This is a genomic window from Shewanella sp. MF05956, assembly GCF_059758055.1.
In genome coordinates this window covers 115,344-173,014 of sequence record NZ_JCAYNV010000009.1, presented here as the reverse complement: position 1 = coordinate 173,014, position 57,671 = coordinate 115,344, and the positions used below count along the sequence as shown (strand labels likewise).

The following is a 57,671-nucleotide window of genomic DNA, read 5'->3' as shown; positions in this document are numbered from 1 at the left end:
CACTTGCTCACTATCATGTTTAACGTTTTTCAATGAGTTAAGCTCGGTATGATAAATGGTCGTCGCGTTAGCCATTGGCGATGGATAAAAGTTCTGTACTTGGTCAAGTTTAAACTTCTGTCCTTTTAACCATAGCGCAAGGTTAACCATATCTTCATCTGTGGTGCCTGGATGGGCCGAAATAAAATACGGAATTAAGAATTGCTCTTTACCGGCTTCCTTAGAAAACTTATCAAACAGTTCTTTAAACTTGTCATAGGTTCCCATGCCCGGCTTCATCATTTTACTGAGTGGGCCTTCTTCGGTATGTTCCGGGGCAATTTTTAAATAACCACCCACATGATGTTTAGCTAACTCTCTAATATATTCTGGGTTTTCGATAGCCAAATCGTAACGAACACCCGAAGCGATTAACACTTTTTTAATGCCTGGTACTTCACGTGCCGCTTTGTATAAGTCGATGGTGTGTTTATGGTCTGTGCCTAAATGGCCACAAATCGATGGAAACACGCACGACAAACGACGACAGGTTTTTTCCGCTTTTTCGCTAGTACAACCTAAACGATACATGTTAGCCGTTGGGCCACCTAGGTCAGAAATAACGCCGGTAAAACCAGGTACTTTTTCTTGAATGTCTTTAATTTCTTTAATAATCGACTCTTGCGAGCGACTTTGAATAATACGCCCTTCATGTTCGGTAATCGAACAGAATGAACAGCCACCAAAACACCCACGCATGATATTGATTGAAGTCTTAATCATATCGTAAGCAGGAATTTTTTCTTTGCCATACATCGGATGCGGAATACGCTGATAAGGCAAGTCGAATACCGCGTCCATCTCGTCAGTGTTTAATGGCCAAGCAGGCGGGTTTACCCATACACCACGGTTTGCATCATGCGGTTGAAACAGCGCGCGAGCACAACCTGGATTTTGCTCTTGGTGCAAAATACGCGAGGCATGCGCATACAAATATTTATCTTCGCTGACTTTGTCGTAAGCAGGCAATAGCACATAGGTTTTTTCCCATGGCTTAGGACGAGGTGGTTGAATACTTATGGGCTTTGGCGCATCGTTATCAAAAATTTTGTTGTCTGTTGGCCCAGATAAATTACTACAACCCACATCGTCAGCGCCATAAGGACTCGGCAAGGGTTCAATTTTATGCAGTTGGTCTATTTTACGCGAATCCATACCACGCCAACCCGGCATAGGGTCTTTACGCATCACAGCCGTACCACGAACATCGTCAATGTCGCTAATCGCTTCACCTGCAGCAATACGACGAGCCACTTCCATTAATGGACGCTCGGCGTTGCCGTAAATTAAAATATCGGCTTTGGCGTCAAAAATCACACTGCGACGCACTTTATCTGACCAATAATCATAATGAGCAATACGGCGCAAACTGGCTTCAATACCACCAATGACTACCGGCACGTCTTTAAAGGCTTCTTTACAGCGCTGGGTGTATACGGTTACGGCACGATCTGGGCGCTTGCCGCCAATATCACCAGCGGTGTAAGCGTCGTCATGACGTAACTTGCGGTCTGCTGTGTAGCGGTTAATCATTGAATCCATGTTGCCAGCTGTCACCCCAAAAAACAGGTTAGGACGGCCAAGCTGCATAAAGTCTTCTTTATTTGACCAATCAGGCTGAGAAATAATCCCCACACGGTAACCTTGGGCCTCTAACATCCGCCCAATCACCGCCATACCAAAACTTGGATGGTCCACATACGCATCGCCTGTGACGACAATAATATCGCAACTATCCCAGCCTAAAATATCCATCTCTTTGCGAGACATGGGTAAAAAAGGTGCTGTTCCGAAGCTATGCGCCCAAAACTTTGGATAATTAAATAACGTTGACTCAACTTGCATGTATATGACCTACATAAATGGGGAAAATCAGTCTAACTGATCCGATGATAACCTCAGCCTAAAGCTGAATTTAACGGACGCGGAGTATAGCAGTACAGTGGCACTAAGTGTGACTAAAAAAGCAGCAAAAGTGAAATATTTTATCAGTAATTAACCTTATAAAAAGTGGTGATAAGCGCGTATCACCACGGATTAGACGGCTACAGACCTAAAAAGAAGCCAATATTAGCAACGGCTAAACTCAATAGTACTATCCAGGTCATTAATACGCCCCAAAAACGGCCAAAATGAAGTCCGCCTTTGCCCTGATTAAGCCCAATGGCATGTAATAAGCGAGCCACTATCCACACGGTTCCAAATATGTGTAAAAGATAATCTGGCATGCCGTTGAGTTCAGCTAACACCAATAACACCATGACTACTGGAGCGTTTTCAACTAAATTACCGTGGGCGCGAATGGCAAGTGATAACGCCTGGTTACCGCCATCACCAATGCCAATTTTATTCAATCGACGTAGCTTAACCACTTTATAAGCTAACCCAAGTAACAATAGTGCAGTTAACCCTGCGTATAATCCCGAAATCATTAATGTCATGCCTTAATCCTTAATTCGACTATATTATTATTTTGACATCAGCATTTAATATCACAATGCTAATATAAGCTAAAACCACATTTTGAATCAGTTTGGCTATAAACACACGACCTTATCGGTTAATATTCGCGCCAAAATAACCTCAATACTTCAATAAGAGTGACTACTGCCCAGTGGATAATCAGGATTTTTTAGAAAAACGCAGATTTATCATTAAGTTAGGAAAGTACCTGCATAAGTTTGGTACGCCGGCGTATCGCTTAGAATCCCACCTGCAAACAGTATGTAGCACGCTAGGCATTGAAGGTTATTTTTTAATATCGCCCACTTCGATGACTTTTGTACTGCAACATGACACTGAGCAAGAGTATAACCACGTAGCGCGAGTTAAACCTGGCGAACTTGATTTGGGCTCATTGGCACGAACTTTTGAATTAGTTGAAGAGCTCAGTTCAGGCCAGCGCACCTTACAAGAAGCACTGGAGCGTCTAGAAGAAATTGCCAACAAACCTAACCCTTATGGCCATAAACTGACACTGCTAGCCTTTGGCTCAAGTGCTGGGGCGTTTGCTATGTTAATGGGCACCGGTTGGCATGATGTTTTTTGGTCTGCCATTCTAGGCTTATTAGTTTATAGCTTGGTATTTTGGGCCGAACGCTCAAAGCGCATCGCTGAAATGCTCGAACCTATGGCAGCAGTAATGTGCGCAATTTTAGCCACGGCCATCTCGCAATTTGACCCGAGCATTAATTTGCCAGTGACCATTTTATCGGGGATCATTATTTTTGTGCCGGGCTTAGCCCTTACCTTAGGTTTAGCAGAACTGGCGGCGCGCGATTTAATCTCTGGTACAGCACGTATTATGGATGCGGTAATGCAGTTATTTAAACTGTATTTTGGTGCGGTACTCGGCATGACCATTGGTAAAGCGATATTTGGTGATGTCACCTATATTGACCCTATCCCCTTACCTCGCTGGGCCATATGGTCTGCGGTGCCATTATTGTCGATGTCATTGGTGATTATTTTTAAAGCGCGCCTTAAAGACTCTCCATGGGGCGTGTTTGCCGGTATTGTGGCCTTTTTCTCGGCAATGCTTGGAGGGATTTATTTAGGTGAATCCATTGGTATTTTTGTTGGTGCATTGGCCGTTGGTATTTACTCCAACTTATATGCACGTTGGATGAAAGCTCCGGTATCGATAGCCTTACTGCAAGGGATTGTTATTTTGGTACCTGGCAGCAAAACCTACATTGGTTTAAACGCCCTTATCTCCGGTGAAACTATGCTTAATCAAGCACATTTAGGCTCGCAAATTTTTCTGATTTTTATGTCGTTAATTGCGGGGCTGATTTTTGCAAACGTTGTAGTTCCGCCGCGCCGTTCATTGTAAATCTTATTCATCGTTGTTATCGAAAGACTGCAAATACAAGGGCTGCATAATGTGCAGCCCTTTTCTTTTGCGCTGAATATAAAAACATACGTTATACCATTCCGCATTAATAAGTGACCACTCAGAATGCATCCAGCGGTTTTTGATTAAGGCGTCGCTATGTAGTAATGGTTGTTCCCATTCAAATAGCGAGAGCGCAAAGCAAAAGCCGCTGGGGCATTCCTTTCAGGCGAGTTTTAAAAGGGCTTACACTGCGTTGCATGACTTCGAAAGAGAACAACTATTCATTCAGTCATACGCCTTGTTTAAGCCCGTTTAAATTCTCGCTGAGAGATTATTTACTAACGCGCAATGGTATTAATCATTGACTATTGTCTCATTCAAGTGTGTTATTAAGGCAAGCGATAACGCAAACGCTTCATTTTACTTACACTAATTTAACGTTTGACATGTCCGTGACATATAACAAAAATAATATTGAGGACGAATTTATGCCAAGATCTGTAATGGCAGCCGGTTTTTTCGTCATTTTGCTCTCTCACACTAGCGTCAGCGCTAATGATGAGCCGGTGGAAAGCCCACCTGCTGTATCGACAGTGAACAAACATGATGTCGACAAGGTCGCTAGTATCGTCATTGTCAGCCACCCTATCTTTGATGAATCAGCCCCTGACGCTATTTTTCTCCATCGTTGGGCTAATTACTTACACATCAACACCCAAGAATCGACCATTCTCAATAGCTTAAGTTTTGAAGAAGGCGATAAAATCACCGAAAAAGATCTCTACGAAGCGCAACGTCTACTGCGTTATGAGCCTTATATTCGTGATGCCGAAATTAATATCGCGCGCAAAGACCCATTGGCCGGAGACAATGTTGAAGACGTGGTATTAGTAGAGACCTGGGACAACTGGTCGCTATTGCCCACGGTAAGTTTGAGTAAAAACGGTGGCGATACCAAATACTCGTTCGGGATTAAAGAAGATAACTTACTGGGTTTAGGCGTACAAACCAAAATAAAATACCAATCAAGTGCCGACAGAACCGGTTATAAATTTGCCTTTGATGCGCCAGTGAGATGGGTTAAACATGGCAATATTGCCGTTGATTTTTATGATAACAGCGACGGCCAGGCCTCTGCGTTAGCCTTTAATAAACCCTTTTACGCCTTAGACACCAAAGATATGTATGGCGCAGCGTGGTCAACCGACACTCGCATTGACACCATTAGACAAAATGGCAAAGACATTTACGAATTTGAGCATATTATCGATTACGCCAATGTTGGTGTTGGCTGGTTAGTCGATAGACAAAACGATTACTTACAGCGTATCAGTGTTGGCGTAACACAAGAACAGCACCTGTTTAATAACCTTGATATCTATCCTGATTCGCCACTGCCGTTAGACCGCGATTTTATTTACCCCTGGCTAAGTTACGAATACTTGCAAGACCAGTACACCGTGCTCAATAACATTCACTTAATCAATAACAACGAAGACTTTAACCTAGGCTGGCGCCATGTGGTCACCCTTGGCCTAGAAACCAATGATGTTGCCGACAGTTCAGCGCTGGGTTATCACTTAAATGTATTAACCACCCGTGGCTGGCAGCAAGATAATCAATTACTGCTAATGAGTTTAACTGGCAGAACTGACATACAAACAGGTCAACAAGACTTTTATAATGTGGGTTTATCGGCAGAATACTTCCATCAAATAAACCCTAAATGGACTGCCTACTCTAAAGCTAGAATCGCCACATCGCACAATAACTATCTCGATCAAACCTTTGCGTTAGGAGACGAGACGGGTGTACGAGGTTATCCTAACGATTATCAACATGGTGATAACCAATGGTTATTTACCAGCGAAATCCGTTATTACCCTAATATCAATTTATATCAATTAGCAGAATTAGGCTGGGCACTGTTTGCCGATATAGGCCAAGCTTCTGGCGGCCCAGATCAGCAAAATGAAGTCAGTGGTCCTATTGGCAGCATTGGTATAGGTGCAAGATTATACTCATCAAAATCGAGTTACGGCAACGTTGCCCACATTGATATTGCCATGCCAATGACATCGGGTAACGACATTAATTCATGGGAATTTCGCTTCCAGGTGAAGGAGCATTTTTAATTCTGTTAGTAATGCTACGATAAAGCCAGTTGCACACTTTCATCTCCATCATAGCCATTTAATCATGAGCTAATTTGTAAAGATCTGATTGTATTTGTAAATTACATGCAAATACAAATGATAACTAATATCATCAAGCCGGATTTTTACACTAATGGATTATAAGTGATGTTTAAACTGACTCAACTTTCGACCGCTACACGTTACGCGCTTTGTTTACTTGCCTTACCCACCTATGTTGCTGCAGATGAGATTCAACCCGTAACATCAATGGAAAGAATGATCGTTACGGGTAGCCGTTTGGCCGAGCGAATAGATGAAGTCCCTTCATCAGTGACGTTAATTGACCAGCAAGCTTTAGCACAAGACATGCTAATTACCACTGAACTACAAAATCTATTGGCTTTTCGGGTGCCCGGACTGGCACCTAGTACTGGCACTTCAAGTAACTCAGGGCAAAACTTACGCGGTCGTGCAGCATTAGTCCTCATCGACGGTGTGCCACAGTCCACACCGTTGCGCAATGGTCAATTAGATATCAGCTCTATCGACGCTGGCGTTATTGAACGAATTGAGGTGATTAAAGGCTCTACTTCCATCTACGGTAATGGCGCATCAGGCGGGATAATTAACTACATCACAAAACACGCTAGCGAGGATAAAGCACGAGTCAAAGTGGGGGTTTCGAGTAAATTTAGCGCCGTCAAGTTGCAAGACAGTGCGGGATACAGAGTTGATACCTCAATCGATGGAACCCTTGACGATTTTAGTTATGTGTTTAGTGCTATTACGGAAAAAACAGGGGTTGAACGTGACGCTGAAGGTGACATTATTGGCTTAGTTTATGGTTTATCAGAAACCGAATCGAATAACTTTTTTACTAAACTCGGTTACCAATTTGATGACGATAAGTCGATTAAATTAACTTACAACTACTATGAAGCTCAACAAGACGCGGACTTAATCGATGTGATTGGCAGCGTCAACTCAGGCGTTAAAACCTACGCCATTGAAAATACTAGCGGCATCGCTAAACAAGGTGTACCACAAGGTCCACGTGGTAATCATAACTTGATGCTGAAATATGTAGACCAAGACATTTTTAACAACACTCAATTAACCTTAGATGGTTACTTACAAAAAATAGAAAATATGTTTTTTTATTCAACAGCACTAGCAAATTTGAGTGAAGGCTATACCGGTGGACAGTCATTAATCAAGTCAGAAAAAAAGGGCATGCGAGTTAACTTCGTCAGTCAAGTAGATTGGGATAATATTGAGTCGACGTTTATTTATGGACTTGATGCACTCGAGGATATCAGCTCACAACCGCTAGAAGATGGCCGAATTTGGGTGCCAGAGATGGACATGAAAAATTTGGCCTTTTATTTACAAACAAAATTTGTCATCGCTGAAGATTGGATAATCAAAGCCGGTATTCGACAAGACAGTGTTGACTTAACCGTTGATGATTACCAAACCTTAAAATTATGTAGCACAGAAAGCACTTGCTCAGTGCCTTTTGACGTCGCGGGTGGTGATTTAGCTTATGACTCAACGACCTACAACATTGGACTTCGTTATAATTTAAACGATGCATTTAGTCCGTTTATGAGTTTTTCTCAAGGCGCAGATATTTCGGATTTAGGTCGACTATTAAGGACTGCAACAGTCAATGACATCAATTTGATCCGCACAGAGGCATCGATTGTTGATAACTACGAAGTAGGGGTTTCGGGTCAAATGGGTGACTTACGTTATGAAGTGGCCGCCTATCGTAGCCAATCTGAACTAGGCACCAGTAACAGTTTTGATGCGACCACAGGTGTGTATTTACCCGTGCGAGCCCCCCAGAAAATATGGGGGTATGAAGCACAGTTTGACTATAGCGTAACCGAAGATATCAGCACCGGCTTAAGCTATAGCTGGATTGAAGGTAAAGACACAGAAGCAGATGTGTACCTTGATGGCAGCACAATATCGGCGCCCAAATTTACAAGCTATGTAAATTGGCAAGCAAACGACGAAATCAATTTGGGCATTAATTATATTTATGTAGGCGACCGTAATCGCTTTGAAAAAATTAATGACCAATATGTAGGCGCTCAAGGTCCAATAGAGCATTACAGCGTAGTGAACCTATCAAGTAGTTATCAGCTTAACCAATGGCAGCTTTCGCTTGGGGTAGAAAATTTACTTAATGAAGATTACTTTTCTGCACGCTCGCAAGCTTATACATACGGTGGTTACAACACAAAATCCTTAGGTACGACTATTAATCTTGGCGTAAAAGCCAGTTTTTAATCGTTATCATATAAATATTTTACAGCAGGAATAAAAATGGGAGTGAAATTAAATTCACTCCCAAAATATTTTCGTTACTAAACAAGCTGTGTAAATTTCAATATCGAACTAAAAATGATGCGAGACCTGCAAGACCACTTCTCTTGGCGCACCAGGGAAGTGGCTATTACGCTCTGAGAATCCACTGATAGCATATTCTTTATCAAATAGATTTTTCACATTCAGCTGAAACTGGGTTTGTTGCCATGTCGTGGTCCAGCTCATGTCGAACACAGTGTAAGGCTTGACTATTTGATCGTCATCACTAACCTGCTCGCTGACGTAATCAGCACCAAAAGCAATTGCCGACTGTAAGCTGTCGATATCATAACGGGTCCATAAACCCGCTTGATGGCGCGGCGCATTAACAAAAAATAAATTTATTTTATATAAAACCATGTTACTCGTAGTCATAGCGGGTAACCATGTCATTTATTCCGTTAACGTTCATTTTATGTAATAGATCTAAGTTATGTAATAGATATAAGCTTGCAGTTAATTTCGGTTTCCAAGTCATGATACCCGTCATTAATTCATGCAAAAACAAACTCTTTCCAGCCACCCTTAAAGTGATCTTCGTCACATTACCTCGTAATTGTGTTAAGCTTGCCGCGATAACAACATCGTCACATTTGGTTGGAAAATTTAACATACCAAGTTGATATCTAATCAAATGTAAGAGCCAATACAAGTGGCTCGTCAAACATAAAGCAAATATTCCTTTTTTTGCAGGAGGCATTAAATGCAAGACTACGTAGAACAAATCGATATTAATCAATACCTACCGTTAATAATTGATGTAGGGATCAATGTATTATTAGCTGGGCTAATTTTGATTGTTGGTTTTTATATTGCTAATAAAGTGAGCTCAATCATCAATAAAATTGGTGAAAGTTACGATAAGCTCGACAACACATTATTCCGTTTTTTAGGCAGTGTAGCGAAGTACATCATTCTCGCTTTTGTTGCTATTGCGGTGTTAAATCGTTTTGGCGTGCAAACAGCCTCTATTGTGGCATTGTTAGGTGCTGCTGGTTTAGCTGTTGGTTTAGCATTACAAGGAACATTATCTAACCTTGCTGCTGGCGTAATGTTATTATTATTCCGTCCTTATAAAGTAGGTGACTTTATTAGCGCTGCAGATCGATTCGGTAATGTTCAAGAAATCGATTTATTCACCACGATCCTTAAAACGTTTGATAATCAGCACATTATTGTGCCGAACAGTCAAATTTGGGGGGCTCAAATCGTTAACCATTCCTTCCATGATATTCGTGGAGTAGATATGCACTTTGGTGTGGCTTACAAAGAAAATACCGATGAAGTACGCAAAGTTATTAATGCTGTATTGGCAGCACATCCACATATTTTAAAAGACCCTGCACCATTTGTTGAAGTTGAAACCTTAAATGACAGTTCAGTGGACTTCTTGGTCCGCCCTTTCTGTCATGGTGAACATTACTTCGCCATCCTGTACTCAATCCCTGAGCAAATCAAAAAAGCACTGGATGAAGCTGGTATTGAAATTCCTTTCCCACACAGAAAGCTGATCATCGAAAAAGAGCAATAATCTCTTCGTTTTTATTAGCCTATAAATCGCGCCATTGATGGCTAGCCGTATATGGCATGTTATTTGTTTAACCAAGTTATCTTGATTAAATTTTCCAGGCTTTAGCTTTCGCCCATAAAAACAAAAGGCCTCGCATTGCTGCGAGGCCTTTCATATAAAGAGGTGAGTTGGCCGATAAGCCGGGTCCTGTCGTGGACAGTTATTCATCTAGGCCTGCAATCGCTCACAGGCTCAAGCAACCTACCCGGTTCCTACGCGAGCAGCGCATATACTATTTAAAGTAATGGAACCCTATTTGGTCTTGCTTCGGGTAGAGTTTACCTTGCTACGAACTATTGCTAGCCGCACGGTGCGCTCTTACCGCACCCTTTCACCCTTACCATTTTTAGCCGAAGCCAAAATGGCGGTCTCCTCTCTGTTGCACTTGTCGTCGGTTCACACCGCCCAGGCGTTACCTGGTACCCTGCTCTTTGAAGCCCGGACTTTCCTCCCCGTACCTAAGTACGCGGCAACTGTCTGGCCAACTCGGCGCGGATTATAACGTAAGCAAGCCGACAAACCAATGCTAAAAAACGCTCACTGTTATAAATCCAACTCTAGGCCGTATTTATACAAGGCGTTTTTCTTCAATCCGTGAATTTGCGCTGCGATAGCGGCCGCTTTTTTAAGCGGTAATTCTTCGCTTAATAGTTTTAACGTCGCGACTGCAACCGCAGGAATGCCCTCTTCATCAGATAAAGCAAAACCATGACACATTAAGACAATTTCACCTTTTTGCTGATTGTCATCCGCTTCTACCATGGCCAGTACTTCTGCGGCGGTGCCCGTTAAAAAGGTTTCAAAGGTTTTAGTCACTTCGCGCGCCATCACCACTTGCCTATCGTCGCCTAATACTTGTGCAATAGCGTTTAAACTGTATACAATCCGGTGCGGCGATTCATAGAAGATTAAAGTGCGAGGATCTTCTTTTAGCATTTCAAGCTTATCGATACGGGCTTTTTCTTTTGAAGGTAAAAAGCCTTCAAAACTAAAGCGATCGGAAGGTAAGCCTGATGCGCTTAGCGCCGTAATAGCGGCACATGCTCCGGGTAATGGCACCACGCGATGACCAGCTTGGCGAACATGATTAACCAAATGATATCCAGGGTCCGAAATAAGCGGAGTGCCCGCATCTGAAATCAACGCTATCGATTTGCCTTGATTAAGTTGCTCAACAATCCATTGAGCACGGTCACGCTCATTATGGTCATGTAATGCTGTTTTACGGGTTTCAATACCAAAGTGACTCAGCAGTTTTCCGCTGTGCCTGGTGTCTTCACAAGCGATTAAATCGACTTGCTGCAACACCTCTAATGCACGAGCGCTGATGTCGCCTAAATTACCTATAGGGGTGGGAACAATATACAGCGCGACCATTTGGTCCATAATTACCTCGATAATGAATCTACCTGATACTTTCGCCCAGCGTAAGAGCAGGTTAAACTAGTGCCAGTATCTTAACAGAGTGAAGCCAAGTGTTAAAAAGACTGAATACAACAAAATTAGTGTGCGCGATGATTTTCTCTGTCTTATTGGTAGGTTGTGCTACTGAGCAACAGCGAAAGCAAAGAGAGTATGTTGAAATAAGCACATCGTTGGTTGCCGCCGAACATCCGGCTAAAATCTACTTAGCCGAAGCCAAAAATAGCAGTTTACCAGAAAAACGTGACCGTTATTTATTACTGGCAGCTCATGCTTACATTAATAACGGTAACGTTAATTCAGCCACCAGTATTTTAACCTCGATGCAAAAGTCGATGGTGAATGTGCCGACGCTTCAAGCTGAACATATTTACTTGCGTGCTCGTATTACAGAAAAAACAACAAGCCCTGAAGCCGCATTAGAGGTATTGCAATATCCTCCACATTGGCAGCTTCCTCGTTGGCAGATGGCAAGTTATCACCAATATAAAGCCAAGTTGTATAAAAACACCCAGCAATCGATTGATCAGGTTAAGCAACTGAGTTTACTGAGTAACTATTTACCTAAATCAGAAACCACCGCGGTCAACAATGTCATTTGGTCGATATTGCAGCCACTGCAAGAAGAAACGGTACAGTCGTTTATGCGCGACCCGTCAAATCCTATTTTTGCAGGCTGGTTACAGTTAACGTATATCGCTAAACATTATGCCGTTGAACCCACTCAGTTAGTGCGTTATTTAGGTGAATGGCAGCGCAATAACCCATATCACCCAGCAGCCATTAAGCTGCCAGCCGATCTTGAAAAAGCCTTAAGTGCCAAGCCATTTAGGCCACAGAACATTGCGGTATTACTGCCATTAACCGGTCCGCGAGCCGCTGTTGCCGAACCTATCCGTCAAGGGATTATCGCCAGTTACTTGTCTGAATATGACAGTAATGTTGCCGTTAATTTTTACGATACTCAGCTCGGTGTTGTTGCCGCTTATAATGACGCAGTCACCCAAGGGGCTGAGTTCATTATTGGGCCTTTGCTCCCTAATGAAGTAGAAGAGCTGCAAAAACTAAATGATAAGCAAAAGGGCTCGATTCCACAGCTCTATTTAAATCAGACAGAACATTTTAATCCGCAGCCCAATCAGTTTTATTTTTCGCTGTCTCCAGCACAAGAAGCCAGTGACGCTGCACATAAACTGTTTAGTGACGGTGTGAAGTTACCGCTTTTATTGGCCAGTAACGACCCGATTGGTAAGCGCATGGCAGAAAGCTTTAAGCAAACCTGGCTTACGTTAACCAGCGACAATGCCGAAGTGCATTATTATGATCCGGGCGACCAAATTAAAGTTGCGGTACAAGAAGCATTGGGCGTAAACGACAGCCAGGCACGTATTAGTCGAATGAAAGATTTATTAGGCAGCCGCTTAGAGTCGGATTTTCGTTCTCGCCAAGATATTGATGCCATTTACTTGATTTCAGGTTCACAAGACTTGGCGTTATTAAAACCATTTTTAGACGTTAACTTTAGTGTGTTCTCGGAACCTGTGGCGTTATACACCACGAGTCGCAGTCGTTTAGAAACCGAGTCAACCCAGGCGGCTCAAGATCTTAATAACTTGATGATAAGTGATATACCGTGGTTAATGCGTCCAAGCAGCGAAACGCAAATGGTGTCTGAGTTATGGAGCTCTTGGAACAACAGCCAAAAACGGCTCTATGTGATGGGATTTGACTCACTTGAGCTAGTCAATCGCTTAGCTCAAATGCGGGCATTCCCGGGCTATCAATTTATGGGCCGTAGCGGTGCATTGTCGGTGAAGTCTAATGGGGTGATTGATCGCCAGTTATCGTGGGGCAAATACACTCAAGGGCAACTCAAACCGCTATGAATCGCGGCCAGTTAGCAGAGCAACGCGCCAGAACTTATCTTGAACAACAAGGTCTGACGTTTGTAGAGGCTAACGTACGTTATCCGTTTGGTGAAATTGATTTAGTGATGCGCCAACAAGACGTGTGGGTGTTTGTTGAGGTGAAATTTAGGGCGTCAAACCAATTTGGCGGCGCCATTAATGCACTGACCGCTAAACAAATCACTCGCATTCGTTTAGCAGCAGATCATTACCTACAAAGACAAAAAGTAAATCCACCTTGTCGCTTTGATGTTATTGCGATGAGTATTAATGAAATAAACTGGCTACAAGGCTGTTTTTAAGCCACAACTGATTACCATCACTTGGTTTTGTGGCATCATACATCCACATTACCGGCGCGGATTGATTAGCGTATTAAAAGCTTGTCACCGACATGGGTAGAGATTATTTATCGTAAGGATTGTTGCATGTTAGAACGTATTAAAGATAGTTTCACCGAATCAATTCAGACCAAAATTGATGCTGCTGAAGCGCTACCTGAGTCAATTGAAAAAGCAGCAGAGATGATGGTGCAATGTCTTCTTGGCGGCAATAAAATTCTATCTTGTGGCAATGGCGGTAGTGCTGGCGATGCGCAACATTTTTCAGCAGAATTACTCAACCGTTATGAAATTGAGCGTCCGCCGTTACCGGCTATTGCATTAAGCTGCGACACATCCACCATTACCGCTATTGCTAACGATTACAGCTACGATGAGATTTTTTCGAAGCAAATTTTAGCCTTAGGTCAACCGGGTGACATTTTACTGGCCATTTCAACCAGTGGTAACTCTGGCAACATCATTAAAGCAATGGAAGCAGCTTTGAGCCGCGATATGACCATTGTTGCCTTAACCGGTAAAGACGGTGGTGCAATGGCTGGCTTAATGAGCGCGGGTGACGTGGAAATCCGTGTACCATCAAATGTGACTGCACGTATTCAAGAAGTCCACTTACTGGTCATTCATTGCTTGTGCGATAACATCGACCGCACCTTATTCCCACAGGATGAGCAGGCATAATGAATAGATTATTCGTCGTCTCTGTATTTGCATTACTGCTTCAAGGGTGTGCCGGTGCCGTTATGGTTGGTGCTGTGAGCGGTGCTAAAATGGCAAATGATGAACGCAGCATGAGTACGCAAATTAGCGATACTAATGCTGACTTTACGATTGCTAGCGCCTTGTCTAAATACGATGACTTGAATAATCAAACCAATATCGCTGCTGTTGTGATGAACAACAATGTTTTGATGATTGGCCAGGCGCCAAATTCAATGCTGCGCGATAAAGCGATTAGCGTTGTGCAAGACTTACAAATTGGCGGCAAGATACATAATCAAATCCGTATTGGTACGCCAACCTCTTTTACCACGCGCAGTAATGACACTTGGGTAACCACCAAAGTAAAAGGGCGCATGCTAAACGAAAAGTCGCTCGACATTACCCGCATTAAAGTTATTACCGAAAATGGCGAAGTATTTTTACTTGGGTTAATTGACCGCAAGCAAGCTGATCTCGCAGTTGAGATTGCCCGCAACACTGCCGGTGTACGTAAAGTGGTTAAGGTGTTTGAGTACACAGAACTTTAACCTCAGCCATGCCATGCTATGCCATTATTGAAAAGCCATCGACAATCGATGGCTTTTTTATGGATAAAAAAAACCAGTGAATCATCACTGGCTTTATGTGGTTATCGATTTGGGTTATACAATCAAACCAATCTTCTCATAAACCTTTTTAATGGTTACGGCTGCACGAGCTTGGGCTTTTTCAGCGCCTTCTGCCATGACTTGTCTTAAGAATGCATCATCTGCACGGTATTCTTTAAAGCGGGCTTGTAATGGCTCTAGCATTCCCACAACAGCTTCGCCAGTTGCCACTTTTAAATGACCATACATTTTGCCTTCAAATTCAGATTCTAATGACGCAATTGATTGCCCTGTACAGCCAGACATTAAACTCAATAGGTTAGACACACCAGGCTTTTGCTCCATATCAAAACGCACAACTGGCGGCTCTTCGCTGTCGGTCATGGCTTTTTTCACTTTCTTTAAAATCGCTTTAGGATCTTCAAGTAGCCCAATCACGTTATTGCGGTTGTCATCTGACTTGGACATTTTTTTCAACGGGTCTTGCAGCGACATCACCTTAGCGCCATGCTCAGGAATGAACGGCTCAGGAATAGTAAAGGTGTCGCCATAAGCATTGTTAAAACGAGTAGCAATATCGCGTGTTAGCTCTAAGTGTTGCTTTTGGTCTTGGCCGACGGGGATTTCATTGGCTTGATAAAGCAAAATGTCCGCTGCCATTAATACTGGGTAACCGTATAAACCAACATTGATGTTATTGGCGTGCTTTTGCGACTTGTCTTTAAACTGTGTCATGCGATTTAACTCACCCATTTGGGTGTAACAGTTTAACGCCCAACCTAATTGGGTGTGCTGTGGTACTTGTGATTGAATAAACACGGTGCTTTTTTTAGGGTCAACACCACAAGCAAGATAAAGCGCTAAGGTGTCTAAACAGGCCTCACGCAGTTTTTGCGGATCTTGACGAACCGTAATGGCATGTAAATCAACGACGCAGTATAAGCAATCATGGCTATCTTGCATGGCAACCCATTGACGTAGTGCGCCCATATAATTACCTATGGTTAATTCGCCTGATGGCTGTGCACCGCTGAGAACTATGGGTTTGGTCATGTGTTTTATTGCTCCAGATTATCTTATAAAATTCAAATTATTGAGAAAGTAAGTATTGCGCTATGTCGGCAAAGTTTTCGCATACCGCATTCGGTTCACTTAAGCCGATATCTTCGCCGTAGTTATAGCCGTAGGTCAAGCCAATAGACATGACATTTGCCGCTTTGGCCGCTAAAATATCATTCTTTGAGTCACCCACCATCAGTAATTGCGTGGTATTTAATTGCCATTGCTGTAATAAATGCTGCAAAGGCATTGGATCGGGTTTCATTTTAGCCAGCGAGTCGCCACCTAATACCTCAGAAAACAATCCATCGAGACCAAACGCACTGAGTAATGGCACGGTAAAACGGTACGGTTTATTGGTCACTACGGCCAGTTTATAACCCGCTTGCTTTAATTGTTGCAATACGATGAGTACATCTGAGTACAACCGGCTGTGCTGCTGTAAGTGCTCACCATAATGATGCATAAAACGTGGCATAATCTGTGTTAACTGTGTTTGTAATTCAGCGCTATCTGGTGCCGTTGAAGAGGCATAGCTTAACGCTCTTTGCATCAGCACTTGTGCACCATTGCCTACCCAACTGCGGACTAACGCTTCTGATACCGAGGATAAATGACATTCAACCAAAGTGGCGTTAGTCGCGGCGGTTAAATCCGGGACACTATCAATTAATGTCCCATCTAAATCAAACGCTATGGCTTGAATATTTGTCCATTGATTCATCGACAACCTCACTTTGGTTTACCTGTATGGATTACACTTTGGCTAATTCAGCACGCATTTGATCAACTACGACTTTGTAATCTGGTTGATTGAAAATAGCTGAACCGGCGACAAACATATCGGCACCTGCGGCGGCAATCTCTGCGATATTGTCAACTTTAACACCGCCATCCACTTCTAAACGAATATCAAAGCCACTGGCATCAATAAGCGCACGAACTTGGCGAAGCTTGTCGAGTGTATGTGGAATAAATGACTGACCACCAAAACCAGGGTTAACTGACATCAACAAAATGACATCTAATTTGTCCATAACATGGTCAAGATAATGCAGTGGCGTCGCCGGATTAAACACTAAGCCCGCTTTACAACCTGACTCTTTAATCAGTTGTAATGTACGGTCGATATGTTCAGATGCTTCAGGGTGGAAGGTAATAATTGATGCTCCCGCTTTAGCAAAATCAGGAATGATACGGTCGACCGGCTTAACCATAAGATGCACATCAATATCTGCTGTGATCCCATAATTGCGCAAAGCAGTACAAACCATAGGTCCAATTGTTAGGTTAGGAACATAATGATTATCCATTACGTCAAAGTGGACCACGTCTGTACCGGCATCTAATACGGCTTTAACATCATCACCTAAACGGGCGAAATCGGCAGACAAAATCGATGGTGCTATTAAAAATGGGCGCATAATCTTCTCTATTGGCAGATCAAAGTGACGACATTTTACCCTTTGCAGCGACAAGCCTCTAGGTTGAAAAGCTAAAAAAGCCCTAGAGTGACGGATATTTGTCAAAAAATAGAGCAGAAGTCGGATTTGTTGCTTTTTACTCATAAAGCAGTGTTCAATAACTAAGCTATTTTGCTATAATAAAAAATGTTACTTATTATGTCAGAGCAATAGAAAATACAGCTTATAAAGTAACAAACAATAAAACATGAAGTGCGGGGTGGATTATCGGCACTCAATGCAACACATGAATACGATTGATTAGATTTTAAAGACTGAATACTCCGTCGCCACATAAACTATTAGCAACTATTAGCTTCGCTTGAGTTTATTGCAACACATATTCAGGCGCCGAGCATAAACCACGGATAGGGTATACCTTATGGTTAAGCAATTATTAAGCAAGATTTCTGGTCGTGATGGTAAATTTTTACCAACACCGGTTTATGCTGTATTTGCAACTTCAGCTTGTGTGCTGCTCATTAGCCAAGTCATGATGGCAAGTGAAGCGGAAACAGCAAGCACTAAAGCGTGTGTATGTGATAGTAGCAACAGCTACAATGCCAGTTTACCAAGCAGTCATCCTGCCAACCGTTGCGCACAACAATCAGATAACGTCAGTTGGGGAAATTGGGTAACAGGCAATAGTCGTTCTAGCCAATTTCATTTTATCGATTTGCTAGAGCTGATCCACGGACATAAAGATAAACCGCTCCAAGATATGCCTACCTCTAGCAGCCCTAAGCAGATATAAATAGCATGTCTTTATGGCAAGTTTTCAGTAGTACTGTTGCAGCCTTTTTTGGGGTGCAAACAGAGCGCAATCGACAAAAAGACTTCAAGTCACAATCCCCACTGCCTTTTATTATCATGGGCATCATTTTAGCGATAGGCTTAGTGTTAACCTTAGTCTTGATCGTTAATCAGGTATTGAGTTAACTGTACCATTCCCACAAATTTAATCGCTAATCATCATGACGATAATGGTGATCGTATAGCGCCATTATTTCATCGACTTTATTGCGTGAACTGCCTATTGGGCTAATATTTCTTTGTACTGAAATAGTCGCAAAAGCCGCACCGCGGTATAACTCACGAGTCAGCGGAATATCATGATTACTGATTAATACTGGGATATTACGTTCGTGCGCAATATGTCTTGAATGACGCGCGAGCAGCGCTTGATCATCCAAACTAAAACCCGGGCCTGCATAAGTCGTAAAACTGGCTGTGGTTGATAAAGGTGCATATGGCGGGTCACAATAAATCACATCACCCGCATCCGCTAATTCAAAGGCTTGCTCATAACTAATACACTTAAAGGTCGCTTTTTTCGCCTTTATAGAAAAATGACGAATTTCGGCTTCAGGAAAATACGGCTTTTTATAAGAGCCGAATGGCACGTTAAAGCCACCTTTACGGTTATAACGACATAGACCATTAAAACCATGACGGTTCATATACAAAAAGTACACCGAACGAATAAACGGATCGTGCGTGGCATTAAACTCTGTACGGACTCGATAATAAGCTTCGCTATTATTCATATCATCGACAAACATTGCCTTAGCCGCTTGAATATAAGCATCTGGCTGCTGTTTAACAATGTTATACAGATTGATTAAATCTTGATTGATATCGCACAACAAGTAGTGCTCATAATCAGTATTCAGAAAAACCGACCCTGCGCCCACAAAGGGTTCAATCAGGCGGTTTCCTGCAGGAAGGTGCTTTGCTAGCTCATCAACGAGTTTATATTTTCCGCCCGCCCACTTCAGAAAGGCTCTATGCTTTTTTATCATGAATAGGAACTATGCCAGCAAAATTAAAGCTGATGATTGTACTCTGTTTAGTGGCAATTATCATCGGGTAAAATCGATTAAATAACCAGAAGATGCACATTATTGAATCGAGCTAAAAAACCGTGAAGGATTAGTCTACCCGTTGATAATCAGTTAAATCGGCCCATTTTCTTACCCAGGGGGCCGCTAAGCGATATTGAGTTTGAATTTGCTTCGATTTAGCTTCTGCTGCAGAGGAGGTATCAAAATCTCCGAGAAAAATCACAAATCGTTGTTTGTAACTCATGATATACACATGCGGCTCTTGAGCTAACTTAGTCAAAATAGGCGACAATGAAGACTTATCATTAACGCTAGCGAGCTGAAGCGTAAAGCCTTTGATTTTATGCGGCGTCTTATCACGCTCTACAATCTGTTGAGGCTGGCTAACCGCTTGGGGTTGCGCTTTGGGTAGCTTACCCTGGAAAGACAACCCTTCTAGCGAAGAATAAACCTCTACATCGGTATGATTGTCGATAGGCACAAAATCTGGATCAACATTAAGTTCTATGTCCGTTTGTTTCGCTTCGACTTGTTGTTTAATCAGCAAATCAGCTTGCTGATTAGCAATTTGTTTAGTCTGTGCTAAATAACGTTGCGTAAAGTAAGGCGCTAACTTAAGTTCGCCATATTCCACCAAGAATGAATGAGCTTGCTTTCTACTCTCTGCCTGCGTTGCCGTTAATTCAATTGAGGGTTTTGATACGTCTACTGCCGAGAAGTGGTTATTGATAAGCCAGCCACTCACCAGTAAACATAATACCACTACAGTGGAAATCGCAAACTTAACCAATATAGATTTTGGTTTTTGCATGTCTTCAGGGGACTCTAACGCTAGCATCAACAAATCAACGACCTCTTTAGGAGTACCTAACTGTTTTTCGAGTTGTTTATGAATGATTTCACGAGGTATAAAGGGAGTTTTTTGGCTACGTAGTAATAAGCTTTGATATAAACCGTCGCGCTCAGCAATGGGGAGCGGCTCTATATTGACTTGTAGTAAAAGAGCGCGGGTTTTATCCGCAATATCCGCTGTTAAGCTACGCCAGAAACTAGGCTCAATCGTCATCGTGACAGCAACAGGTTTACCGGCACAGCGAATTTGGCTCAATAGAATACATTCCGCCCAAATATCTTTTGGCAGCAAATGAGCATCATCAATAATAATGTGTAGCGGTTTATCTAGACTTGATTGGATCCTAAGCACAGTATCCATTAAGGGACGTTCGTCATCAAAAATGGGGGCTGAAATTAATTGCACCAGTATTTTACGACGTATTTCAGCGCTGTCAGCATGCTGAGGGCACACAACAAGAGCTGAATTATAGTCATCTAACTCACTCGCCAATGCGGCAACAAGCGTAGACTTTCCTGCACCTTTATCGCCACATAACACCAGTAGTTGTTCACTGTAACTGGCAATATGTTGTAAACGCTGAACTAGCGCTTCTTGAGTGGGTAGTAATAAAAGTCCTGAAGCAGTCAAAGAATCACCACACTTGAGTTTACGCGCGGTTAATAACCTGTTTGAGTAAGTCTTCACTGACATCAGAGAAAACATCAGCGTGACCGATTTGAGTCGGCAATATTAAGCGAATTTTTCCGCCTAACACTTTCTTATCACGACGCATATGCTTAATAAATCGTTCAAAATCCATTGATTTAGGTGCTTTAATTGGCAAATCGAAAGCTTGCATGAGCAGAGTAATTCTCTCCACATAAACTTCATCGAGTAAGTTTAACTCTTGAGCCGTTTGAGCAGCAAGAATGGTGCCTGCAGCAACAGCTTCACCATGTAGCCATACTCCATAGCCCATTTCTGCTTCGATTGCATGACCAAAGGTATGACCAAGATTGAGCAATGCTCGTACGCCTTGTTCAGTTTCATCTTGTTCGACAACGTCAGCTTTAATTTGGCAACATTTTGCTATTGCATAAGTTAATGCATCGGTATCAAGTGCTTTTAATGGCTCTACATTCTGTTCCAGCCATTGAAAGAAATCTGCATCCCAAATGATGCCATATTTGATCACTTCAGCCATACCTGCTGCAAATTCCTTTGCCGGTAATGTCTGTAAACATAACGTATCAATAATGACTGATTTAGGTTGGTAAAAAGAACCAATCATGTTCTTACCAAGAGGATGGTTAACCGCAGTTTTCCCCCCTACAGATGAATCAACTTGTGAGAGCAATGTTGTCGGGACTTGAATAAAATCGATACCTCGCTGATAACATGCCGCGGCAAAGCCTGTCATATCACCAACCACACCACCGCCTAAGGCAACTAATACTGAATCTCGAGCAAAGTTATGTTCGAGTAATCCACTAAAAATTAAGTCGAGGTGTTGTAAATCTTTATATTTTTCGCCGTCTGGCAAAATAACTGTTTCAATAGATGTGCAAACGCTCATCGCTTGTTGTACCTGTTTAAGGTACAACGGAGCAATGGTATCGTTTGAAACAATTAGGGCTTTTTTATGTTGTAGGTAGCGAGTAAAAATCTCGCTGTCATTCATCAAATTCTGGCCAATGTAAATGGGGTAACTTCTATCACCTAATTGAACCTGAATCTGTTGCATGCGTTTTACCTAAAAGCCAAGTTGCTCGATAATTTGGTTAGCGACGATCTTCGCGCTTTGTTCGTCAGTCTTAACGATGACATCTGCAATCTCTTCATACAAAGGATTACGGATCTCAGCTAAGCTTTCGAGCACTTCACGTGGATCATCTACTTGTAACAACGGACGACGCTTATCACGCTGAGTGCGCGCAACTTGCTTGTCTATCGTTGTTTCTAAGTAAACAACTATACCTCGAGCAGAAAGATAATTGCGGATATCTTTACTCTGAACAGAACCACCACCTGTTGCGAGAACGATACCTTGCCTTTCTGAAAGATCACCGATGACTTGAGCTTCACGTCTACGGAAGCCTTCCTCACCTTCAACATCAAACACCCAGGCAATATCTGCACCGGTACGTTGTTCAATCTCGTGATCTGAATCGTGGAAATCTAAATGCAGCATTTGCGCCAGATGGCGACCAATTGTGCTTTTACCTGCGCCCATAGGGCCTACCAGAAAAATATTGCGTTTTTCAGCCATTTCGTATACGTCTGAATCTTATATGGAAGAATGCCTTATCGACTTAAACTCAAGCCGACCTATAATTTAACCTTGCTCTAATGAGACTTGACGGAGGATTATCTCAGTTAAGGGCTATTACTTGCAAGCCATCGGCGCTATTTAAACTGATTTAATTCATTTACGCCATAAAACACCGCGATTTCCAGCTTATTAAAGCTGGACAATTTACAATAAAAAACCAGCTACAAGTAGCTGGTTTATTGATACTCAACATACGTAAATCATGTTGATTTAGCTTACTATTTTTCTGTTACGATTTTAGGAGTAACAAATATCAATAGCTCTTGTCGCTCATTAGAATCTGATGTGTTTCTAAACAAAAAACCAACCAACGGAATATCACCTAAAATAGGCACTTTGTTTACACTACTAATGAGATTTTGTTGATAAATACCACCAAGTACAATTGTTTCACCATTATTGACGAGCACTTGAGTGCCAATCCGCTGGGTGTCAATTGCCACAGCATCACCTGTGCCGGTAGAAACAGTCTTACCTTGTGAATCTTGAGTAATTTCTAGATCAAGGATAACACGGTCATCTGGGGTGATTTGTGGAGTCACACGCAGTGACAATACCGCTTTTTTGAAGCTTACAGTAGTTGCACCGCTGGAGGCCGATTCAACATACGGGATCTCTACACCTTGCTCAATATATGCCGACTTCTGATTTGAGGTCGTAATACGAGGGCTGGCAATAATTTCACCTTTGTTTTCTTGCTCTAAGGCGCTCAATTCAAAATCAAGTACCGTACCGTCAGCCAATTTCGCAACATGGAATGCAATGCTCGATGCTGAAGTCGCGGCTGAAGGTAAGTTGACATTTAAGCGGTCACTGATACTTGGAATAACGCCACCGGCAATACTTGCTGCGCCTTCAAGCGTTCCTGAAGTGCCATCAGAGCCTTGTTGATCAGTAATACCCCAACGAACACCTAAGTCTTCACTGACATCATCTTTTACCGTCACCATGCGCGCTTCAATTAACACTTGCTTGATGGGGATATCAAGCACTTCGATTAGACGATGTATATTTTCTAAAATCTCAGTCGTGTCTTTAACCAATAAAGTATTAGTACGCTCATCTACCGCCACACTGCCGCGATTAGATAATAATGTTGAGTCTGTGGTTTTAAGTAATTCTGCAATATCGATAGCTTTTGCATAATTAATTTGTAAATACTCTGAATACAGAGGCGCTAACTCTTTGACTTCTTGTTTATTTTTAAGGTCATTACTTTCACGGATCGCCAGTTCTTCACTAGGCGCAACCATTAAAATATTACCTTCAATGCGTTTATCTAGACCTTTGGTTTGCAAGATTAAATCTAGCGCTTGGTCCCAAGGCACATCGTCTAAACGTAAAGTAATCTCTCCCTCAACTGTGTCACTGGTCACTAAGTTAAAGTTGTTATAATCAGCAATAATCTGCAGCACTGTGCGCACAGAAATATTTTGGAAGTTTAACGATAATGAACGTCCATTATATTTTTTAGCTTCTTTGGCAACAGACACTCGCTCAACTTTATCAATGCTCACTTTAAATACATCACCATCTTGGCGATAGTTGTAATCATAGTTACCATTAATATCAACCATTACCCGCGCAGTTAAATCGTCTTTAAAGGTCTCAAAGCTGCTCACTGGCGTAGCGAAATCTTGTACATCCATGACATACAGTAAGTCGTTACCAATATCAGTATTGTATAGTTTGATTTCGAGTTTAGAACCTACCTGCTCAACATTGGCAGCAACTGAACGATTACTTAAATTAAATAATATTTCCCCGCCACCGGTTTTATTGCGGCGAAAATCAATACTTTTAATACCATTCACAAAAGGGTTATTAGCTTGATCTGGACCAGCGACATCGTCGTTAATTGTTAATCGATAGCTATTACCTACAATTTTACCTTGGTAAGGTTTAACCTTATTTAAGGCAACAATAATTTGCAGATCACCACCTTGTTGCTGAGCGGTAAGTTTTTCAACACCCACACTATCGACCGGTATGACACCTTTATTTAAATTAGATATTGTGTCTGCAAAATTAAGCATAATTTCTGCAGGTTCAGCAGAAAGATCGACCGTAGGCGATGTCACTTCTGATTCAAAAACCAATTCTAATTCTAATTGGTGATCCACCATAGAATGATATTTTACGTCAATAAGACGATTAGCAGCTAATGCGTTTGGCACAATACCAACGATTAATACTGCACCGATAAGCGCTCTACAAAATGATGAGTTTGTTATTGCTTTTTTCATCGCGGCAGAAGATTCCATTATTCCCTCATCCTTCGCACGTTATTTTCCTGAAAGTTCTAAGTTACTGGATCTTTCTGCCCAGCAACCTGAACCATCAGGGATTAATTCTATAATTTCGATAAATTGCGGAGTTACTTTAGCAATTCGGCCATGATAAAGCCCTAAATATTCACCTACACCTAAACGATAAACATTAGCATCAGTTGATTCAACTAAAGCCCAAATTGTACCGTCTTCACTTAGTGTTCCGCGCATTCTTAAATTGTCGAGTGCATAGGTTTCTAAGCGCCCTTTTCGACGTTTTAAGTCAGGTTGTAAACAGTCTTTAGACGTATCGATAACTTCTTCTGTTAATTCCCTTGAAGGCGGAACAAAAGGACTACGCATAAGTTCTGCTTGATATGCAAAATGTTCAAACTTTGGTGTCTCTTTTAAAGGCGGAATACGTGCGACATGTTGCGCCTTAGTAGTAGTAACAAATAGCTCTAAATCACTACGATCGCCAATACAACCTGTTAATAAAAACACCATAACCACAAAAAGAGGTAATAATTTCATTATTTTATCCCCTTATTTGCAGGTGTTAATTCAGCACCTTCTTTAAAGCGATACGTTTTAGCCAGAATATCCATGGATAACTCGCCAGCATCGTTTCGCTTAATAACAAAGTCGTGCAAACTAACAATACGAGGCAGTTTTGCCACACCGCTTACCATATTGCCAATTTCGTGATAATCGCCTTCTACGGCCATTTTAATTGGGAATTCGATATAAAAATCACGCTCAATTTCATCATCCCAATCTAAACTGTTTATGCGTAACCCAGCATCTGTAGCAACAAAGGTTAAGTCATCAAGTAGACCTGGCATTTCGTTTTCAGAAGGCAGCATTTTTAATAATTCTGCAAACTGAGCTTCCATTACCACTAGCTGTTCACGGTACAGTTTAAGGTTGGCAGCTAAACGGTATTTAGTTTCAAAATCTTCACGCAATTGAATTTCTTTAGCTTGTTCAGCTTCCATAATATCAATTGAGTCGGCAATAAATAAATAATAACTGCCCCCAATAACACAAAGCGATAAAAACGCGGCAAACACCACTTTAACTAATTTAGGCCAACCACCAATGTTCTCAAAATCGATATCATTAAATTGATCTAGGTCGAGATTCATTTTCTCGCTCCTTGGCTGGTATCGACAGCAGTTGCCTGAGAATCATCACGGATCGTGACACGTAACTTAAAGCTTTGTAACTGCCTTAATTCTTCGTTTTGTGTCACGATTGATTGCATATTAGGATCGTTTAGATAAGAAGATGTTTTCACCTTCCGCATCATATTGGCTACGTTATTGTTTGACTCACTACGGCCTTCTATCCACAAGATACTGCCTTTCTTTTCAATGCTAGAAAGGTAAATCCCTGGCGGTACAATTCGCACTAATTCATCTAAAACATGAGTGGGCAAATTACGTGATTGTTGTAAATTAAGAATAATCTCTGTACGACGTTCAATATCTTGCTTACGTTCAGTGATTTTCCTGATTTCAGCAATTTGCGTATCTAACAAATCAATTTCAGATTGCAAATAAGCATTACGCTGACGCTGATCATCCGCCACGACTTCTAAAAAGCTTAGAAACAAATAGACCAATAGTGATGTCACTAAAAAAACAAGCGCTAACACACCAATATAATCACGCTTTTGTTTTTCTCTGGCTTCTTCACGCCAAGGTAATAGGTTTATGTTCGCCATTGAGCATAACTCCTTAGCGCAAGACCACATGCCACCATATACTTACTCATAGTAGGTTGAAGTTGGCTTTTCATGACATCGTCTGCGTGTAAACAGCCTTGAAAAGGATCGGCGACAATGGTGAGAGCACCTAATTCATTTGTTAGTAGCTCCGCCATTCCTTCTAATTTTGCCGTACCACCACATAACACAATGTAGTCGACTTTTTCACGGCCGCTAGCGGTACAATAAATTTGAAGGGTACGCTTTATTTGTTGTAACAATTGGGTTTGAAAAGGAGATAATACTTCGAACATATAATTTCGAGGTAGTTGTCCTGTCACTTTTGCACGTTCGGCTTCATCATGTGGCATGCCATAAAACGATAGAATAGATTGCGTAAACAATTCACCACCAAAAGCTTGCTCACGAATAAACGTGGTCTCACCTTTTTCAACAACTGAGAATGTTGTCATATTGGCGCCAATATCTACCATTGCAATAGACTTTTGTTTTGCACCTTCAGGCAACTGGCCATAAATTAACTCAGCTGAACGGCCTAATGCATAAGCTTCGACATCGACAACTTTAACATCAAGCTCAACGGCATCTAATGCGTCAACTCGAGAGTCAATATTTTCGCTTCGACATGCACTTAATAACACATCGACTTTTGTTGGGTCGGTGACGTTGGCACTCAGTCGTTCAAAATCAATACTGACCTCATCAAGCGAATAAGGAATAAGGTTGTCAGCTTCAATTTCAATCTGAGCTTCCATCTCTTCTTCGTTTAACGCTGCATCCATATAGATGACTTTGGTCATTACAGCAGATCCTGATACTGCTACCGCAGCAAATTTCACCGACTTAGGTAAAATACGCTTAATCTGTCGCAGCGACTCCATTACAGCTTCAGAATCACGAATATCATGATCGACTACAGCTCCCTTTCTAACAGGAACTGACGCATGATTTTGAATTTTATATCCATCCGCAGTCTTGCTCAACAAAATGGCTTTTATTTCATGAGACCCAATATCAATCCCAACCATCTGAGGTGCTTGACGCTTCCATAGTTTAGAAAGCATAGTCCGTCATCACAATTCTATTATTATTTTGTAAGAGATTAGCACATAATCAACTCGTTATAAGTATTTGTATAAAATGTTTCGACATTTTACAAATACTATTTTAACTAGATCATGTTTTACTTCACCAAAAACACTGTGGCTTATATACTAGCACTACTATTTTTGTTTTTTCTTGGAATTATCGAGTGAAGTGGTTTAAACGTTTATTGATTGCCTTTTTTAGCCTATCACTTTTAGGAATCGCTGCTATTGCTGCAGCTTACTTCTATGTGCTGCCCGATTTGCCCGATGTTAATTCATTAAAAACGGTCCAATTACAAACCCCACTGCGAATATACAGCCAGGACGGCAAACTGATTTCTCAGTTTGGCGAGAAGCGCCGTATTCCAGTTGAGTATGATGACGTACCAGTGCAATTAATTAATGCGGTACTTGATACCGAAGATGCCCGTTTTTTTGAACACAGAGGTATTGATCCTATTGGGATTATCCGTGCTGCCACCATTTTGATAACCACAGGTAAAAAAAGCCAAGGGGCGAGTACGATTACGCAACAGGTTGCCCGAGGTTTCTTTTTATCGAATGAAAAAACGTATATTCGTAAAGTAAAAGAAATCTTTTTAGCTTTAAAAATTGAAAAAGCATTATCCAAAAAGGAAATTTTAGCCCTTTATTTAAACCGTTCATTTTTAGGTAACCGTGCTTATGGCGTAGGTGCTGCAGCGCAAGTGTACTACGGCAAAGAGCTAAACCAATTATCACTACCTGAAATGGCAATGATAGCAGGCCTCCCTCAGGCGCCATCGGCTGCAAACCCAATACGAAACCCTGAACGCGCTATGACACGCCGCAATTGGGTGTTAAGCCGCATGCTAGAAAAACGTAATATTACCCAGGCCGAGTATGAAGAAGCCATAAACAGTCCATCAACGGCTAAATATCATGGCGCAGAAATTGACTTATACGCACCATATGTCTCTGAGATGGCGCGTGATTACATGATCCAAAAATTCGGTGAAGAAGCCGCTTACACTAACGGTTATAACGTATACACCACCATTTCATCTGACTTGCAGTTAATGGCCCAAGAATCTTTACGCGATAATGTTTTCGCCTACGATCAACGCCACGGCTACCGTGGTGCTGCAGCCGAGTTATGGACTGATAGTCCATTACAACGTGATGAGATTATTGATACCTTAAAACGTACAGCATCAATGCAAGGCATTATTCCTGCTGCCGTCATGAATGTCAGTGAACAACAAGCACAGGTATTAGATAGTGATGGCCAGCTCATCAGCTTAGAATGGAAAGGCTTAAAATGGGCGCGCAAATTTATTAGCGACAAACGCCAAGGTCTGCCACCAAAACAAGCAAGCGACATTCTCACTGCAGGCCAACAAGTTTGGATCCGCAACAACGGTAAGCATTGGCAACTATCGCAAATTCCATTGGTCTCTAGCGCAACGGTCTCACTTGAGCCGCATAACGGCGCAATCAAAACATTGGTCGGAGGTTTTAGCTTTAGCCAAAGCCAGTTTAACCGTGTAACACAAGCCAAACGTCAGCTTGGTTCAAACATTAAACCGTTTATTTATGCTGCCGCGCTTGAAAAAGATTACACCTTGGCAACGCTTATTAACAATGCGCCTATTAACAAGCCTGATACTCGTCAAGGCACTGCATGGCGTCCTAAAAATTCACCTGATATTTATGGCGGTCCTACGCGTTTACGTGTCGGATTAGCACAATCAATCAACGTGATGTCCGTTCGCGCAATGCGTCATGCCGGATTAGATAACACGATTAAAGAGCTGATTAAATTTGGCTTTGATCCTAATGACTTACCTCGCAATGAATCTTTAGCGTTAGGCTCGCCATCGGTAACGCCTCTACAGGTCGCAACCGCCTTTAACGTATTTGCAAATGGTGGCTATTTGGTTGAACCGTATTTTATTGACCATGTTACTGATGGTTATGACAATATGATTGAGCAAACCATACCTACTATTGCATGCGATATGCCTCAAGATACTGCTCAAGTGGCAGTCGAAGTTGAAGACCCGTTTGCGGCCATGGCTGATGAGTTGTCTCAACCGGAAATAGAGCAACCCTTTGCGACTCAAGATACTGATAAGTTAGAAACACAAACAGCATTAATGAACGCAGAAGAAAACGTCTGTAGTAACCCTAATGCACGCTTTGCTAAAAAGGTGGTTTCAGAGCAAACCGCATTCTTAATTACTGAAGCGCTGAAGAGTGTTATTTGGGGTGGTGGCGACTGGAGCCACGGAACTGGATGGAACGGCACGGCATGGCGCGCCGCGAAACTGATTAAACGTCATGATATCGCAGGTAAAACCGGGACAACAAACGAAGCTAGAGACACATGGTTTAGTGGTTTCAATCCAACCTTAACAGCAACATTCTGGGTTGGTTTTGATGACCATGGCCGTCAGCTAGGTCGTTCAAGCTGGGTAGCAAACGGCGAGCCAGACCAGATTTCAGGTGGTGAAGCAGGAGCCAAAACAGCAGGTCCAGGCTGGAATGACTTTATGAATAAAGCGCTTGCTGGAACAACTGAACATGCGGTTATTCCACCAAAGGGAATCGTGTCTGCACGGATAGATTTAGCGACAGGTAAATTAACTCGCAAAACAGATCATACAACCGAGTTTGAATATTTTGTCGAAGGGACCGAACCTAAAGAGTACGTCCCAGATACCCAACTAAATGGCGATATCTTTATCGACAATGTTGCAGAAGATTTATTCCAATAAGTCATTGTAAATGACCTCAATAAAAAAGCCATTCAGTCGAATGGCTTTTTTATTTTCTTAATATCACTATCTTCAAGCGGCGCACTCATTGGCCTTAAATAATGATTAACGAATAGTTTAATTTGAATGCAACAATTGGTGTAATTCAGTCAAATTACTCACTTGATAACTCGGCGCAATATCATCACTCACCGCGGCACCATGATGATTCAACCAACAGGTATCAATACCGGCATTATTACCCCCTAAGATGTCTGAATGCAGGTTATCACCCACCATCAGTATCTGGTGCTTCTCTGGCTCACCCATTAAGCTAAATGCATGATTAAAGATGGCAACATCTGGTTTTGCTTTACCAAGTTGTTCAGAAATAACCACTGGACTAAACGCATCTTGAAACCCGGTGCGGCTTAAGCGGATACTTTGTAATTCGGTAAAGCCATTCGTGATAATACCTAAATTTACTCTACCGGTTAATGAATCGACTAACTCGCGCGCACCAGGTAACGGCTGACAAATATCAGCCATTGCCGCTAAAAACTGGCTATTTAAATGTTGAGGCGTCACAGATAACTTACTTGCCCATTCATTAAAACGTGTATGTTGCAAATGCGCAGCGGTAATTAAACCGTTTTGATATTCTACCCAAAGTGGTTTGTTAACTTGCTGGTAAAGCGTAAAATCGTTAGCACTAAATTCAATATCAAAACGCGAAAACATTAATTTCAATCCTGCAAAAGCATCAAAATGAAATAACGTTTCATCTGCGTCAAATAAAATCCATTTATACTTATTTAGTAAAGTAGACATCAAAACAACCTTATTTTTCTATGACATAAAAGCTAACTTGAGTTAACTAACCTCATCTCGGGCTAATAAACGGCTATCAAATTGCCCTTTAGTTTGCTATCGAATTGACCAAGTTTGACATTTAGAGCTCTATATCTAACATTTTACCCCAAGCTGAGGTTAACTAAATAAAGGCATTAATTGCGGCTCTTGTTTAATTAGGCTTTGATAGATAGTTAACTGGTTTATTGCGCGGTCTAGATTATGTTGTGGATGTGCAATAGTAAAATAAACATCCCCATTTAAATAGTCAGTTAAAAAACGTGTACCCAGCATTAAGGCCATCACCTTAATACCCAACCACAAGCTTTGTTTTTCTAACGGGGTAATAATTGTGTTTAGCGCTTTTACATAGGCATTTGTAGCACTGATAATAATCTCAGGCCGAGCGTAAACATGATTAAGTGCGGTTGAGTCTTCGGGTTCTGGAGAACAAAATGCCCGCACCATATCGCCAAAGTCATACATTAAATAACCAGACATACAAGTATCTAAGTCAATAATAGCCAGGCTAGACATATCGCGTTTATCAAAGAGCATATTATTAATTTTGGTATCATTGTGGCATATTCGCTTAGGCAACTTTGCTTCAAAGTCAGCCAACATTAGCAAAATGTCTGTTTGCGACAACACGAAATCAGCCCATTTTTGACACACTGATAATCTGCTATGGGGATCACCTGTCACCGCATGAGTTAATTGATTGATACGCAGAGGTAGATTTAAAAAGTTGGGGATAACATCAACAATGCTATCGGAGGGCATATCGCTGAGCACGGCTGCAAAATGACCAAAAGCATAAGCGGCCACTTCGGCTTGCTGCGCCTGAGTCACCACTTCAATAGTATGGCTATAATCGATGTAATCAATCGCGCGCCAAAAGCCTTGCTCATCTAAGTTGAGCCCAAGCGCGCCAGAGCGTGTTACCACGGGACTGACAACCTGTAACGAATACTGATTATTTTGACGCTTCGATGATAAATGCCGACTAATTTTAGCGGCATTATTCACTACGACATCTGGCAAGGTAAAGACTGACGTATTGATTCGTTGTAGCACTATCTTGCTAACCGAATCGGTCACCAAAAAGGTGTGGTTAATATGGCCATTACCAAGGCGGCTAATGGTTGCACTAGCCGCATCAATACCAAATTGGGGCAACACAACTTGCCTAATAAACTCAATCAATCAAACACTCCATCTGAGATTGCCATCGATTATTAGCCCTACCTTACTCAACGCTTTGGACACTTAGTACTGAGGCTTCTCAAGCGGTGGCATACAAACAATAACGCTACACACTATTGACTCAATAATGATTCAAACTGCGCGTTTTGCATTAATGCTGCTTGGCTGCCTTTAAGGCTGAATTCATAGCCACACAATTTGAAATTCCCACGCAATGCCACATGATTCACCATGACACTTTTATCTAGCGGGGTAAATCGGGCTTCTGTCGCACCATCAGCCACTAAGTCGACTGTCATGGGTCTAAATTGACTGCCATCATTAAATTCAAGATTTGCGCAGGTTTTATCTCCAACAGCGCTGGCTAAACGCCATAAGTTCTGTGCATCACCGGCATCACCCAACCAGCGCAAAATAAGCACATCACCTTCAAGAGCAAGCCAAAAACCGTCGGGCAGTTTAACCATTTGCCGGGTCATGCTCATAGGCTCAATGACACCTTGAGTCATTTGTAACTCGCCTTCATCATCTGAATTTGAAAAAGCATTGACCACTAACATCACAAGGTAAATGACTAAACAAACAACCGCTATACCCGCTAAAATTTTACCCACCAGAATCAACTTTACCTGATGCGACTTTGCCACATTAATCCACGATTTAGCCAACTCAGTAATGGACCCTGATTTTAATGCGTCTTGATCGACATATAATGGCTGATGGCTGCGTTCACGGTTAGTTGAAAACATATCGCCGTCGGGTTCATCGTCAACATGACCATGCATATATGGTTCATCGTGCATAGAGTCAGTATTCGTCATCACGTTGTGAGTCTCATCCTCAACGACTGAATGGCTCGCGGCAACCGCCTGCACAACGTTATTATGTTGCTCCGCATGGTCATGTGACACATGTTCAAATGCATTAATAGGTGCATCCGTTGAGGATGGCGTAATTAACGCTTGGCCTTTCATCACTGGATCTTGACGGCGATGCATAGCACTAGGAACAGACGCCATAACCATATCTGGGCCGTAATAACCTAGTACATACTGGATTTGATTTTTGCTCGGTAAAAAACTCAAATAAGCGCCACAAGCCAAACCAAATAAAAATAAACCTGCTAACGCACCAAATGGCGCCATAAAATAGGCCGATAGACCAAAGAGTAATACAGGTAATAAGCACACAATCGCCAATTTACGGGTTTTATTTGCATCAAATAAACGACGCATTGCAGACAAACCCACAACAGGTAATGACATTAAGGTGAATATCAAAATGATGACACTTGCAGGAAAGACTATGGTTGTCATACTCAACAACGCAAATGCCGCAAATACTATGGCCATTAACCTTAGACCCGTGTCACGACCTTCGCGGCACAGCAGGGTTTTTACTAACATCAAACATTCCTATATTGGTTTACTGAGTTGGGTTATACAAAACATCATAAATACAGTGAATTAACCTTATGCAATGCCACAAAAACAACAGATACAATGCTGGAAAACGCGGCAAATAAGACACAACAACTAGCCATTTCACACAATAGCGCAAAGCCTACAGAATTTATCCTATAAAGCCAGACCCAACGTGTGTTTTAAGCAATTATTTTATTGAAATCATATCTTAGTACCCATGCCAATATTTCAATTATTGCATCACACTTACTAGACGTAATTCTAAAGGTTTATAGCGCTAGCATAACCTTACTATTAACGAGTATAATATTAAGCTTTCTTAATGAATATTCGGATGAGAAACCCAATTTATGAGCACTCGTGGAAATCTTTTTATTGTGTCAGCCCCTAGCGGCGCAGGTAAATCGTCTCTTATCTCGGCACTGTTAAAAGATAAACCCAGCGATAAACAGGTTTCTGTGTCGCATACCACTCGCCAACCTCGCCCAGGCGAAGTAAACGGCCAACATTACCATTTTGTCGATGTTGAGCAATTTAAAGCATTAATCGCACAAGATGCTTTTATTGAGTGGGCTGAAGTTTTTGGTAATTATTACGGCACATCAAAAACCGTAATAGAACAAACGCTAGCAAAAGGTATCGACGTATTTTTAGATATCGACTGGCAAGGTGGCGAACAAGTTAAAACGCTCATGCCTGATGCTATTGGGGTGTTTATTTTACCGCCATCAAAAGCCGAGCTTGAACGCCGCTTAACGGGCCGAGGTCAAGACAGCCAAGACGTCATCGACTCACGTATGGCGCAGGCAGTATCAGAAATGTCGCACTTTTCACAATATGAATTCGTGATTGTGAATGATGATTTTGATAGCGCGTTGGCAGATTTAACCGCGATTATTCGCAGCCAAAGGCTAACCTGTGCTAGTCAGCAGCATACCCACAATGATATGCTTGTTGATCTCTTGGCAGATTAATTGTCATAGTGTACAATTTTGCGTCATTTTTTCCCATAGATAACACTGGAGTTTCAACACATGGCTCGCGTAACTGTAGAAGACGCCGTAAACAAAATCGGCAACCGTTTTGATATGATCCTGGTTGCAGCGCGTCGCGCACGCCAAATCGCTGTGCAAGGTAAAGACCCTATGGTTGATGAGATGAATGATAAACCAACGGTTATCGCTTTACGTGAAATCGAATTAGGTTTAGTCACCTCAAACACTTTAGATGCTGATGAGCGCCAAACTGTTCGTGAACGTGAAGCAGCTGAAATTGCCGCTGTCGCAGCCATTGCAGAAGGCCGCGTTTTATAAGGAGTAGCGCCACTTGTATCTGTTTGAAGGTCTAAAAGAGTCAGCGTCCAGCTATTTAGAGCCGGAACAAGTAGAATTACTCAAGCAGGCCTATTTGGTTGCGCGTGATGCCCACGAAGGGCAAATGCGCACAAGTGGCGAGCCTTATATTACCCATCCAGTTGCGGTTAGCCGCATCTTGGCAGACATGCGTCTCGATCACGAGTCGCTTATGGCTGCCTTGCTCCACGACACCATTGAAGACACCCCCGTCACCAAAGAAGAGTTAACTGAGCTGTTTGGTATTACGGTTGCAGAATTAGTCGAAGGTGTATCTAAGCTAGACAAAATTAAGTTTCGCGACAAAAAAGAAGCCCAAGCGGAAAACTTCCGCAAAATGATGATGGCCATGACTCAAGATATTCGAGTTATCCTGATTAAATTGGCTGACCGCACTCATAATATGCGCACGCTAGGGGCTCTTCGTCCAGACAAGCGTCGTCGTATTGCTCGTGAAACCTTAGAAATTTACGCGCCGATAGCTAACCGATTAGGTATTCACAATATCAAAATCGAACTTGAAGATTTAGGTTTTCAAGCTTATTACCCCATGCGACATCGGGTTATACGCGATGTGGTAAAAGCAGCACGAGGCAATCGCAAAGAGCTGATCAACAGTATTGAATCGGCTATCGAATCTCGTCTTGAAGAAACCGGAATTCCCGCTAAAGTCAAAGGTCGCGAGAAAAACCTCTATTCTATTTACCGTAAGATGCGCAGTAAAGAGCTTCAGTTTCAAGAAGTTATGGATATCTACGCGTTTAGAGTTATTGTCGATTCTATTGATACCAGCTACCGTGTGCTCGGTGCAATGCATGGCCTTTACAAGCCTCGCCCTGGCCGCTTTAAAGATTATATCGCCATTCCTAAAGCCAATGGCTATCAATCGTTACATACCTCATTATTTGGCCCGCATGCTGTTCCAGTTGAAGTGCAAATCCGCACCGAAGAAATGGACCAAATGGCCGACAAAGGTGTTGCTGCGCATTGGATGTATAAAAATAATACCGATGCGACAAAACAAAACACCACTCAAGTTCGCGCTCACAAGTGGATGCAAAGCTTGCTCGAGTTACAGCAAAGTGCGAGTAGCTCATTTGAGTTTGTTGAAAACGTTAAAACCGAATTATTCCCAGAAGAAATCTACGTCTTTACCCCTGAAGGTCGCATCTTAGAGTTACCGGTGAATTCAACCCCAGTCGATTTTGCTTATGAAGTTCATACTGATGTTGGTAACACCTGTGTTGGCGCACGCGTTAATCGCCAGGCATACCCATTAAGCCAACCGCTTATTTCAGGGCAAACGGTTGAAATTATTACCGCCAAAGGTGCTCGTCCTAATGCAGCATGGTTAAACTTTGTGGTAACGGGTAAAGCGCGTGGCAAAATTCGCCAAGTATTGAAGAGCCTTAAAGGTGATAACGCAATAGCACTCGGTAGACGGTTATTAAATCATGCTTTGGGTGATACCAAGCTAGAAACCATACCTGCCGAATTACTTGAGAAAGTGATCAAAGAAACCAAACACACATCTTTAGACTCGTTGCTAGCAGATATTGGCTTAGGCAATGCCATGAGCATTGTGATTGCCCAGCGTTTAGTTGGTGAGCAGTTTGATTCGCATGATAACAACAAAGAAAAACCTCAAATGCCAATCCGTGGTGCTGAAGGTATGTTGGTCACTTACGCCAATTGTTGTCGCCCTATCCCTGGTGATGCAGTGATTGCTCATGTGAGCCCAGGCAAAGGTCTGGTTGTTCATATGGAAAGCTGTGCCAATATACGTGGCTATCAAGGTGAACCAGACAAGTACATTTCAGTGCACTGGGACAACGTAGAAGGTGCTGAATACCAAGCCAATCTTCGTGTTGAAATTGTAAATCATCAAGGTGCTCTCGCGAAAATTACGTCGATTATTGCCTCTGCAGGTTCCAATATTCATAACCTCAGTACCGAAGAACGCGATGGCCGTGTGTATTTGATTAATTTACGTATTTCAGTTAAAGATCGTGTGCATCTTGCCAACGTCATGCGCAGAATACGTGTTTTACCTGAAGTGCTACGTACCTCACGCAATAGATAGAAATGATATGAGATGTGCAAAATTGGCATCTCAGGAATATCCACATCAAAATTTAAACGTTACTTTCCAATAAGTTTTGCGGCGGCTCATCCACATAATCAGTTAATGACACCATCTCCATCACTCGTTGTTGGGTTTGATTGGCCGCCTTACGCCACTTTTTATGCTTGTCAGAACGATCAACTTGATGATTAAAACGTACCACTAAATAATGTCTTTCATCTAAACCTAAACAATACATGTCGGTGCGACTGCGTGAATGAGGTTTTACGAGTTGATGAAACACCCATTCAATACCATTTATTTTTACCGTAGTAGCATCTGGAATTTTTGGGTAACCACCATTGTTTATTGCTGCTTCCAATTGAATAGCCATTACATCATCTGAAAGAGTTTTATGTTTACTCATTTCTTGCCTTATCCTAGTATTACTACCTTTAGCTTTCTCACCAGGCTCAGGGTGATTATAATATTCATCATATTCTCTATTGAGCGATGCGCCAAGCGCTTGATTATCTAGAGCATTTATCCCTTCAGGGGTTTTTTTTATTCTAAATACACTGCTTAACATGCCATACTCACTGCTGGGCAGAATACCAATAATGGGTAAATATATCCAAACTCGAGAATAGATATGCACATAAGTTTCATGGGTGTGAGTCTCTTGCTTCGTATTAAACCAATGCCTATTTCTATATGGATAATTAACCTCTTTAGGTAACTGTCGAGCAACTATATTACTGATAGGGATATTTACTTTCAACAGCTTATCTTCTAAAATAAACCGCTCAGTGACTAGCTGAGTAAAGTCTGCACCGCCAACAAAACCTCGCCATAACGCTATGAGTAATTTCTTCATAATAGTTGATTCATTTGTTCTGCTTGATTGATATATTTTTTAACATATGCAGCTCGCTTATCATCACCTAGCATCACTAGCTGCTGGTGATAGGTTTTTACCCCTAAAAATGGCAAGGTATGCGGACTTACGCCAGGCGAGCCTAGCAATGCTCTGGCAAATTTTAACGACCGCGCAAAACTACTTTTTGACAGATCATTTTGACCGGCAATATTGGGCACCACATCAAACGGATTATTTCGTGGTTCATGAGTTTTTAACCCTACTAATTTAGCGGCTTGTTGTAACTCTGCCACATTAGCACCACTACCATGGATAGCTAGCTCTTGACCTATTAACGATCCTTGGTAGTTAACTCGATAATATTGCAACGCAGATAAAAATATAATCGCCCCTTGGCTGTGGGCGACCCATTTAACCTTTTTACCCAATTGCTGATTTTGTTTCAGCACTGCCGCCAAATGCTGGGCGTTGTGAGAAGTATTACTCTGACTTTTATCAAAAGTGCATTCAATGAGATCCCGCACAGCTTTATCACTGGGATTATGAAATAGAGTATAAGATTTAATTGCATCATTTTGATAGGCTGTATCTAAATGGGTACCCATAAGCCACTGCGCTTTAGTAAATTCATTTAACATACCATTAACTGCTGCATGGGCAGTATTTACTCGAGTAGTAGGCTTTGCGTCCCCCCATTCGGTAGCTAGTTTTATAATTTCATCTTCCGTTTTTGCCCCATCGTATTTCGCTCCTGAGCCAATTCTTTCTACTCGATATAACATGGTGCGCTCATCTGTATGGCGATCTTTCTTACCATATAATTGTTGATCAAATAATATATCGGTGACTTGCACTTGGCCGTTAGCGGCTATTTTGTAGTCAATAAAATAATGATAATTACGGAAGGGAATATTGGTACGACGCATATGCCTAAAGGGATTGCGGCTTTGTTTTACTGACGAGGCTGCTGTTGGGTGCAGGCTAATAAATTGAATCTCTTTAATCACCTGCTGTCGGTCATAATCATTAAGGCTTTGCAGCATAACAAATGCTTGATAGGCAAATTCAACTTTTTGGTAATTAAAGTCAACCGGTAATCGCAGTCCATGCTCTAATGCTGTTTGATGGTCTAAACCCATTAAACTATGAGGGGAACTCGGTTGTAATGCATTTTTATTTGTACCGCTATTCTTCCATGTCATGCTAGTCATCCTTAATATACATAAATTGTGTATCATAAAATGGATTGTCTATTTTATATATAGCTACAAATGACTGGTTTTATTAAAGTAAGTAATACTTGATGATAATGAGTTAGCAATAAGCTCATGTATATCAATTTAGGTCAGACGTTAGTCATAGTATTTAAACTGTTTAAGATGGCTTGCTCAAACAGCGCTAAGTAGATATATTAACTAGTAATTTTTACCAATCAATACCATAAAGAGAACACAACATGGCTGAAAAAATTATCATCGCAACCGACAAAGCACCACAAGCTATTGGCACTTATTCTCAAGCAGTTAAAGTCGGCAGTACCGTTTATCTTTCAGGTCAGATTCCGTTAGATCCAAAAACCATGACCATGGTAAGCGATGATTTTGCAGAACAAGTTGTACAAGTGTTCGAAAATTTAACCGCTGTATGTGATGCTGCCGGCGGAAAAATGAGTGATATCGTTAAGTTAAATATCTTCTTAACTGATTTATCTCATTTTGCGACTGTAAACGAAATAATGAGTCGTTATTTCCAACAACCTTACCCTGCGCGTGCTGCCATTGGCGTTAGAGAACTACCTAAAGGGTCATTGGTTGAAATGGATGGCATTATGGAAATTTAATCAGAATTTACTGCTATTTTTTAAGGCGCCTTGGGCGCCTTTTTTATTGCCTGTGGCTTTTCACTGTAGAGTAATTGCTCAATACCTATTGTTTATTCAACAGATTCTGATAACGTAATTACAGCGTGACTCTGCACACATACTGTGCAAACTGTTTGCGCCAGCGCACAAAAATGGCCATACTAAACTGACTAATATCAAACGCATTAACTGTTTGGTCATGCTGGGGAATTATAAATTAGCGTTAACCAAGACGAAGGCTAGAAGGCAGAGTGTGATATTAAATGCTAAAGCGCGATCCTCCAAAACAAAGTCGCTTTAGATTAACCAAGCTTGAGACGTTAGAACGATTCAGCTCATTAATATGACCAGTAAGAAAGCCAAAATAACAATAAAGAATATGGAAGTGCCTATGGAAAATTTAATTAAAACTCCTGTTGAGATGTTGTCTCATTGGGTAGAAACACAAGGTGATAGTGTTTACCTTCGTCAGCCAGTTGGCGGCAAATATGTAGATTTAACATGGCGCGAAGTTCAACAAAAAGTGCAGCAAATTGCGGGCTCTCTTCGTCACTTAGGATTAGAGCGTGGCGACAAGGTTGCCGTGCTGTCTAAAAACTGCGCCGAGTGGTTCATTGTCGATTTAGCACTAATGTACGGTGGCTATATTAGTGTACCTATTTACCCGACAGCTAATGCTGAAACCATTCGTTATGTTGTTGAGCATAGCGGAGTTAAGGCTGTATTTACCGGTAAACTCGATCACTGGGCAGAACAAGAAGCCGCTATCGGAGGCGAAATCCTACGCTTAGCAATGCCTTATGAAACAATGCCAGCCCAATACCATTGGGAACAGCTGTTAACACTTGGGCAGCCATTAGTTGATGAGCCTCTGCCAACAACTGACCAGGTGATGACCCTCATTTATACTTCGGGTTCAACGGGCAAACCTAAAGGCGCCATTCAAACATTTGCTAGCTACGCTTGGGCATGTGAAGCTGTAGTTCGCGACTTAAAAACCAATACCACAGATCGTCTGCTGTCTTACTTACCGCTTGCGCATATTACTGAGCGAGTCGCAATTGAAGGCTCATCGTATTATTCAGGCTCTACGGTTTCTTTTGTCGAAGGTCTTGATTCATTTGTTGATGATATTCAACGTTGCCGCCCGACAGTGTTTTTCTCAGTGCCGCGTTTATGGACCGTATTCCAACTCAATATTATTAATAAAATTGGTGAGAAAAAGCTTAAAACATTACTTAAGTTGCCCATTATTAGCAGCATTGTTAAGCGCAAAATCAAAAAAGGCTTAGGCTTAGATCAGTCTCGCTTGAATGGCTCGGGTTCAGCGCCAATTCCACCATCATTAATACAATGGTACCACTCCATCGGCCTGAATATTTGTGAAGCCTGGGGCATGACAGAAAACAGCGCTTACTCGATTATCAATTATCCATTTAATGCCAATAAAATTGGTACAGTAGGCCGCCCAGTTGAAGGTAGCCTAGTACGCAGAACCGAACAAGGTGAACTGTTAGTTAAAAGCCCGGGGTTGATGAGTGGCTATTACCTTCAAGAAGAAGCTACTGCTGCTGCCTTTACCGAAGATGGGTTTTTCCATACCGGCGACTTATGTGAGATTGACGAAGACGGTTATATCGAAATCACCGGCCGAGTTAAAGACAACTTTAAAACCTCGAAAGGCAAGTATGTTGCGCCAGTGCCAATTGAGCGTAAGTTAGCTCAAGACTCACACGTTGAATTGATTTGTGTTATTGGTTCCGGTTTACCGCACCCTATAGCGTTAGTCCAACTATCTGAAGGTTCAAAACTGCAACCTCGCGAAGAAGTCAGAACATCATTAAAAGCCACTCTCGACAGCGTTAATCCACATTTAGAGTCACATGAACATGTTGATGCTATTGTTGTTGTAAATGATGAATGGACCATCGAAAATGATGTGTTAACCCCAACGCTTAAAATTAAACGTCACGTGCTTGAAAAAGCATTTAGCGCGAAAGTCGACGGTGTTCGCGGAGCAAAAATTCGCTGGGAAGATGAGTTGTAATTTGCAATGATTTTTTGCATTTATAGACTAAAAAAATACACGCTAATAGCGTGTATTTTTTTGACATATTCTGTCAATATACGCGCTATTAAATAGGCAGTGCTAATGTAGCGCCGCTTACCCTTACAAGGCAGACATAATCATGTTAATTGCGTTATCCATTATTGGCGGTTTTATTATTTTAACCTTTGGCGCTGAGGCATTAGTGCGTGGTGCTAGTGCTGTTGCACTGCGTTTAGGTATTGCCCCGCTTATCATTGGTTTAACCATTGTTGCCTTTGGTACTAGCGCTCCTGAACTCGCTGTTAGCGTAAAATCAGCTCTTGCCGGTAATCCAGGTATTGCACTGGGTAACGTCGTGGGCTCTAACATCGTCAACATTGGCCTTATTCTAGCGATAACTGCGCTGATACGCCCTATTACCGTGCAATCACAAATGGTTAAACGTGACATTCCTATCATGATTGCCGCATCTGTTTTAGTGTGGTTTTTATTACTCGATGGCGATGTTAGCTTTATAGACGGTGCCATTTTATTTAGCTTACTCCTTGGTTATTTAGGCTTTAGCTATATCAGTTCCAAAAATAATCCAGAAGATTTAGACGTAGATACTAGCCCACAAAAACCATTCATTTCAGTATTACTGATAGCTGTAGGCATAGCCATGCTTGTGGGTGGAGGGATTCTATTTGTCGACGGCGCAGTCGATTTAGCCAAACAATTTGGTATTAGTGAAGTCATCATTGGCTTAACGATTGTGGCGATTGGCACCAGTATGCCCGAGCTAGTCACCTCAGTGATGGCTGCGTTAAAAGGTCAAAGCGACATTGCTATTGGTAACGTTGTGGGCTCGAATATTTTTAACGTGCTCGGTATTTTAGGAGCGACCGCATTAATTCATCCGGTGTCTGCTGCTGGCTTTAATGAAATAGACTTTATCGCGATGCTCATTTTCGCCTTTATGGTCCTACCTTTTGCCTGGAGTGGCTTACGCATTGGCCGCCGCGAAGGCGGCGTATTACTCGCGGGATACCTAGGCTATACCAGCTATTTAGTCATGCAAGTGGTGTAATCAACTCACTTATTTGACGTCTATTGAATAAATCAAATAAGGTCAACAGTAATGTTGGCCTTTTTTATTTGCACAACAATATGACATTTGTCACCCTGTTTTGATGACCTTTGTGCCTGATATTCACATCTGCGTTTCTCCATACTAGACCTATCCCAGCCTCATCTTGGTTGGGTTAACCAGGAGATAACCATGAAAACCTTACTACTTATTACAAGCCTTACCTTAGCCAGTCACAATGCATTTGCTGATATCAATGAAATCGATAACGCTGCCAATACAATGGATGTCACTCAGCTCACTCAATTAAGCGAAAACAGCCATGATTATGAACATGCCTATGCAAATTATCGTTTAGCTGTGACAGCCAACATTATCGGCCAGCGCCCCCTTACGGCCAAGTCGTTAACCCAAGCACAAGACACCTTAGAAGCCCTGTTAACACAACAAGCCTCAGCAGACTCTCAAGCATTACTCGCCGCGGTGTATGGAATGCAAATAGCCCTTGATAATAGCAAGGGCGCCGAATACGGCATGAAAACAGCGCTATTATTGCAACAAGCAACCAAGCTTGCCCCCAATAATCCACGGGTAAGTTTGGTAAAAGCAATCAATGCATTTTATACCCCCAGCGTATTTGGCGGCGGGATTAATAAAGCGCAAACCTTAGCCACCAAGGCGATTACACAATATGAGCAACCCTGTGAAACAATTTGTTGGGGTCACTCAGAAGCCTACACATGGAGAGGATTAGCCAAGCAAGAGCAAGGTGATCTGGCTGGTGCGATGCAAGACTGGCAACTAGCATTAGATATTGACCCGCAATATGGCTGGGCTAAATTTTTACTCAGCCAGCAAGCCGTTAAGCAATAATGCCAACACTTGAGTTAATGCGCAGTTACTCTATGATTAACTGCGCTAGGAGGCATCATGACATCGGATTTATCAACAAATAATCACAAAAGTTACGAGCAAAAAACCGCTTGGATATACCTGATTAACCTTGGGTTTTATTTTATTCCATTGTATTTTATGGCTGGTCAATGGCTAAAGATTTCAGTTGCGGTCGTATTACTCGTGCCATTTATTGCGGCCTATTTCTGGGCTTACAACGGCACTAAACAGCAAGCTATTAAACCCATCGCACTCATGATTATCATCTCTATTGGATCGTCATTCGTCAGCAGTGGCGCCATATCATTATTCAGTTTTAGCTGTTTTTTTATTGGCTTTTTTTATTCACTTCGTACGGCAATATTGAGTTTTATCGCGCTTAGCCTTCTACTTTTAACCCTCAATATCAGCATAGGCTACTCAGGTTACTTTTTTACCTTATATGGCATGGGAATTTGTCTGGGTGTGGGTATATTTGGAGTGATTGAGCAAAATCGCCAACGCATAAAACGCCAACAGCAACAGTCTAAAGATGAAATATCTCACCTCGCAACCGCTCTAGAGCGCGAACGAATTGCACGTGATTTGCACGATGTCATGGGGCACCATTTAGCCGCTATCGCCTTAAAAGCAGAACTGGCCGATAAACTCATTGCAGCAGGTAAAACTGACATGGCTCAGCAACAAATCAATCAAGTGAGCCAAATAACACGCGACTGTTTAAGTCAAATTCGCCAAACCGTGACAAATTACAAACACCAAGGCTTAAGCCAGACCATTAATACGCTAGCACAAACACTAAGAGACAAATCTGTCGCGGTGACTATTGAGGGGCAATGGCCAACATTAAATAACCTCACCGAATCGCAACTGTGTCTAATGCTAACCGAATTGGTAAACAACACCATTAAGCACAGCAAAGCTGACCATTGCACTATTTCAATCCACACACAGCCAACAAACCTGCTAGTAAACTATATCGAAAACGCGGCGATTAATGCCTTTACTGAAGGCAACGGCCTCAAAGGAATAAAAGAGCGCGCCGCCATTTTACACGCCGATGTAAAGTATCAATTGAGCCCGCAATTTATCGTCACCATTACTTTGCCACTAACAGAGACAACATGAATATTTTACTCGCAGAAGATCAAGCCATGGTCCGTGGCGCACTGGCCGCCCTACTGACTCTCGCCGCAGATAATATCAATATCACAGAGGTGGAAGACGGCGATAAAGCCATGGCAATGCTTAAAAAGCAACATTATGATTTACTGTTAACAGACATAGAAATGCCCGGTAAATCAGGTTTAGAATTAAGCCAATGGTTACAACAGCAAAGCAGTAAAACCAAGGTGATTATCTTAACCACCTTTGGCCGAGCAGGTTACATCAAGCGAGCCTTAGAGTATGGCGTCAGTGGTTTTCTACTTAAAGATGCGCCGTCGGATGAGCTTATCAGCACCATTAAACAAGTGATGGCAGGCAAACGTGTCATCGATCCTGAATTAGCGTTTAGCGCCATCGGTGAAATAGACCCGCTTAATGACAAAGAGCGTCGAGCGTTACGCCTAGCCAGCGAAGGGCTGTCTACTGCCGATATTGCCGCCCAACTTTTTATTGCTGAAGGCACTGTGCGTAACTACTTATCTGAAGCCATTAATAAGCTTAGCGCCAGCAATCGCATTGATGCTGCGAGAATAGCGAAACAGAAGGGCTGGTTGTAAAGCATATTGCCTTGTTATCAAACTCTGCTAAGATACCTTAAACACATGTATATAATTACAGTGATTATGGTTTTACAGCCTGAAATCACAATTGTTTTTATATCTTAATCATCAATGTAGGTGCGCAAAATTTGCTACGACTGGATCTTGTTCCAATCACTGACCTTAAAGGCGTTGCTAAAAAGGTCGCTGAGAAACTCGCCAAGTTAAGTATTAAGACAGTACAAGACGTACTGTTTCATTTGCCGCTGCGTTACGAAGACCGCACTCAAATTCATCCCATTGCAGCATTACCGCCTGGCACTTACGGTACCATCGAAGCTGAAATTCAATCGACTCAAATCATGCAAGGCAAGCGGCGCATGTTAGTGTGCAATGTCCGCGACCATAGCGGTATGATGAGTCTGCGCTTTTTTAATTTTTCGATGGCACAACGAAATGCAATGGAACATGGTGCGATTATTCGAGCTTACGGCGAGATCCGTCGCGGCAATCACCACAAAGAAATTGTCCATCCAGAATATCAAATAATCCATGCTGGAGAGACCATCACACTCAGCGATACACTGACACCGATTTACCCCACTACCGAAGGGGTTAAACAAGCCAGTTGGATAAAACTGACCGAGCAAGCATTAATCATGTTAGATAACGGCGGTTTACCTGAGTTACTCCCAGCAAATTTGCAGCCCAATAATATTTGTCTGCGCGATGCACTGCATACATTGCACCGTCCATCGAGTTCAGTATCGCCATATGAATTAGAACAAGGCCAGCACCCGGCTCAACAACGGTTGATTCAAGAAGAACTGCTCGCGCATAACCTGAGCATGTTGCAACTACGTCAACGCAGCAATCAAGACGCTGCCATTGCCATGCCAGCCACAGGACAACTGTTACAGCCCTTTTTAACTCAACTTCCTTTCTCGCCTACAGGTGCGCAGCAAAGAGTGGTTGCTGAAATCAACCAAGATCTCCAACACCCAAGGCCAATGATGCGTCTAGTTCAAGGCGATGTTGGCTCGGGTAAAACCTTAGTAGCAGCCTTAGCGGCACTGCAAGCAATAGAAAATGGTTATCAAGTGGCGATGATGGCACCCACTGAATTATTGGCCGAACAACACGCAGCTAACTTTGCCACATGGTTTGAACCTTTAGGCCTCAAAGTAGGCTGGTTAGCAGGCAAACTTAAAGGCAAAGCCAGAGCTCAATCACTTGAAGATATCGCCTCTGGCGCAGCACAAATGGTTATTGGCACTCATGCGATATTCCAGCAAGCCGTTGTCTTTAATAAATTGGCCTTAATCATCATTGATGAACAGCATCGTTTTGGCGTGCACCAACGGCTCGGATTACGTGAAAAAGGCATCAGTCAGGGTTTTCATCCGCATCAATTAATCATGACAGCTACGCCAATACCGCGGACTCTTGCCATGACAGCCTATGCCGATCTCGATACGTCGATTATTGATGAACTCCCGCCTGGGCGAACACCTGTCACCACGGTGGCCATTGCCGATACACGCCGGGAGCAAATCATTGAACGCGTTAGGCATGCCGCCATAAACGATAACCGCCAAATTTATTGGGTATGCACCTTAATTGAAGAATCTGAAGTATTAGAATGCCAAGCGGCAGAAGACACTGCAGCAGAACTGAGTATCGCATTGCCCGAGTTAAAGGTGGGTTTGGTCCATGGCCGACTGAAAAGCGCTGAAAAACAAGCAATCATGGCGCAGTTTAAGTCAGGCGAGTTGAACTTATTGGTGGCCACCACCGTCATAGAAGTCGGCGTTGACGTGCCCAATGCCAGCTTAATGATTATTGAAAATCCAGAACGTTTAGGCCTTGCTCAATTACACCAGCTTAGAGGGCGAGTAGGACGTGGCTCAGTAGCCAGCCATTGTGTATTACTTTACAAAGCACCTTTGTCGCAAACCGCCACTAAGCGTTTAGGCGTGCTAAGAGACAGTAATGATGGTTTTGTTATTGCACAAAAAGACTTAGAGATCAGAGGCCCAGGTGAAGTCCTTGGCACGAAACAAACAGGATTGGCCGATCTTAAAATTGCCGATTTAATTCGTGACCAACACCTCATTGCCCCGACCCAAAAGTTAGCGGTTCATATAAATCAGCAAGCGCCGCAAAACATCGATGCCATCATTCAGCGATGGTTAGGCGATCGCCAACAGTACGTCCAAGCGTAAAGCTTGATCTAAAAATGAATTATTGTCGATTATCACCAGTTACCACTAGACAACGCTGTTGAATATTGCAAAATGGTATGACGCAGTATTTTTCGACTCCATCTAGATATTTATATCGATAGCAAACACGCCAAGGAATTGAAATGCAAGTTAATGAAGAAGATAGAATTACCCCTCAAACTGATGAAAAATCAGGTACCAATATAGCCTTTATTGCTATTGCGGTTATCGCGTTGCTTGCTGCCAGTAGCTATTTTTATTTTACCAGTGACAACAGTGAAGAGTTTGATCCTGTTGTAATGACACCGGTTGAGCTACCAGAAGCATTACCCGAAACGCCGATTGAACAAACTCCCATTGAAGAACCGCAACAAGCAGCCGCCACGACAGAGGATGACGTTGTGCCTTCAGGCGAGCCTGAAACGACTGGGACAACACCTGTAGCCGTTGAGCCATTACCGGCGCTAATAGAGTCAGATGACTTTATCGAAAGTAAAACCTTAGCCATCGCTAACGGAATGAAAATTGCGCCAATGATTTTGAAAAAAGACATTGCTCGCCAATTTGTAGTGTTTGTTGATAACCTCGCTCAAGGTGAGTTGGTGCGTAAAGCCAGTCCATTAAAGGGCCCAGAAACAGAGTTTTCTGTTAGCGAAATAACCAATAAAATATTTTTAAATCCAGACAGTTACCATCGTTATGATTTATATGCAGACTTTGTTGCAGGTTTGAACGAAAAAGATTTAGTCACCACTTATACAGAACTTAAACCTTTGTTTACCGAAGCCTTTACCGAATTAGGTTACAGTGACGTTGATTTTGATAAGCGTATGCGAGCAGTGTTTACGATGGTTGCTGATGCGCCAATTATTGAAGACCCAATTGAATTATCTTCTGTTACAGTGAACTATCACTATGCCGATCCTAACCTAGAAGCGCTGCCGAATGCGCAAAAGCTATTAATTCGTATGGGGCCAGAAAATACTCGTAAAATTAAAGCTGCGGTCAAAAAGCTACAGACTAGCTTTCCAGCACAATAATATTTATTCGGGATAAAGTAAAAAATCCTTTGTAATAGCGCGGCTAAATCAGCTGCGCTATTTTTTTGAACAATTTTTTAACCAATACGCTTAACAAATAGTCTAAACATCGTTTTTTCTGTTGTGTGACTTCTTAAACAACCCTTGTTGGGTGTACAATTAGCGCCGTTAACACATGCTCAGCTATTAGCTGATGATGGTTAATACTTAGATAAGGATAGCTAGGCGGATATCGAGGCAAAGTAGTGCACTTAACATTTAAACTTCTCTCATGGGGCGCATGGTCACCAGACTTTCAAACCATTGAAAGTTGGCAGCATTGGCAATTGCCAAACACCACGGTTTCCGCAAACCAAGCCTCCCCTGCCTTACCGCATATTCCAGCCATGCAGCGTCGTCGATTTAGCCGTTTAACTAAAATGATGCTATCAGCCGCACATGATTGTCAGGTCGCCGCGCAAACTCGCAGTGTGTTTTCTTCTCGCCACGGCGAGCTCACACGAACGCTAGGCCTACTTAAAGACATTACTCAACAACAAGCATTATCACCTATGGCCTTTAGCCAATCGGTGCATAATACTGCCAGCGGTATCTTTGGCATTGTCAATCATAACACCGCCGCTTCAACCTCTATCGCTGCAGGCGAACAAACCCTGCCGCAAGCCTTAATTGAAACCTATGCTCAACTGGCCCAAGACCCAACCCCTGTTTTGATGATCTTTGGCGATGACCCTGTTCCGCCGGTTTACAGCGAATTTATTCATGAAGTTGAATTGCCTATCGCGTTTGGTCTGTACCTCGCACCCACTGATATTGAAGCCCAAAAGGGTGTCACGTTAACGCTCTCTGATCGCCCGCTTAACGCGCAAAAACCTTATAACATCAGCCTAAGTGAGCTTATACACCACATCGCACTAGCAAAAAATATCCAAGGATATTTATGCCATTGGTATTGGTCGTTAGAGCATCATGGTTAACTCACCGCATTCGGCACAACCCGCCAATCATCTTAATACCACTCAACCTGTAGCAACCAAGCTAACGGGGCTGAGGTATATCCCAAGATGGATAGCAGGGGTACTGTGTTATGCCGCATTTGGTTTAGGTGGTTTACTCAGCTCATTAACCATATTGCCAATATTGCGCTATTGGCCAGGAACGCCACAAGCGCGTACCGCAAGGGTACAACGTACTGTGAGTTTAATGTTTAGAGGTTTTGTTGCCATGTTAAGTGGTGCTGGCGTCATTAATGTCAGCACTAAAAATTTGCATTTGTTACAACACGTTCAAGGTCATATCGTTATTGCTAATCATCCGACACTGGTTGATGTAGTGGTATTAATTAGCTTAATGCCCAACGCTGGCTGTATTGTTAAACAAGGTTTATGGCGTAATCCATTTATAAGAGGTGTACTCTCCAGTGTCGGTTATATTCCTAATCGCAGTGCTAAATTATTACTGCAAGATTGTAAGCAAGTATTAACTAACACGACAAATTTAGTGATTTTTCCTGAAGGTACCCGCACACTGGTCGGCAGTGTTATCAACCCATTTGCGCGCGGGGCGGCAAATATTGCCATCCGTACCCAAAGTGATATTTTACCTGTAGTTTTACGCACTGATGTTCCAGGACTCACAAAACAACAAGCCTGGTACCAAATACCACGACAAACCATCAATATGTCAGTTGAAATCGGTAGCCGCGTACTGCACCATGACTATAAGATTACCCAAGGTAACGAAGCAAAAATGGCTCGGCAACTTACCCGAGACTTGCAACAGTTTTATTTAAACAGCCTATCAAACCCTATTGATAGCCATACTGATAAGAAACAAAATAATGAACTTACACAACCAAATTAAACAGCTGATTATTGACAGCTTAGACCTAGAAGATGTCACCATTGATGATATCGATACTGATGCAGCGCTATTTGGTGAAGGCCTAGGTTTAGATTCTATTGACGCGCTAGAACTGGGTCTAGCGATAAAAAAAGAATTCGACGTCAAAATTGAAGCCAATTCGGACGCAACTAAAGCACACTTTTTCAGCGTTGCTAGCTTAGCTAGCTTCATTGAATCACAACGTGTTTAGGAGCCAGCATGCAAAACCGAGATCAAATTTTTGCCATGCTCAGCACCATTTTAGTGGACGAGTTTGAAATAGACCCAGCTGACATCAGCTTAGAAGCATCATTGTATGAAGAGTTGGATTTAGACAGTATCGATGCCGTAGATTTGGTGATTAAACTACAACAACTCACGGGTAAGAAAATTCAACCCGAAGCGTTTAAAACCGTTCGTACCGTTAATGACGTAGTCAACGCTATTGAAGGGTTAATGCAAAGCTAATGCGGCTGATCCTGCAAGTTATTACCACGCTAGTGATTGTTGCTTACCCGTTAGCTGTGTATTTTGGATTACAGTATTTGCCACCTGGGTATATCGCACTATTGCTGTGTGTACTGCTGTTAACGCGTATGCTCGTCACTAAGCAACAAGTGCGTGCAATGGTATTACCATTAATCGTGGGGATTGGCTTAACTGGGGCAAGTTTTATTGCTCAGCGTAATGACTGGTTATTGTATTACCCAGTAGTCATCAATATGAGTTTATTGGGGTTATTTAGTTATTCGCTCATGCATGGCCCCAGTATGATTGAGCGCTTAGCACGTATAACAGAGCCTGATTTACCAGACTCAGCAATTGAATATTTACGCACTATTACCAAGTTATGGTGCGGGCTATTTGTTGTCAATGGTGCCATGGCAGCCTACACAGCAATAGCTAGCAGCATTGAAATGTGGACGCTTTATAACGGACTGATAGCTTATTTGCTGATAGGCATGCTACTCAGTGGTGAATGGATTTATCGCAGGTTTTGGCTGAAAAAACATGACTAAACTTTTGCTTAACTGGTTAACCGATGGCCCTGCTGCTCAGCAGCTGATTAGCTTTGACCATCATGACATTATGACGGGAGCGCTGTTTTGTGCCCACGTCACTCACTTGCACAAACAGCTCAGTCAAAGCGATGCAAAGCGATGGTTACTGGCTGCGCAAAAGAGTGATTTATTTGCTGCGGGCTTATGCGCGGCTTTGCTCGCAGGTAAGCAGGTCATATTGCCTTCCAATACCCAGCGTGGCACGTTAAGCGAACTTAATCACGAGTTTGACGCTATTATTGCTGACAAACCATTATGCGAAGTGCGCGAGTTTATCGTCCTCAAAAAAGAGCTCAGCTTGCCTGCGGCACAATGGCCACAAGCCAAAAGCCTAGGTGAGTTAATTTTATTTACCTCAGGCAGTAGCGGTCAGCCCAAAGCCATTACAAAAACCCTTAATCAACTGGATGCCGAAGTCAGTATTTTGGAGCATACCTTTGCCCAGCATTTGCCACATTGTTCTGTGGTATCAACGGTATCGCACCAGCACATTTATGGCTTATTGTTTAAAATTTTATGGCCGTTAGCTGCCAGTCGCGCATTTTTAAGCGAACAAATCGACTTTCCTGAAACCCTAAGTTATTACCTCGCCATCATGCCAAATCTGTGTCTCATTAGCAGTCCAGCGCAGTTAACTCGCTTGCCAGATGCCTTAGATAATCAGCCACAACAGCGTATTCCGAGTTTAATTTTCAGTTCAGGTGGACCGTTAAATTTTGAGGCAGCGCAAGCGGTAAAACAATGCTTTAAACAATTACCCATTGAAGTATTTGGCAGCACCGAAACCGGCGGTATCGCCTATCGTCGCCAGCATCAAGCATTGCAAACATGGCAACCGTTTGAGCAAGTTAACGTTGATGCAGATCCGCAAGATGGCGCGTTAATGTTGCAGTCGGTTTATTTAGAAAGCCCAGATACTTGGGTAAAGTGTGATGACAAAATCGAGTTGGTTGAAAATGGCCAATTTCGTTTACTGCACCGTTTAGATCGTATTGTCAAAATAGAAGAAAAGCGCTTATCACTCGCACAGTTAGAGCATCTATTACAAACCCATCCGTTTGTCAGCGACGCGGCCGTCACCGTATTAGAGCAACCACGTACCATGCTCGGCGCGGCCGTATGCTTAAATGAACTGGGCAGACAAACGCTCAAAGATGAAGGTAAGTTAGCGATTAACACCGCATTAAAGAATCACTTACTCAGCCAATTTGAGCGCATCACTTTACCTAAGCGTTGGCGCTACCCTAAAACCTTGCCGCTTAACAGCCAGGGTAAACGCACTTCAGCCGATATAGCAGCTTTATTTATTCATGATTAAATCCGAATTACCGCAAATTATTCATCAACATGTCGAAGGTGAACAATGCCATTGGCGCTTGTTCATTAGTGGCGACTTGGCTTTTTTTGATGGCCACTTCCCTGAGCAGGCAGTGCTGCCAGGTGTAACGCAATTAGATTGGGCTGTAAAACTAGGCTGTAACGCCTTTGGCTATAGTGCTAATGTCGCCACACTCGAAGTGCTTAAATTTCAGCAACTTATTTTGCCTAATACCTACGTTGATTTAGTCATTGAACATCAAGCACACAAGTCAAAACTTATTTTCAGTTACCGTGATGGCGACAAACGTTTTGCTTCTGGTCGAATTGCCTTTAACACCGCCATTAATACCGACATGAATACTGAGAGTGACTCATGACACTGGCGTTAGTGATCCCCAATTACAACCACCATATCGCGATAGAAAAAACCTTAGCCGATTTGGCTCAATACCAGTTGCCTTGTTATTTGGTCGACGACGGCAGTGACGATCAAACCCGTTACGTGCTCCAAGCATTAGCGGATAAGTTTAGCTGGGTGAGTTTAATTCAACATCCTTACAATCGAGGTAAAGGCGCGGCGGTAATGAGCGGCTTACGCCAAGCGCACCGCGATGGCTTTAGCCATGCATTGCAAGTTGATGCCGACGGTCAACATAATTTAGCCGACATCCCCTTGATGATATCCGCCAGCGACCAACATCCTCGCGCGTTGATTTCAGGCCAGCCGCAATATGATGAGTCGGTGCCCAAAGGTCGCTTATATGGCCGTTACATTACCCATTTTTGGGTGTGGGTAGAAACTCTCAGCTTTGATATTCAAGATTCTATGTGTGGTTTTAGAGTGTATCCGCTTGCGGCTACCGAGCAGCTGTTTAGCCAACAGGCGCTGGGTGAGCGCATGGACTTTGACATTGAAGTCATGGTTAAACTGTACTGGCAAGGTACGCCCGTGGTGCATGTGCCAACAAAAGTCATTTACCCAGAAGATGGCATTAGCCACTTCCAAGGCGTAAGAGACAATGTGCGTATTAGTTGGATGCACACCAAGCTGTTTTTCGACATGTTAGCCCGCTTGCCAAGCATTATCGCTAAACCACATTTAGCAAAAAAGGACTCAACAACACAAGGTTCAAACCAGCCTAATCAAGAAAATCAGTCAACTCAAGCTACAACTAAGCATTGGTCTGCCATGACCGAGCGCGGTAGCTTTTGGGGTATTAAATTTTTAGCCCAATGCTATCGCCTTGGTGGACATTGGTTGTGCCGCGCTATTATGTATCCGGTGATTTGTTACTTTTTCCTTACCGGTAAAACGGCTCGTGATGCATCATTAGATTTTTTACACCGAGTACAACAGCAACAGCCCAATCATCCACAGCTTAACAGCCCAATAAATTGGCGCGACAGCCTTAAACATTTTTTTGCTTTTGGAAATGCCGCTCTCGACCGAATAGATGCCTGGTGTGACAGAATTAACTTAGCGCAAGTCGACTTTAACGACCGTCACATTCTGGCTGAACAAGTGGCAACGGGGCGCGGTGCGGTATTGATTGTGTCGCATTTAGGCAATATGGAACTGTGCCGCGCTATCTCCATCCACCAGCAAAAAGTCAAAGTAAATGTGATGGTACTGACCCAACATGCTGAGAACTTTAATAAAGTCATGCAGCAACTTAATCCGCAAAGTAGCCTGAATTTAATCCATGTAAATGAGCTCGACCCCAGCACTGCGATGTTGTTACAACAAAAAATTGATCAGGGCGAAATAGTGGTAATTGCAGCCGACCGCACCTCATCAAGTAGCCAGGGTCGCGTGACTTATTTACCTTTTTTAGGCCAGGACGCTGCTTTCCCGCAAGGGCCATTTATTTTGGCCAGTTTATTAGATTGTCCGGTTTATACGTTATTTTGTATTCGCCAACATGGCCGTTATCAAGTCCATGTTGAGCACTTAAGTGACTCGCTCAAAGGCCCTCGCTCAGGCAGAACTGCACGCTTAACGGCTGCCATGAGCCAATATAGCCAGCGTTTAGCCCATTTTGCGCAACTCGCGCCGATGCAGTGGTTTAACTTTTTCGATTTTTGGCGCAAAGACGAGCTGGTCATCCGTAATAACCAGCATTCACACTCAAGCGCAACCCCATTACCCAGTCAGGACAGATAATCTCATGAGCCACACATCTTCAGCAGACGCTACCGATAATACTGTGCATTTTGGTCAACACTATCTCAGCCTTGAACAAATTGTTGCTGTCGCCAAAGGCGCCCAAGTTAAGCTCACTGACACCGCTGACTACGTTGAATATATTCAAAAAGGCGCTCGTTTCATTGACAGTTTATTACATGAAGAGGGCGTAGTTTATGGCGTCACCACCGGCTATGGTGACTCTTGCACCGTCAATGTAAGCTTAGATTTAGTCCACGAATTACCACTGCATTTAACCCGTTTTCATGGCTGTGGCTTAGGCGATAGTTTTAGCCCAATGCAATCACGTGCCATTATGGCGTGCCGCCTCAACTCATTGGCTGTGGGTAAATCTGGGGTGAGTTATCTATTATTGCAACGTATTGAGTGGCTATTAAACAACGACATTACCCCCATCATTCCCCAGGAAGGCTCGGTTGGTGCCAGTGGAGATTTAACACCATTGTCTTACCTTGCTGCAGTATTAGTGGGCGAGCGCGAGGTCATGTATCAAGGTAAACGCCAAGCCACTAAAGATGTGTATTTACAACTTGGCATGATGCCATTGAGGTTGCGCCCTAAAGAAGGCCTCGCCTTAATGAACGGCACTGCCGTCATGACAGCACTTGCGTGTTTAGCCTATGACAGATCGCAATATTTAAGCCGTTTATCAAGTCGTATAACTGCGATGGCGTCGTTAACCCTTAAAGGTAATGCTAACCATTTTGACGAGATTTTATTTGCCGCCAAACCTCACCCAGGGCAAAACCAAATTGCCAGTTGGATCCGTGAAGACTTAAACCATCGCACTCATCCACGTAATTCCGACCGTCTACAAGACCGTTACTCAATCCGCTGTGCACCGCATATTATCGGGGTGTTACAAGATGCTCTGCCGTTTATGCGCCAGTTTATTGAAACCGAACTCAACAGTGCTAACGACAACCCGATTGTGGATGCTGAAGGCGAACACATACTTCATGGCGGCCACTTTTATGGCGGGCATATTGCCTTTGCTATGGATGCGATGAAAAACGCCGTGGCCAATATTGCCGACTTAATTGATCGCCAAATGGCATTAGTGATGGACCCGAAATTTAATAATGGTTTACCGGCTAATTTATCGGCTGCAACGGGTGAGCGCCGCGCCATTAATCACGGCTTTAAAGCGGTACAAATCGGCGTGTCGGCCTGGACTGCTGAAGCATTAAAAAACACCATGCCTGCTAGTGTGTTTTCGCGCTCTACAGAGTGCCATAATCAAGACAAAGTCAGCATGGGCACCATTGCCGCGCGAGATTGCATGCGCGTACTGCAACTAACAGAACAAGTGGCAGCAGCGGCCTTATTAGCCATGAGCCAGGGGATCCAACTGCGGATGATACAGCAAGAGTTAGATCCGCAGTCATTAACCCCATCGCTCGCTAAAACCCTTGAGCAAGTGAGCAACGATTGCGAGCTGCTCACTGAAGACCGTCCTTTAGAATCAGTACTGCGCCAAACGGTTGAAAAAATTCAACTCGGTCAATGGGAGGTATGTTAAATGAAAGGTTTACTACTCACCGAAATGGAAATGGTGATCCCGTTTCACGATGTCGACTCCATGGGCATTACTTGGCACGGTAATTACCTGCGCTATTTTGAAGTTGTACGCTGTCAATTACTCGATAAACTCGGTTATAACTATCGCACTATGCTTGAATCAGGCTATGCCTGGCCGATTGTCGATGTGCAAATTAAATATGTTAAAAGCAGCACCTTTGATCAAAAAGTCAAAGTGATTGCCGCCATTGTTGAGTGGGAAAACCGTTTGCGAATTAACTACCAAATTGTCGATACCCAAACCAATGCGCGCATTACCAAAGGTTATACCATTCAAGCTGCAGTAGAGATTGCCACTCAGGAGTTATGCTTTGTAACGCCAGAGGTGTTTCAGCAAAAAATTCGTCCGTTATTAGATGAGAGCCAAGCCTGATGCCAGTCATTAAGGCGCTATTGCTAACAAGTCTCCTACTTTGCTGGAGCACTCTAGTTGCCAATGTAAGCGCAAACCCGGCACCCATAGCTGCTGATAACAATGTTGATAACAATGTTGAAAGTTCGCAGTCACAGAGTTCATCTACACAAGCCCATACTGACGATAAGGCTCAAGAGGATGAGGCTCAACTGACAAAGGCTCAATTAGCGCAAATTAACAGTTTGTACCAACAACCGGCTAGCTCTTCAGCCCTTAAGGCGTTAGCGCAGCAACTGAATTTACAAGCCGATACCCGCGGACAGTTCATACAACAA

At 42.6% G+C, this 57,671-nt stretch carries 53 protein-coding genes, 1 other RNA gene and 1 pseudogene (2 of these 55 cut by a window edge); 33 read left to right on the top strand and 22 right to left on the bottom strand.

Annotation, left to right across the window (positions count from 1 at the left end; all coding sequences use genetic code 11):
* Positions 1-1,884: the 5' portion of a YgiQ family radical SAM protein gene (locus AC19MX_RS11895; protein ID WP_498298274.1), read on the bottom strand. Its footprint begins 420 nt before the window's first position; the window shows 1,884 of its 2,304 coding nt (coding positions 1-1,884); the start codon lies at positions 1,882-1,884; the stop codon falls past the left edge of the window.
* 200 nt (positions 1,885-2,084) lie between these two features.
* Positions 2,085-2,480 (bottom strand): MAPEG family protein, encoded by a 396-nt coding sequence (locus tag AC19MX_RS11890; RefSeq protein ID WP_498298272.1) that lies wholly within the window; start codon positions 2,478-2,480, stop codon positions 2,085-2,087.
* Between the two features lie 173 nt (positions 2,481-2,653).
* Here AC19MX_RS11890 and AC19MX_RS11885 point away from each other — a divergent pair, with 173 nt between their 5' ends.
* The 3 genes from AC19MX_RS11885 to AC19MX_RS11875 all read left to right on the top strand — a co-directional run bounded on the left by AC19MX_RS11885 (position 2,654) and on the right by AC19MX_RS11875 (position 8,316).
* The gene (locus AC19MX_RS11885) at positions 2,654-3,874 is read left to right on the top strand and encodes a threonine/serine exporter family protein (protein ID WP_498298270.1); all 1,221 of its coding nucleotides are present in this window, start codon (positions 2,654-2,656) and stop codon (positions 3,872-3,874) included.
* Positions 3,875-4,365: 491 nt separating this feature from the next.
* Entirely contained in the window at positions 4,366-6,012 is a 1,647-nt protein-coding gene (locus tag AC19MX_RS11880) for a ShlB/FhaC/HecB family hemolysin secretion/activation protein (protein WP_498298268.1), read from the top strand.
* 168 nt (positions 6,013-6,180) lie between these two features.
* The gene (locus tag AC19MX_RS11875; RefSeq protein WP_498298266.1) at positions 6,181-8,316 is read left to right on the top strand and encodes a TonB-dependent receptor; all 2,136 of its coding nucleotides are present in this window, start codon (positions 6,181-6,183) and stop codon (positions 8,314-8,316) included.
* Between the two features lie 108 nt (positions 8,317-8,424).
* On the opposite strand, the pseudogene AC19MX_RS11870 reads toward AC19MX_RS11875, so the two are convergent.
* Positions 8,425-8,727: pseudogene (locus AC19MX_RS11870) on the bottom strand (TonB-dependent receptor domain-containing protein); the annotation flags it as partial.
* Between the two features lie 370 nt (positions 8,728-9,097).
* Here AC19MX_RS11870 and AC19MX_RS11865 point away from each other — a divergent pair.
* A complete protein-coding gene (locus tag AC19MX_RS11865) occupies positions 9,098-9,925 on the top strand; it encodes a mechanosensitive ion channel family protein (RefSeq protein WP_432400403.1) in 828 nt (275 codons plus the stop codon).
* Positions 9,926-10,084: 159 nt separating this feature from the next.
* Here AC19MX_RS11865 and rnpB read toward each other — a convergent pair.
* Positions 10,085-10,453, bottom strand: an RNA gene (gene rnpB, locus AC19MX_RS11860) — RNase P RNA component class A.
* Positions 10,454-10,507: 54 nt separating this feature from the next.
* Positions 10,508-11,350 carry a 16S rRNA (cytidine(1402)-2'-O)-methyltransferase gene (gene rsmI, locus AC19MX_RS11855; RefSeq protein WP_432400405.1) on the bottom strand — a complete coding sequence of 281 codons (843 nt, stop codon included), beginning with the start codon at positions 11,348-11,350 and terminating at the stop codon, positions 10,508-10,510.
* Positions 11,351-11,439: 89 nt separating this feature from the next.
* On the opposite strand from rsmI, the gene AC19MX_RS11850 reads away from it, so the two are divergent.
* From AC19MX_RS11850 to AC19MX_RS11835, 4 genes are all read left to right on the top strand, one after another.
* Positions 11,440-13,272, top strand: a complete 1,833-nt coding sequence (locus tag AC19MX_RS11850; protein WP_498298264.1) for a penicillin-binding protein activator — start codon at positions 11,440-11,442, stop codon at positions 13,270-13,272.
* The gene (locus AC19MX_RS11845; protein ID WP_498298262.1) at positions 13,269-13,595 is read left to right on the top strand and encodes a YraN family protein; all 327 of its coding nucleotides are present in this window, start codon (positions 13,269-13,271) and stop codon (positions 13,593-13,595) included. Before AC19MX_RS11850 ends, AC19MX_RS11845 begins: the two co-directional genes overlap by 4 nt.
* A gap of 126 nt (positions 13,596-13,721) precedes the next feature.
* A complete protein-coding gene (locus AC19MX_RS11840) occupies positions 13,722-14,315 on the top strand; it encodes a phosphoheptose isomerase (RefSeq protein ID WP_124017505.1) in 594 nt (197 codons plus the stop codon).
* On the top strand, positions 14,315-14,884 hold the full coding sequence (locus AC19MX_RS11835; RefSeq protein WP_188957744.1) for a BON domain-containing protein: 570 nt from the start codon (positions 14,315-14,317) through the stop codon (positions 14,882-14,884). The genes AC19MX_RS11840 and AC19MX_RS11835 overlap by 1 nt, the downstream gene beginning before the upstream one ends.
* Positions 14,885-14,998: 114 nt before the next feature.
* On the opposite strand, the gene trpS is transcribed toward AC19MX_RS11835, so the two are convergent.
* From trpS to rpe, 3 genes are read right to left on the bottom strand one after another with little or no spacing between them, the layout of a single operon-like run.
* Positions 14,999-15,997, bottom strand: coding sequence for a tryptophan--tRNA ligase (gene trpS, locus AC19MX_RS11830; RefSeq protein WP_498298260.1), 999 nt, complete (start codon positions 15,995-15,997; stop codon positions 14,999-15,001).
* 37 nt (positions 15,998-16,034) lie between these two features.
* A complete protein-coding gene (locus AC19MX_RS11825) occupies positions 16,035-16,727 on the bottom strand; it encodes a phosphoglycolate phosphatase (protein ID WP_498298258.1) in 693 nt (230 codons plus the stop codon).
* Positions 16,728-16,758: 31 nt separating this feature from the next.
* On the bottom strand, positions 16,759-17,427 hold the full coding sequence (gene rpe, locus AC19MX_RS11820) for a ribulose-phosphate 3-epimerase (RefSeq protein ID WP_432400417.1): 669 nt from the start codon (positions 17,425-17,427) through the stop codon (positions 16,759-16,761).
* A 421-nt stretch (positions 17,428-17,848) separates the two neighbouring features.
* On the opposite strand from rpe, the gene AC19MX_RS11815 reads away from it, so the two are divergent.
* Together AC19MX_RS11815 and AC19MX_RS11810 are read left to right on the top strand one after the other, a co-directional pair.
* A complete protein-coding gene (locus tag AC19MX_RS11815) occupies positions 17,849-18,220 on the top strand; it encodes a hypothetical protein (RefSeq protein ID WP_498298252.1) in 372 nt (123 codons plus the stop codon).
* A gap of 5 nt (positions 18,221-18,225) precedes the next feature.
* Positions 18,226-18,405, top strand: coding sequence for a DUF2970 domain-containing protein (locus AC19MX_RS11810; RefSeq protein WP_432400421.1), 180 nt, complete (start codon positions 18,226-18,228; stop codon positions 18,403-18,405).
* Positions 18,406-18,431: 26 nt separating this feature from the next.
* Here AC19MX_RS11810 and AC19MX_RS11805 read toward each other — a convergent pair whose 3' ends face one another.
* The 9 genes from AC19MX_RS11805 to AC19MX_RS11765 form a co-directional block, all read right to left on the bottom strand.
* Positions 18,432-19,268, bottom strand: a complete 837-nt coding sequence (locus AC19MX_RS11805; protein WP_498298250.1) for a Dam family site-specific DNA-(adenine-N6)-methyltransferase — start codon at positions 19,266-19,268, stop codon at positions 18,432-18,434.
* A 130-nt stretch (positions 19,269-19,398) separates the two neighbouring features.
* Entirely contained in the window at positions 19,399-20,793 is a 1,395-nt protein-coding gene (locus tag AC19MX_RS11800) for an ATP-binding protein (protein WP_498298248.1), read from the bottom strand.
* Between the two features lie 19 nt (positions 20,794-20,812).
* A complete protein-coding gene (gene aroB / locus AC19MX_RS11795) occupies positions 20,813-21,889 on the bottom strand; it encodes a 3-dehydroquinate synthase (protein WP_498298246.1) in 1,077 nt (358 codons plus the stop codon).
* 9 nt (positions 21,890-21,898) lie between these two features.
* Positions 21,899-22,414, bottom strand: coding sequence for a shikimate kinase AroK (aroK, locus tag AC19MX_RS11790; protein WP_011635865.1), 516 nt, complete (start codon positions 22,412-22,414; stop codon positions 21,899-21,901).
* Between the two features lie 281 nt (positions 22,415-22,695).
* On the bottom strand, positions 22,696-24,741 hold the full coding sequence (locus AC19MX_RS11785; protein WP_498298244.1) for a type IV pilus secretin PilQ: 2,046 nt from the start codon (positions 24,739-24,741) through the stop codon (positions 22,696-22,698).
* A 21-nt stretch (positions 24,742-24,762) separates the two neighbouring features.
* Positions 24,763-25,281, bottom strand: a complete 519-nt coding sequence (locus tag AC19MX_RS11780; protein WP_432400431.1) for a pilus assembly protein PilP — start codon at positions 25,279-25,281, stop codon at positions 24,763-24,765.
* Entirely contained in the window at positions 25,281-25,895 is a 615-nt protein-coding gene (locus tag AC19MX_RS11775; RefSeq protein ID WP_498298242.1) for a type IV pilus inner membrane component PilO, read from the bottom strand. The genes AC19MX_RS11780 and AC19MX_RS11775 overlap by 1 nt, the downstream gene beginning before the upstream one ends.
* Positions 25,892-26,476, bottom strand: a complete 585-nt coding sequence (locus AC19MX_RS11770; RefSeq protein WP_498298240.1) for a PilN domain-containing protein — start codon at positions 26,474-26,476, stop codon at positions 25,892-25,894. Before AC19MX_RS11770 ends, AC19MX_RS11775 begins: the two co-directional genes overlap by 4 nt.
* Complete coding sequence (locus AC19MX_RS11765; RefSeq protein WP_498298239.1) at positions 26,464-27,543, bottom strand: pilus assembly protein PilM; 1,080 nt, start codon at positions 27,541-27,543, stop codon at positions 26,464-26,466. The genes AC19MX_RS11770 and AC19MX_RS11765 overlap by 13 nt, the downstream gene beginning before the upstream one ends.
* Before the next feature lie 188 nt (positions 27,544-27,731).
* Here AC19MX_RS11765 and AC19MX_RS11760 point away from each other — a divergent pair, with 188 nt between their 5' ends.
* The gene (locus tag AC19MX_RS11760) at positions 27,732-30,326 is read left to right on the top strand and encodes a penicillin-binding protein 1A (RefSeq protein WP_498298237.1); all 2,595 of its coding nucleotides are present in this window, start codon (positions 27,732-27,734) and stop codon (positions 30,324-30,326) included.
* Positions 30,327-30,443: 117 nt separating this feature from the next.
* On the opposite strand, the gene yjjG is transcribed toward AC19MX_RS11760, so the two are convergent.
* From yjjG to AC19MX_RS11745, 3 genes are all read right to left on the bottom strand, one after another.
* Positions 30,444-31,136 (bottom strand): pyrimidine 5'-nucleotidase, encoded by a 693-nt coding sequence (gene yjjG / locus AC19MX_RS11755; RefSeq protein ID WP_432400441.1) that lies wholly within the window; start codon positions 31,134-31,136, stop codon positions 30,444-30,446.
* A gap of 159 nt (positions 31,137-31,295) precedes the next feature.
* Positions 31,296-32,363, bottom strand: a complete 1,068-nt coding sequence (locus tag AC19MX_RS11750; RefSeq protein WP_498298235.1) for a phosphotransferase enzyme family protein — start codon at positions 32,361-32,363, stop codon at positions 31,296-31,298.
* Between the two features lie 113 nt (positions 32,364-32,476).
* A complete protein-coding gene (locus tag AC19MX_RS11745; RefSeq protein WP_498298234.1) occupies positions 32,477-33,769 on the bottom strand; it encodes a hypothetical protein in 1,293 nt (430 codons plus the stop codon).
* Between the two features lie 368 nt (positions 33,770-34,137).
* Here AC19MX_RS11745 and gmk point away from each other — a divergent pair, with 368 nt between their 5' ends.
* From gmk to spoT, 3 genes are read left to right on the top strand one after another with little or no spacing between them, the layout of a single operon-like run.
* Positions 34,138-34,761 carry a guanylate kinase gene (gene gmk, locus AC19MX_RS11740; RefSeq protein ID WP_498298232.1) on the top strand — a complete coding sequence of 208 codons (624 nt, stop codon included), beginning with the start codon at positions 34,138-34,140 and terminating at the stop codon, positions 34,759-34,761.
* 60 nt (positions 34,762-34,821) lie between these two features.
* Positions 34,822-35,100, top strand: a complete 279-nt coding sequence (gene rpoZ, locus AC19MX_RS11735) for a DNA-directed RNA polymerase subunit omega (RefSeq protein WP_188957460.1) — start codon at positions 34,822-34,824, stop codon at positions 35,098-35,100.
* A gap of 13 nt (positions 35,101-35,113) precedes the next feature.
* The gene (gene spoT / locus AC19MX_RS11730) at positions 35,114-37,222 is read left to right on the top strand and encodes a bifunctional GTP diphosphokinase/guanosine-3',5'-bis pyrophosphate 3'-pyrophosphohydrolase (RefSeq protein ID WP_432400449.1); all 2,109 of its coding nucleotides are present in this window, start codon (positions 35,114-35,116) and stop codon (positions 37,220-37,222) included.
* Between the two features lie 52 nt (positions 37,223-37,274).
* Here spoT and AC19MX_RS11725 read toward each other — a convergent pair whose 3' ends face one another.
* Together AC19MX_RS11725 and AC19MX_RS11720 are read right to left on the bottom strand one after the other, a co-directional pair.
* Positions 37,275-38,081: a hypothetical protein gene (locus tag AC19MX_RS11725; RefSeq protein ID WP_498298230.1), complete on the bottom strand. Its 807-nt coding sequence runs from the start codon at positions 38,079-38,081 to the stop codon at positions 37,275-37,277.
* Entirely contained in the window at positions 38,078-39,286 is a 1,209-nt protein-coding gene (locus tag AC19MX_RS11720) for a hypothetical protein (protein WP_498298228.1), read from the bottom strand. The genes AC19MX_RS11725 and AC19MX_RS11720 overlap by 4 nt, the downstream gene beginning before the upstream one ends.
* 254 nt (positions 39,287-39,540) lie before the next feature.
* Between AC19MX_RS11720 and AC19MX_RS11715 the strand changes: the two genes are divergently transcribed.
* The 19 genes from AC19MX_RS11715 to AC19MX_RS11625 form a co-directional block, all read left to right on the top strand.
* Positions 39,541-39,924, top strand: coding sequence for a RidA family protein (locus AC19MX_RS11715; protein ID WP_432400451.1), 384 nt, complete (start codon positions 39,541-39,543; stop codon positions 39,922-39,924).
* A gap of 412 nt (positions 39,925-40,336) precedes the next feature.
* Positions 40,337-41,992: an AMP-binding protein gene (locus AC19MX_RS11710; RefSeq protein WP_432400453.1), complete on the top strand. Its 1,656-nt coding sequence runs from the start codon at positions 40,337-40,339 to the stop codon at positions 41,990-41,992.
* Between the two features lie 142 nt (positions 41,993-42,134).
* Entirely contained in the window at positions 42,135-43,064 is a 930-nt protein-coding gene (locus tag AC19MX_RS11705) for a calcium/sodium antiporter (RefSeq protein ID WP_432400455.1), read from the top strand.
* Positions 43,065-43,256: 192 nt separating this feature from the next.
* The gene (locus tag AC19MX_RS11700) at positions 43,257-43,937 is read left to right on the top strand and encodes a tetratricopeptide repeat protein (protein WP_432400457.1); all 681 of its coding nucleotides are present in this window, start codon (positions 43,257-43,259) and stop codon (positions 43,935-43,937) included.
* A gap of 57 nt (positions 43,938-43,994) precedes the next feature.
* Positions 43,995-45,086: a sensor histidine kinase gene (locus tag AC19MX_RS11695; protein ID WP_498298226.1), complete on the top strand. Its 1,092-nt coding sequence runs from the start codon at positions 43,995-43,997 to the stop codon at positions 45,084-45,086.
* Positions 45,083-45,682, top strand: coding sequence for a response regulator transcription factor (locus AC19MX_RS11690; RefSeq protein ID WP_498298224.1), 600 nt, complete (start codon positions 45,083-45,085; stop codon positions 45,680-45,682). The genes AC19MX_RS11695 and AC19MX_RS11690 overlap by 4 nt, the downstream gene beginning before the upstream one ends.
* 131 nt (positions 45,683-45,813) lie before the next feature.
* A complete protein-coding gene (recG, locus tag AC19MX_RS11685; RefSeq protein ID WP_498298223.1) occupies positions 45,814-47,889 on the top strand; it encodes an ATP-dependent DNA helicase RecG in 2,076 nt (691 codons plus the stop codon).
* Positions 47,890-48,032: 143 nt separating this feature from the next.
* A complete protein-coding gene (locus AC19MX_RS11680; RefSeq protein WP_498298221.1) occupies positions 48,033-48,929 on the top strand; it encodes a DUF3014 domain-containing protein in 897 nt (298 codons plus the stop codon).
* 245 nt (positions 48,930-49,174) lie between these two features.
* Complete coding sequence (locus AC19MX_RS11675) at positions 49,175-49,906, top strand: beta-ketoacyl synthase chain length factor (protein WP_498298219.1); 732 nt, start codon at positions 49,175-49,177, stop codon at positions 49,904-49,906.
* Positions 49,899-50,792, top strand: a complete 894-nt coding sequence (locus tag AC19MX_RS11670) for a lysophospholipid acyltransferase family protein (RefSeq protein WP_432400469.1) — start codon at positions 49,899-49,901, stop codon at positions 50,790-50,792. The genes AC19MX_RS11675 and AC19MX_RS11670 overlap by 8 nt, the downstream gene beginning before the upstream one ends.
* Positions 50,770-51,024 (top strand): phosphopantetheine-binding protein, encoded by a 255-nt coding sequence (locus AC19MX_RS11665; protein WP_160051926.1) that lies wholly within the window; start codon positions 50,770-50,772, stop codon positions 51,022-51,024. Before AC19MX_RS11670 ends, AC19MX_RS11665 begins: the two co-directional genes overlap by 23 nt.
* A gap of 8 nt (positions 51,025-51,032) precedes the next feature.
* A complete protein-coding gene (locus AC19MX_RS11660; protein ID WP_188957476.1) occupies positions 51,033-51,281 on the top strand; it encodes an acyl carrier protein in 249 nt (82 codons plus the stop codon).
* A complete protein-coding gene (locus AC19MX_RS11655; RefSeq protein WP_498298217.1) occupies positions 51,281-51,832 on the top strand; it encodes a COG4648 family protein in 552 nt (183 codons plus the stop codon). Before AC19MX_RS11660 ends, AC19MX_RS11655 begins: the two co-directional genes overlap by 1 nt.
* Positions 51,825-53,192 (top strand): AMP-binding protein, encoded by a 1,368-nt coding sequence (locus AC19MX_RS11650; protein WP_432400473.1) that lies wholly within the window; start codon positions 51,825-51,827, stop codon positions 53,190-53,192. Before AC19MX_RS11655 ends, AC19MX_RS11650 begins: the two co-directional genes overlap by 8 nt.
* Positions 53,185-53,571: an ApeI family dehydratase gene (locus AC19MX_RS11645; RefSeq protein WP_498298215.1), complete on the top strand. Its 387-nt coding sequence runs from the start codon at positions 53,185-53,187 to the stop codon at positions 53,569-53,571. The genes AC19MX_RS11650 and AC19MX_RS11645 overlap by 8 nt, the downstream gene beginning before the upstream one ends.
* Positions 53,568-55,358 carry a glycosyltransferase family 2 protein gene (locus tag AC19MX_RS11640; RefSeq protein ID WP_498298213.1) on the top strand — a complete coding sequence of 597 codons (1,791 nt, stop codon included), beginning with the start codon at positions 53,568-53,570 and terminating at the stop codon, positions 55,356-55,358. The genes AC19MX_RS11645 and AC19MX_RS11640 overlap by 4 nt, the downstream gene beginning before the upstream one ends.
* 4 nt (positions 55,359-55,362) lie before the next feature.
* A complete protein-coding gene (locus AC19MX_RS11635) occupies positions 55,363-56,922 on the top strand; it encodes an HAL/PAL/TAL family ammonia-lyase (protein WP_498298211.1) in 1,560 nt (519 codons plus the stop codon).
* The gene (locus tag AC19MX_RS11630; protein ID WP_498298210.1) at positions 56,923-57,354 is read left to right on the top strand and encodes an acyl-CoA thioesterase; all 432 of its coding nucleotides are present in this window, start codon (positions 56,923-56,925) and stop codon (positions 57,352-57,354) included. It begins immediately after the preceding gene.
* A gap of 20 nt (positions 57,355-57,374) precedes the next feature.
* A protein-coding gene (locus AC19MX_RS11625; protein ID WP_498298208.1) for an outer membrane lipoprotein carrier protein LolA crosses the window boundary here: on the top strand, positions 57,375-57,671 show its beginning. It continues 513 nt past the right edge of the window; only the first 297 of its 810 coding nucleotides appear in the window; the start codon lies at positions 57,375-57,377; its stop codon lies off the right edge, out of view.

Excerpts from the sequence above, each read along its gene's own strand:
- AC19MX_RS11770 (WP_498298240.1), bottom strand. The coding sequence starts at position 26,476 with ATGGCGAACATAAACCTATTACCTTGGCGTGAAGAAGCCAGAGAAAAA.
- AC19MX_RS11835 (WP_188957744.1), top strand. The coding sequence starts at position 14,315 with ATGAATAGATTATTCGTCGTCTCTGTATTTGCATTACTGCTTCAAGGG.
- AC19MX_RS11775 (WP_498298242.1), bottom strand. The coding sequence starts at position 25,895 with ATGAATCTCGACCTAGATCAATTTAATGATATCGATTTTGAGAACATT.
- AC19MX_RS11875 (WP_498298266.1), top strand. The coding sequence starts at position 6,181 with ATGTTTAAACTGACTCAACTTTCGACCGCTACACGTTACGCGCTTTGT.
- AC19MX_RS11690 (WP_498298224.1), top strand. The coding sequence starts at position 45,083 with ATGAATATTTTACTCGCAGAAGATCAAGCCATGGTCCGTGGCGCACTG.
- AC19MX_RS11635 (WP_498298211.1), top strand. The coding sequence starts at position 55,363 with ATGAGCCACACATCTTCAGCAGACGCTACCGATAATACTGTGCATTTT.
- AC19MX_RS11665 (WP_160051926.1), top strand. The coding sequence starts at position 50,770 with ATGAACTTACACAACCAAATTAAACAGCTGATTATTGACAGCTTAGAC.
- AC19MX_RS11845 (WP_498298262.1), top strand. The coding sequence starts at position 13,269 with ATGAATCGCGGCCAGTTAGCAGAGCAACGCGCCAGAACTTATCTTGAA.
- AC19MX_RS11810 (WP_432400421.1), top strand. The coding sequence starts at position 18,226 with ATGTCTTTATGGCAAGTTTTCAGTAGTACTGTTGCAGCCTTTTTTGGG.
- AC19MX_RS11785 (WP_498298244.1), bottom strand. The coding sequence starts at position 24,741 with ATGGAATCTTCTGCCGCGATGAAAAAAGCAATAACAAACTCATCATTT.
- rsmI (WP_432400405.1), bottom strand. The coding sequence starts at position 11,350 with ATGGACCAAATGGTCGCGCTGTATATTGTTCCCACCCCTATAGGTAAT.
- aroB (WP_498298246.1), bottom strand. The coding sequence starts at position 21,889 with ATGCAACAGATTCAGGTTCAATTAGGTGATAGAAGTTACCCCATTTAC.
- rpoZ (WP_188957460.1), top strand. The coding sequence starts at position 34,822 with ATGGCTCGCGTAACTGTAGAAGACGCCGTAAACAAAATCGGCAACCGT.
- AC19MX_RS11865 (WP_432400403.1), top strand. The coding sequence starts at position 9,098 with ATGCAAGACTACGTAGAACAAATCGATATTAATCAATACCTACCGTTA.
- rpe (WP_432400417.1), bottom strand. The coding sequence starts at position 17,427 with ATGCGCCCATTTTTAATAGCACCATCGATTTTGTCTGCCGATTTCGCC.
- AC19MX_RS11815 (WP_498298252.1), top strand. The coding sequence starts at position 17,849 with ATGGTTAAGCAATTATTAAGCAAGATTTCTGGTCGTGATGGTAAATTT.
- AC19MX_RS11725 (WP_498298230.1), bottom strand. The coding sequence starts at position 38,081 with ATGAAGAAATTACTCATAGCGTTATGGCGAGGTTTTGTTGGCGGTGCA.
- AC19MX_RS11645 (WP_498298215.1), top strand. The coding sequence starts at position 53,185 with ATGATTAAATCCGAATTACCGCAAATTATTCATCAACATGTCGAAGGT.
- AC19MX_RS11890 (WP_498298272.1), bottom strand. The coding sequence starts at position 2,480 with ATGACATTAATGATTTCGGGATTATACGCAGGGTTAACTGCACTATTG.
- AC19MX_RS11710 (WP_432400453.1), top strand. The coding sequence starts at position 40,337 with ATGGAAAATTTAATTAAAACTCCTGTTGAGATGTTGTCTCATTGGGTA.
- AC19MX_RS11670 (WP_432400469.1), top strand. The coding sequence starts at position 49,899 with ATGGTTAACTCACCGCATTCGGCACAACCCGCCAATCATCTTAATACC.
- AC19MX_RS11765 (WP_498298239.1), bottom strand. The coding sequence starts at position 27,543 with ATGCTTTCTAAACTATGGAAGCGTCAAGCACCTCAGATGGTTGGGATT.
- AC19MX_RS11660 (WP_188957476.1), top strand. The coding sequence starts at position 51,033 with ATGCAAAACCGAGATCAAATTTTTGCCATGCTCAGCACCATTTTAGTG.
- AC19MX_RS11630 (WP_498298210.1), top strand. The coding sequence starts at position 56,923 with ATGAAAGGTTTACTACTCACCGAAATGGAAATGGTGATCCCGTTTCAC.
- yjjG (WP_432400441.1), bottom strand. The coding sequence starts at position 31,136 with ATGTCTACTTTACTAAATAAGTATAAATGGATTTTATTTGACGCAGAT.
- gmk (WP_498298232.1), top strand. The coding sequence starts at position 34,138 with ATGAGCACTCGTGGAAATCTTTTTATTGTGTCAGCCCCTAGCGGCGCA.
- AC19MX_RS11695 (WP_498298226.1), top strand. The coding sequence starts at position 43,995 with ATGACATCGGATTTATCAACAAATAATCACAAAAGTTACGAGCAAAAA.
- AC19MX_RS11780 (WP_432400431.1), bottom strand. The coding sequence starts at position 25,281 with ATGAAATTATTACCTCTTTTTGTGGTTATGGTGTTTTTATTAACAGGT.
- AC19MX_RS11705 (WP_432400455.1), top strand. The coding sequence starts at position 42,135 with ATGTTAATTGCGTTATCCATTATTGGCGGTTTTATTATTTTAACCTTT.
- AC19MX_RS11805 (WP_498298250.1), bottom strand. The coding sequence starts at position 19,268 with ATGATAAAAAAGCATAGAGCCTTTCTGAAGTGGGCGGGCGGAAAATAT.
- trpS (WP_498298260.1), bottom strand. The coding sequence starts at position 15,997 with ATGACCAAACCCATAGTTCTCAGCGGTGCACAGCCATCAGGCGAATTA.
- aroK (WP_011635865.1), bottom strand. The coding sequence starts at position 22,414 with ATGGCTGAAAAACGCAATATTTTTCTGGTAGGCCCTATGGGCGCAGGT.
- AC19MX_RS11655 (WP_498298217.1), top strand. The coding sequence starts at position 51,281 with ATGCGGCTGATCCTGCAAGTTATTACCACGCTAGTGATTGTTGCTTAC.
- AC19MX_RS11825 (WP_498298258.1), bottom strand. The coding sequence starts at position 16,727 with ATGAATCAATGGACAAATATTCAAGCCATAGCGTTTGATTTAGATGGG.
- AC19MX_RS11650 (WP_432400473.1), top strand. The coding sequence starts at position 51,825 with ATGACTAAACTTTTGCTTAACTGGTTAACCGATGGCCCTGCTGCTCAG.
- AC19MX_RS11700 (WP_432400457.1), top strand. The coding sequence starts at position 43,257 with ATGAAAACCTTACTACTTATTACAAGCCTTACCTTAGCCAGTCACAAT.
- AC19MX_RS11720 (WP_498298228.1), bottom strand. The coding sequence starts at position 39,286 with ATGACATGGAAGAATAGCGGTACAAATAAAAATGCATTACAACCGAGT.
- AC19MX_RS11640 (WP_498298213.1), top strand. The coding sequence starts at position 53,568 with ATGACACTGGCGTTAGTGATCCCCAATTACAACCACCATATCGCGATA.
- AC19MX_RS11680 (WP_498298221.1), top strand. The coding sequence starts at position 48,033 with ATGCAAGTTAATGAAGAAGATAGAATTACCCCTCAAACTGATGAAAAA.
- AC19MX_RS11880 (WP_498298268.1), top strand. The coding sequence starts at position 4,366 with ATGCCAAGATCTGTAATGGCAGCCGGTTTTTTCGTCATTTTGCTCTCT.
- AC19MX_RS11715 (WP_432400451.1), top strand. The coding sequence starts at position 39,541 with ATGGCTGAAAAAATTATCATCGCAACCGACAAAGCACCACAAGCTATT.
- AC19MX_RS11840 (WP_124017505.1), top strand. The coding sequence starts at position 13,722 with ATGTTAGAACGTATTAAAGATAGTTTCACCGAATCAATTCAGACCAAA.
- AC19MX_RS11745 (WP_498298234.1), bottom strand. The coding sequence starts at position 33,769 with ATGTTAGTAAAAACCCTGCTGTGCCGCGAAGGTCGTGACACGGGTCTA.